At 72.1% G+C, this 55652-nt stretch carries 50 protein-coding genes (2 of these 50 running past the window's edge); 12 read left to right on the top strand and 38 right to left on the bottom strand.

The window, feature by feature from the left end:
- The 3 genes in view from ACN9MM_RS27520 to ureA are tightly spaced (at most 10 nt apart) and all read right to left on the bottom strand, a layout consistent with a single transcriptional unit that may run on beyond the window.
- A protein-coding gene (locus ACN9MM_RS27520; RefSeq protein ID WP_426366345.1) for an agmatine deiminase family protein crosses the window boundary here: on the bottom strand, positions 1 to 790 show its 5' portion. It extends 227 nt beyond the left edge of the window; 790 of the gene's 1017 nt are visible here — the first part of the coding sequence; its start codon is at positions 788 to 790; the stop codon falls past the left edge of the window.
- A 10-nt stretch (positions 791 to 800) separates the two neighbouring features.
- Positions 801 to 2483, bottom strand: a complete 1683-nt coding sequence (locus ACN9MM_RS27515; RefSeq protein WP_426366343.1) for an urease subunit alpha — start codon at positions 2481 to 2483, stop codon at positions 801 to 803.
- Positions 2483 to 3169, bottom strand: coding sequence for an urease subunit gamma (gene ureA, locus ACN9MM_RS27510; protein WP_382866080.1), 687 nt, complete (start codon positions 3167 to 3169; stop codon positions 2483 to 2485). Before ureA ends, ACN9MM_RS27515 begins: the two co-directional genes overlap by 1 nt.
- A gap of 148 nt (positions 3170 to 3317) precedes the next feature.
- Here ureA and ACN9MM_RS27505 point away from each other — a divergent pair, with 148 nt between their 5' ends.
- Positions 3318 to 4742 (top strand): cytosine permease, encoded by a 1425-nt coding sequence (locus ACN9MM_RS27505; RefSeq protein ID WP_426366341.1) that lies wholly within the window; start codon positions 3318 to 3320, stop codon positions 4740 to 4742.
- On the opposite strand, the gene ACN9MM_RS27500 is transcribed toward ACN9MM_RS27505, so the two are convergent.
- The 3 genes from ACN9MM_RS27500 to ACN9MM_RS27490 form a co-directional block, all read right to left on the bottom strand.
- Entirely contained in the window at positions 4743 to 5837 is a 1095-nt protein-coding gene (locus tag ACN9MM_RS27500; protein WP_426366339.1) for a branched-chain amino acid aminotransferase, read from the bottom strand.
- Positions 5838 to 6093: 256 nt separating this feature from the next.
- On the bottom strand, positions 6094 to 7134 hold the full coding sequence (locus ACN9MM_RS27495; protein WP_426366337.1) for a 3-isopropylmalate dehydrogenase: 1041 nt from the start codon (positions 7132 to 7134) through the stop codon (positions 6094 to 6096).
- A gap of 91 nt (positions 7135 to 7225) precedes the next feature.
- Entirely contained in the window at positions 7226 to 7357 is a 132-nt protein-coding gene (locus ACN9MM_RS27490; protein ID WP_256341282.1) for a hypothetical protein, read from the bottom strand.
- Between the two features lie 288 nt (positions 7358 to 7645).
- Between ACN9MM_RS27490 and ACN9MM_RS27485 the strand changes: the two genes are divergently transcribed.
- On the top strand, positions 7646 to 7987 hold the full coding sequence (locus tag ACN9MM_RS27485) for a PadR family transcriptional regulator (RefSeq protein ID WP_426366335.1): 342 nt from the start codon (positions 7646 to 7648) through the stop codon (positions 7985 to 7987).
- On the top strand, positions 7984 to 8739 hold the full coding sequence (locus tag ACN9MM_RS27480; protein ID WP_426366333.1) for a hypothetical protein: 756 nt from the start codon (positions 7984 to 7986) through the stop codon (positions 8737 to 8739). Before ACN9MM_RS27485 ends, ACN9MM_RS27480 begins: the two co-directional genes overlap by 4 nt.
- A gap of 7 nt (positions 8740 to 8746) precedes the next feature.
- On the opposite strand, the gene ACN9MM_RS27475 is transcribed toward ACN9MM_RS27480, so the two are convergent.
- The gene (locus ACN9MM_RS27475) at positions 8747 to 9283 is read right to left on the bottom strand and encodes a GNAT family N-acetyltransferase (RefSeq protein WP_426366331.1); all 537 of its coding nucleotides are present in this window, start codon (positions 9281 to 9283) and stop codon (positions 8747 to 8749) included.
- Positions 9284 to 9380: 97 nt separating this feature from the next.
- Between ACN9MM_RS27475 and ACN9MM_RS27470 the strand changes: the two genes are divergently transcribed.
- Positions 9381 to 10268 (top strand): alpha/beta fold hydrolase, encoded by an 888-nt coding sequence (locus tag ACN9MM_RS27470; protein WP_426366329.1) that lies wholly within the window; start codon positions 9381 to 9383, stop codon positions 10266 to 10268.
- Here ACN9MM_RS27470 and ACN9MM_RS27465 read toward each other — a convergent pair.
- The 3 genes from ACN9MM_RS27465 to ACN9MM_RS27455 form a co-directional block, all read right to left on the bottom strand.
- Positions 10258 to 10494 (bottom strand): hypothetical protein, encoded by a 237-nt coding sequence (locus tag ACN9MM_RS27465; RefSeq protein WP_426366327.1) that lies wholly within the window; start codon positions 10492 to 10494, stop codon positions 10258 to 10260. The genes ACN9MM_RS27470 and ACN9MM_RS27465 overlap by 11 nt on opposite strands.
- Positions 10495 to 10618: 124 nt before the next feature.
- Positions 10619 to 12250 (bottom strand): L-glutamate gamma-semialdehyde dehydrogenase, encoded by a 1632-nt coding sequence (gene pruA, locus ACN9MM_RS27460; protein WP_426366325.1) that lies wholly within the window; start codon positions 12248 to 12250, stop codon positions 10619 to 10621.
- A 30-nt stretch (positions 12251 to 12280) separates the two neighbouring features.
- On the bottom strand, positions 12281 to 13207 hold the full coding sequence (locus tag ACN9MM_RS27455; RefSeq protein WP_382866108.1) for a proline dehydrogenase family protein: 927 nt from the start codon (positions 13205 to 13207) through the stop codon (positions 12281 to 12283).
- A 183-nt stretch (positions 13208 to 13390) separates the two neighbouring features.
- Here ACN9MM_RS27455 and ACN9MM_RS27450 point away from each other — a divergent pair, with 183 nt between their 5' ends.
- Entirely contained in the window at positions 13391 to 14503 is a 1113-nt protein-coding gene (locus ACN9MM_RS27450; protein WP_426366322.1) for a PucR family transcriptional regulator, read from the top strand.
- 128 nt (positions 14504 to 14631) lie between these two features.
- On the opposite strand, the gene ACN9MM_RS27445 is transcribed toward ACN9MM_RS27450, so the two are convergent.
- From ACN9MM_RS27445 to ACN9MM_RS27415, 7 genes are all read right to left on the bottom strand, one after another.
- Entirely contained in the window at positions 14632 to 15210 is a 579-nt protein-coding gene (locus ACN9MM_RS27445; RefSeq protein WP_426366321.1) for a TetR/AcrR family transcriptional regulator, read from the bottom strand.
- A 77-nt stretch (positions 15211 to 15287) separates the two neighbouring features.
- Complete coding sequence (gene serA / locus ACN9MM_RS27440) at positions 15288 to 16877, bottom strand: phosphoglycerate dehydrogenase (RefSeq protein ID WP_426366319.1); 1590 nt, start codon at positions 16875 to 16877, stop codon at positions 15288 to 15290.
- Positions 16878 to 17114: 237 nt separating this feature from the next.
- The gene (ilvC, locus tag ACN9MM_RS27435; protein WP_426366317.1) at positions 17115 to 18116 is read right to left on the bottom strand and encodes a ketol-acid reductoisomerase; all 1002 of its coding nucleotides are present in this window, start codon (positions 18114 to 18116) and stop codon (positions 17115 to 17117) included.
- Between the two features lie 117 nt (positions 18117 to 18233).
- On the bottom strand, positions 18234 to 18761 hold the full coding sequence (gene ilvN / locus ACN9MM_RS27430; RefSeq protein WP_024756291.1) for an acetolactate synthase small subunit: 528 nt from the start codon (positions 18759 to 18761) through the stop codon (positions 18234 to 18236).
- Positions 18762 to 18791: 30 nt separating this feature from the next.
- Positions 18792 to 20642 carry an acetolactate synthase large subunit gene (locus tag ACN9MM_RS27425; RefSeq protein WP_426366315.1) on the bottom strand — a complete coding sequence of 617 codons (1851 nt, stop codon included), beginning with the start codon at positions 20640 to 20642 and terminating at the stop codon, positions 18792 to 18794.
- A gap of 228 nt (positions 20643 to 20870) precedes the next feature.
- Positions 20871 to 23705, bottom strand: coding sequence for a putative bifunctional diguanylate cyclase/phosphodiesterase (locus tag ACN9MM_RS27420; protein WP_426366313.1), 2835 nt, complete (start codon positions 23703 to 23705; stop codon positions 20871 to 20873).
- 472 nt (positions 23706 to 24177) lie between these two features.
- The gene (locus tag ACN9MM_RS27415; RefSeq protein ID WP_426366311.1) at positions 24178 to 25143 is read right to left on the bottom strand and encodes a 2-hydroxyacid dehydrogenase; all 966 of its coding nucleotides are present in this window, start codon (positions 25141 to 25143) and stop codon (positions 24178 to 24180) included.
- 75 nt (positions 25144 to 25218) lie between these two features.
- Between ACN9MM_RS27415 and ACN9MM_RS27410 the strand changes: the two genes are divergently transcribed.
- The 3 genes from ACN9MM_RS27410 (at position 25219) to ACN9MM_RS27400 (ending at position 27847) form a co-directional block, all read left to right on the top strand.
- Positions 25219 to 26241 carry an aldo/keto reductase gene (locus tag ACN9MM_RS27410; RefSeq protein ID WP_426366309.1) on the top strand — a complete coding sequence of 341 codons (1023 nt, stop codon included), beginning with the start codon at positions 25219 to 25221 and terminating at the stop codon, positions 26239 to 26241.
- Between the two features lie 78 nt (positions 26242 to 26319).
- Positions 26320 to 27465: a PQQ-dependent sugar dehydrogenase gene (locus tag ACN9MM_RS27405; protein WP_426368841.1), complete on the top strand. Its 1146-nt coding sequence runs from the start codon at positions 26320 to 26322 to the stop codon at positions 27463 to 27465.
- Between the two features lie 7 nt (positions 27466 to 27472).
- Positions 27473 to 27847, top strand: coding sequence for a DUF6191 domain-containing protein (locus tag ACN9MM_RS27400; protein ID WP_426366307.1), 375 nt, complete (start codon positions 27473 to 27475; stop codon positions 27845 to 27847).
- Here the strand turns inward: ACN9MM_RS27400 and ACN9MM_RS27395 are convergent.
- The 5 genes from ACN9MM_RS27395 to ACN9MM_RS27375 all read right to left on the bottom strand — a co-directional run bounded on the left by ACN9MM_RS27395 (position 27731) and on the right by ACN9MM_RS27375 (position 34561).
- Complete coding sequence (locus tag ACN9MM_RS27395; RefSeq protein WP_426366306.1) at positions 27731 to 30787, bottom strand: helix-turn-helix transcriptional regulator; 3057 nt, start codon at positions 30785 to 30787, stop codon at positions 27731 to 27733. The genes ACN9MM_RS27400 and ACN9MM_RS27395 overlap by 117 nt on opposite strands.
- Positions 30788 to 30794: 7 nt before the next feature.
- The gene (locus ACN9MM_RS27390) at positions 30795 to 30983 is read right to left on the bottom strand and encodes a hypothetical protein (RefSeq protein WP_426366304.1); all 189 of its coding nucleotides are present in this window, start codon (positions 30981 to 30983) and stop codon (positions 30795 to 30797) included.
- Positions 30984 to 31144: 161 nt separating this feature from the next.
- Positions 31145 to 31750 carry a hypothetical protein gene (locus tag ACN9MM_RS27385; RefSeq protein ID WP_426366302.1) on the bottom strand — a complete coding sequence of 202 codons (606 nt, stop codon included), beginning with the start codon at positions 31748 to 31750 and terminating at the stop codon, positions 31145 to 31147.
- A gap of 35 nt (positions 31751 to 31785) precedes the next feature.
- Positions 31786 to 32343 (bottom strand): GNAT family N-acetyltransferase, encoded by a 558-nt coding sequence (locus ACN9MM_RS27380; protein WP_426366300.1) that lies wholly within the window; start codon positions 32341 to 32343, stop codon positions 31786 to 31788.
- Positions 32321 to 34561 (bottom strand): MMPL family transporter, encoded by a 2241-nt coding sequence (locus ACN9MM_RS27375; RefSeq protein ID WP_426366298.1) that lies wholly within the window; start codon positions 34559 to 34561, stop codon positions 32321 to 32323. The genes ACN9MM_RS27380 and ACN9MM_RS27375 overlap by 23 nt, the downstream gene beginning before the upstream one ends.
- 591 nt (positions 34562 to 35152) lie before the next feature.
- Here ACN9MM_RS27375 and ACN9MM_RS27370 point away from each other — a divergent pair.
- Positions 35153 to 35686: a DUF6232 family protein gene (locus ACN9MM_RS27370; RefSeq protein ID WP_426366296.1), complete on the top strand. Its 534-nt coding sequence runs from the start codon at positions 35153 to 35155 to the stop codon at positions 35684 to 35686.
- Entirely contained in the window at positions 35683 to 36030 is a 348-nt protein-coding gene (locus ACN9MM_RS27365) for a hypothetical protein (RefSeq protein ID WP_426366294.1), read from the top strand. The genes ACN9MM_RS27370 and ACN9MM_RS27365 overlap by 4 nt, the downstream gene beginning before the upstream one ends.
- A gap of 305 nt (positions 36031 to 36335) precedes the next feature.
- Here the strand turns inward: ACN9MM_RS27365 and gatB are convergent, their stop codons facing one another.
- The 9 genes from gatB to ACN9MM_RS27320 all read right to left on the bottom strand — a co-directional run bounded on the left by gatB (position 36336) and on the right by ACN9MM_RS27320 (position 46879).
- Positions 36336 to 37847, bottom strand: a complete 1512-nt coding sequence (gene gatB, locus ACN9MM_RS27360) for an Asp-tRNA(Asn)/Glu-tRNA(Gln) amidotransferase subunit GatB (protein ID WP_382866156.1) — start codon at positions 37845 to 37847, stop codon at positions 36336 to 36338.
- 15 nt (positions 37848 to 37862) lie between these two features.
- Positions 37863 to 38108 carry a hypothetical protein gene (locus ACN9MM_RS27355; protein WP_382866159.1) on the bottom strand — a complete coding sequence of 82 codons (246 nt, stop codon included), beginning with the start codon at positions 38106 to 38108 and terminating at the stop codon, positions 37863 to 37865.
- Positions 38105 to 39604 (bottom strand): Asp-tRNA(Asn)/Glu-tRNA(Gln) amidotransferase subunit GatA, encoded by a 1500-nt coding sequence (gatA, locus tag ACN9MM_RS27350; RefSeq protein WP_382866162.1) that lies wholly within the window; start codon positions 39602 to 39604, stop codon positions 38105 to 38107. Before gatA ends, ACN9MM_RS27355 begins: the two co-directional genes overlap by 4 nt.
- A gap of 6 nt (positions 39605 to 39610) precedes the next feature.
- Positions 39611 to 39907 (bottom strand): Asp-tRNA(Asn)/Glu-tRNA(Gln) amidotransferase subunit GatC, encoded by a 297-nt coding sequence (gatC, locus tag ACN9MM_RS27345; protein ID WP_015036350.1) that lies wholly within the window; start codon positions 39905 to 39907, stop codon positions 39611 to 39613.
- A 93-nt stretch (positions 39908 to 40000) separates the two neighbouring features.
- Complete coding sequence (locus ACN9MM_RS27340; RefSeq protein WP_426366291.1) at positions 40001 to 42115, bottom strand: putative bifunctional diguanylate cyclase/phosphodiesterase; 2115 nt, start codon at positions 42113 to 42115, stop codon at positions 40001 to 40003.
- A 313-nt stretch (positions 42116 to 42428) separates the two neighbouring features.
- Positions 42429 to 44609, bottom strand: coding sequence for an NAD-dependent DNA ligase LigA (ligA, locus tag ACN9MM_RS27335; RefSeq protein WP_426366288.1), 2181 nt, complete (start codon positions 44607 to 44609; stop codon positions 42429 to 42431).
- Between the two features lie 15 nt (positions 44610 to 44624).
- Positions 44625 to 45623: a methionine synthase gene (locus ACN9MM_RS27330; protein ID WP_426366286.1), complete on the bottom strand. Its 999-nt coding sequence runs from the start codon at positions 45621 to 45623 to the stop codon at positions 44625 to 44627.
- A gap of 10 nt (positions 45624 to 45633) precedes the next feature.
- Positions 45634 to 46332: an SDR family oxidoreductase gene (locus ACN9MM_RS27325; protein ID WP_426366284.1), complete on the bottom strand. Its 699-nt coding sequence runs from the start codon at positions 46330 to 46332 to the stop codon at positions 45634 to 45636.
- A gap of 7 nt (positions 46333 to 46339) precedes the next feature.
- Positions 46340 to 46879 carry a TIGR00730 family Rossman fold protein gene (locus ACN9MM_RS27320; RefSeq protein WP_426366282.1) on the bottom strand — a complete coding sequence of 180 codons (540 nt, stop codon included), beginning with the start codon at positions 46877 to 46879 and terminating at the stop codon, positions 46340 to 46342.
- A gap of 78 nt (positions 46880 to 46957) precedes the next feature.
- Here ACN9MM_RS27320 and ACN9MM_RS27315 point away from each other — a divergent pair, with 78 nt between their 5' ends.
- Complete coding sequence (locus tag ACN9MM_RS27315; protein WP_426366280.1) at positions 46958 to 47500, top strand: alpha/beta fold hydrolase; 543 nt, start codon at positions 46958 to 46960, stop codon at positions 47498 to 47500.
- Here the strand turns inward: ACN9MM_RS27315 and mnmA are convergent.
- Positions 47497 to 48621, bottom strand: a complete 1125-nt coding sequence (gene mnmA, locus ACN9MM_RS27310) for a tRNA 2-thiouridine(34) synthase MnmA (RefSeq protein ID WP_426366278.1) — start codon at positions 48619 to 48621, stop codon at positions 47497 to 47499. The genes ACN9MM_RS27315 and mnmA overlap by 4 nt on opposite strands.
- Before the next feature lie 61 nt (positions 48622 to 48682).
- Here mnmA and ACN9MM_RS27305 point away from each other — a divergent pair, with 61 nt between their 5' ends.
- Complete coding sequence (locus ACN9MM_RS27305; RefSeq protein WP_426366277.1) at positions 48683 to 49357, top strand: N-acetylmuramoyl-L-alanine amidase; 675 nt, start codon at positions 48683 to 48685, stop codon at positions 49355 to 49357.
- Here the strand turns inward: ACN9MM_RS27305 and ACN9MM_RS27300 are convergent.
- From ACN9MM_RS27300 to ACN9MM_RS27275, 6 genes are all read right to left on the bottom strand, one after another.
- On the bottom strand, positions 49350 to 50513 hold the full coding sequence (locus ACN9MM_RS27300) for a cysteine desulfurase family protein (protein WP_426366275.1): 1164 nt from the start codon (positions 50511 to 50513) through the stop codon (positions 49350 to 49352). The genes ACN9MM_RS27305 and ACN9MM_RS27300 overlap by 8 nt on opposite strands.
- 569 nt (positions 50514 to 51082) lie before the next feature.
- Positions 51083 to 51931, bottom strand: a complete 849-nt coding sequence (locus tag ACN9MM_RS27295) for a thioesterase family protein (RefSeq protein ID WP_426366273.1) — start codon at positions 51929 to 51931, stop codon at positions 51083 to 51085.
- Between the two features lie 23 nt (positions 51932 to 51954).
- A complete protein-coding gene (locus ACN9MM_RS27290) occupies positions 51955 to 52632 on the bottom strand; it encodes a trimeric intracellular cation channel family protein (protein WP_426366271.1) in 678 nt (225 codons plus the stop codon).
- Between the two features lie 101 nt (positions 52633 to 52733).
- A complete protein-coding gene (locus ACN9MM_RS27285; RefSeq protein WP_426368840.1) occupies positions 52734 to 53867 on the bottom strand; it encodes an ABC transporter ATP-binding protein in 1134 nt (377 codons plus the stop codon).
- An 8-nt stretch (positions 53868 to 53875) separates the two neighbouring features.
- Entirely contained in the window at positions 53876 to 54982 is a 1107-nt protein-coding gene (locus ACN9MM_RS27280; RefSeq protein ID WP_426366269.1) for an ABC transporter ATP-binding protein, read from the bottom strand.
- Positions 54979 to 55652, bottom strand: the 3' portion of a protein-coding gene (locus ACN9MM_RS27275; protein ID WP_426366267.1) for an ABC transporter permease. The gene runs 325 nt beyond the window's last position; the window shows 674 of its 999 coding nt (coding positions 326-999); its start codon lies beyond the right edge, outside the window; the stop codon is at positions 54979 to 54981. Before ACN9MM_RS27275 ends, ACN9MM_RS27280 begins: the two co-directional genes overlap by 4 nt.

The raw sequence follows: 55652 nt of genomic DNA, 5'->3' as shown, positions 1-55652 counted from the left end.
CGGTCGGGGCGGGGACCTCGACGACCTCCAGGGGGCGGCCCTGGGCGTCGGTCTGGCCGCGCAGGATGTTCACGTACATCTTGGAGCGCTCGTAGTCGGGGTGGGCCGGGTCCTGCTGGCTGTGGACGAGGACCGTGCCGGGGCGGGCGAAGGCGGCGACGATGTCGACGTGGCCCTGGGTGCCGTAGACGCCGTAGTCGCCGGCGAGGCCGTGCGGGAGCCAGATCGCCTTCGTCGTGCCGAGCTTGGCGTGGATCTCGTTCTCGACCTGCTCGCGGGTCCACTCGGGGTTGCGTCCGGCGCCGAGCTGGACGGTGTCGGTCAGCAGGACCGTGCCCTCGCCGTCGACGTGGATCGCGCCGCCCTCGTTCACCAGGGGGGAGGTGAGTACGGGGACGTCCGCCACGTCCGCGACATGGCGGGCGATCTTCGAGTCGTGCTCCCAGCGGGCCCAGTCCTGGGCGCCCCAGCCGTTGAACACCCAGTCCACGGCGGCGAGTGCCGTGCCGTTCGTGACGAAGGTCGGGCCGATGTCGCGCATCCAGGCGTCGTCGAGCTCGCGCTCGACCAGGTCGATCTCCGGGCCGAGGAGCGCGGCGGCCGACTCCGAGTCGCCGGGTGCGACGACCATGGTGACCGGCTCGAAGCGGCGGACGGCGCGGGCCACCGACGCCCAGGCGGCACGGGCCCCGGCGAGCTCCTCCTCGTTGGTGAAGGTGGGGTTGGCGCCGGGCCAGGCCATCCAGGTGCGCTCGTGCGGCATCCACTCGGCGGGCATGCGGAAGGTCATGAGTCAGGTCCTAGAGGAAGTAGAGGCGGTTGAGGGAGACGGACTCGGCCGCCTCGGAGCGGATCGGCGAGCCGTCGAGCGAGACGAGGCCCGTCCGGTCGTCGACCTGCACGTCGCCGACGCGGGAGTTGAACCGCAGGTCGGCGGGGCCGATGCCGCGGGTGCCGCGCACGGCGACCCGGCGGCGGCGGGTCGGCATCCCGTCGGAGCCGAGGTCGACGGCGGCCCGCGCGACGAACGCGACGGAGAGCTCGGCGGCCGTGGCGCCGTGGGCGCCGAACAGCGGCCCGAGGACGAGCGGCTCGCAGGTGTCGGTGGCGGCGTTGGGATCGCCCACGACCCCCCACGCGGGGAAGCCGGACTTCAGCACCAGCTGCGGCTTGGCGCCGAAGAACTCCGGGCGCCACAGCACGATGTCGGCGAGCTTGCCGACCTCGATCGAGCCGATCTCGTGCGCGAGGCCGTGGGCGATCGCCGGGTTGATGGTGAGCTTGGCCATGTAGCGGAGCACGCGCGCGTTGTCGTCGTGCGCGCCGTCGCCCTCCAGCGGGCCCAGCTCGGCCTTCATCTTCCCGGCCATGGCGAAGGTCCGGCGTACGGTCTCGCCGGCCCTTCCCATCCCCTGCGCGTCGGAGGAGGTGATCCCGATCGCGCCGAGGTCGTGCAGGACGTCCTCCGCGCCCATCGTCCCGGCCCGGATCCGGTCGCGCGCCATGGCGGCGTCGCCCGGGAGGTCGGTCTTCAGGTCGTGGACGGAGACGATCATCCCGTAGTGCTCGGCGACCGCGTCGCGGCCGAAGGGCAGGGTGGGGTTGGTGGAGGAGCCGATGACGTTCGGCACGCCCGCCATCTTCAGGACGTTGGGCACGTGTCCGCCGCCGCAGCCCTCGATGTGGAAGGCGTGGATCGTACGGCCGTCCAGGACCCGGAGGGTGTCCTCCACCGACAGGCACTCGTTGAGGCCGTCGCTGTGCAGCGCCACCTGGACGTCGTGCTCCTCGGCGACCCGCAGGGCGGTGTCCAGGGCCCGGGTGTGGGCGCCCATGTCCTCGTGGACCTTGAAGCCCGACGCCCCGCCCTCGGCGAGGGCCTCCACCAGCGGCGCGGGGTCGGAGGACGAGCCGCGGGCCAGGAAGCCGATGTTGACCGGCCACGCGTCGAAGGCGTTGAAGGCGTGCTTCAGGGCCCAGGGCGAGTTGACGCCGACGCCCCACACGGGACCGAACTCCTGGCCGATGATCGTGGTGACGCCGCTCGCGAGCGAGGCCTCCATGATCCGGGGCGACAGGAGGTGGACGTGGGTGTCGATCGCGCCGGCGGTGGCGATGAGGCCCTCGCCGGAGACGATCGAGGTGCCGGTGCCGACGACGACGTCGACGCCGTCGAGGGTGTCGGGGTTGCCGGCCCGTCCGACGGCGTGGATGCGGCCCTCGCGGATGCCGATGGACACCTTGCGGATGCCCTGCACGGCGTCGATCACCAGGACGTTGCTGATGACGACGTCGCAGGTCTCGCGGACGGCCGCGGCCTTGAGGTGGAGGCCGTCGCGGGCGGTCTTGCCGAAGCCGGCGAGGAACTCGTCGCCGGGCTTCTGGGAGTCCGACTCGACGCGGACGACGAGTCCGGAGTCGCCGAGGACGACACGGTCGCCGGCGCGGGGGCCGTGCACGGACGCGTACTCGTAGGGGTCCATCAGTCGTCCTCGATTCCCAGGTAGCCGCACGCCTTCGCCCTGCGCAGGGCCTCTTCCCGCGCGCCGGGCGCGTCCAGCGGGCCGTCGACCAGGCCGGCGAAGCCGATGGCGACGCGGGCGCCGCCGATCGGCACGAGCCCGACCTCGGCCTCGCCGCCCGGGTCGAAGCGGAAGGAGGCTCCGGCCGGGATGGCGAGGCGCATGCCGTAGGAGGCGGCCCGGTCGAAGTCGAGGCGCGGGTTGACCTCGAAGAAGTGGAAGTGGGAGGTGACGCTCACCGGGACCGTCGCCGTGTTCCGTACGAGGAGGGTGAGCGCCGGTTCGGTCTCGGGGTGTCCGGGGCCGGGCAGCAGCGCGCCCGGCGCCCCGGGGCCCAGGCGGCCGCCGCCGATCGGGTCGGAGACGACCGCGAGGCGCGAGCCGTCGTCGAAGACGGCCTCGACGTGGACCTCGGTGACGACGTCGGCGACACCGGGCAGGACGTCGTCGGGGCCGAGGACGGAGCGGGCCGCCTCGATCGCCTCGGCGAGTCGCTTGCCGTCGCGGGCCGCCTCGCAGACGGTGTCCGCGACGAGCGCGGTCGCCTCGGGCACATTGAGCCTCAGGCCCCGGGCCCGGCGGGCGCGGGCCAGCTCGGCGGCACCGAAGAGGAGCAGCCGGTCGCGTTCCGTGGGGGTCAGTCGCACTCCCCAAACACCTCCTGCAATTGCGACACGTTTGAGCGACACTCTAAATGTTGAGACGCCCGCTTCCAAGCATTGACGTCACCGACAGGCGTAGGTCACATTGAGCGCCGCTCTAAAACTGTCCCGTCCGCCCCCGCAGGGAGTCCTCATGCCGATCGAACAGCGTGGCGTCGACACCATCCCCGAGGCCGAACGCACCAGCGGCCCCCGCGATCTGATGTCGATCCTGCTCGGATCCAACCTCTGTCTGGGGGTGATCGTCTTCGGCTGGCTTCCGGTGTCCTTCGGGCTCGGTTTCTGGGCCTCGGTGACCTCCGTCGTCGCCGGCACCCTCGTCGGCGTCGCGGTCACCGCCCCGCTCGCGCTGGTGTCCCTCCGCACCGCGACCAACCTCTCCACCTCCTCCGGCGCCTTCTTCGGCGTCCGCGGCCGGCTCGTCGGCTCGGTGGTCGGGCTGCTGCTCTCGCTCGGCTACACCGCGCTGACCCTCTGGATCGGCGGCGACGTGATGGTGGGCACGCTCGCCCGCCTGATCGGCCTGCCGACCGGCGGCGCGGCGCACGCCGCCGTCTACGCGGTCCTGGCCGCCTGCACCGTGGTGGGCGCGGTGTACGGCTACCGGCTGCTGCTCCGGCTGAGCAAGGCGCTCGCGGTCGTCATGACGGTGCTCCTCGCCGTCGGCCTGGCCGCCTACGCCGGGGACTTCACGACGGCGGCGGTGCCGGACACCCCGTACCTGCTCGGGTCCTTCTGGCCGACCTGGCTCCTCGCGGCCGTCGCGGCGGGCCTCAGCGGACCGGTCGCCTTCATCACCCTGCTCGGCGACTACACCCGGTACGTCTCCCCCGAGCGGTACAGCGCGAGGACCGTGTGGCGGGCCACCTGTCTGGGCCTGACCGTGGGCCTGCTCGTCCCGCAGCTCTTCGGCACGTTCACCGCCCTGGCGGCCCGCGGCGGCCTGGACTACGCGGGACCGCTCGTCGACGCGTCGCCCGGCTGGTACCTCGTACCGCTGCTGATCGCCGCCACCGCCGGCTCCGTCGGCAACGCCGGCCTGATGCTGTACTCGATGGGGCTCGACCTCGACGCGATCCTGCCGAAGGCCACGCGCGCGCGTGCCACCCTCGTGGTCGCGGCGGTCGCGACGGCCTTCGTCTTCGCCGGCCACTTCGCCTCGGACGCCCAGACGGCGATGACCTCGTTCGTCCTGCTGCTGACCGCGATCGGCACCCCGTGGGCGGTGATCACCCTCATCGGGCACGCGCGCTGCGGCGGGAGGTACGACCCCGAGGCGCTCCAGGTCTTCAACAACCGCTCGCGCGGCGGGATCTACTGGTTCTCGGCGGGCTGGCACCCGCGGGCCACGTTCTCCTGGGCGGTCGGCGCGGCGGTCGGCCTGGCCGCGGTGTCGACGCCGCTCTACGAGGGGCCGCTGCTCGCCCTCACCGGCGGGATCGACTGCAGCTTCGTCCTCTCCGGGATCGTGGGCGGCGCGCTGTACGCCGTCCTGACGCCGAACAGGGCTCCCGAGACCGTGACGACGGCCCCGGAAGCCCTGGCGGCGACGGAGTAGTTACTTGCTGCCGAGCTCGTGCATCCAGCCGTGGACGTCCTCGGACTTGCCGGTCTGGATCGCGAGCAGCGCCTCGCGCAGCTTCATCGTGACCTCGCCGGGCTCGCCGCCCGACTGCTGCCACTCGCCCCGGGCGGACTTGACCGTGCCGACCGGGGTGATGACGGCGGCGGTGCCGCAGGCGAAGACCTCGGTGAGGGTGCCGTTCTCGGTGTCGGCCTGCCACTGGTCGATGGAGACGCGGGACTCCTCGGACTCGTAGCCGAGGTCCTTCGCGACCTTGAGGAGCGAGTCGCGGGTGATGCCGGCGAGCAGCGAACCGGTGAGGGTCGGGGTGACGATCCTGTTGCCGTACACGAAGTACAGGTTCATGCCGCCGAGTTCCTCGACCCACTTGTGCTCGACCGCGTCGAGGTAGCAGACCTGGTCGCAGCCCTTGGCCGCCGCCTCGGCCTGCGCGAGCAGGGAGGCCGCGTAGTTGCCGCCGGTCTTGGCGTCGCCCACACCGCCGGGGACGGCGCGGACGCGGTCCTCGGAGGCCCAGATGGAGACCGGCTTCACGCCGCCGGGGAAGTACGGGCCGGCCGGCGAGGCGATGACGACGAAGAGGTACTCGTTGGCCGGGCGGACGCCCAGGCCGACCTCGGTGGCGATCATGAACGGGCGCAGGTAGAGCGAGTCCTCGCCGCCGTGCGCCGGGACCCAGGCCTCGTCGTGCCGGACGAGGACGTCACAGGCCTCGACGAAGGTCTCGACCGGCAGCTCGGGCATGCCGAGCCGGCGGGCGGAGGACTGGAAGCGGCGGGCGTTGGCGTCGGGGCGGAACGTGGCGACCGAGCCGTCGGGGCGGCGGTAGGCCTTCAGGCCCTCGAAGATCTCCTGCGCGTAGTGCAGGACGTTCGTGGCCGGGTCCAGGGAGAGCGGACCGTACGGCACGAGCTGGGCGTCGTGCCAGCCGCGGCCCTCGGTCCACCGGATGGTGACCATGTGGTCGGTGAAGTGGCGGCCGAATCCCGGGTTGGCCAGGATCGCCTCGCGCTCCGCGGCGGACAGCGGGCTGGAGGAGGGCTTGAGCTCGATCGTGGGCGTCGTCATGAGTGCGTGTCCTTCACCGGTTGTGTGGAGAGGACCGCGCGCGTACGTCGCTGTCGGGGACGGCTGTCCCTGACGAGGCGGCGTCCGGGCATGCCCGTATGCCGCGGCCCCACGTTCGATTATCGCCCGTGGGGACCTGTGCGGAAAACGGGTGGGCGCGGTCCGGAGTTCGGGGGGGCGCCCCGCGGCCGCGCAAGGGACAGCCGCCGGGCGCTGGTGCGACCCGGCGGCTGCTGCTGATGTCAGTCGGCGCGGGTCAGCTCGCTACTCGCGCGGCGAGCGCGTCGCCGATCTCGTCCGTGGTGCGGACGGAGTCGCCGCGCTCGGTGAGGTCGGCGGCGACGGCCTCCTCGACCCGGGCGGCCTCGGTCTCGTAGCCGAGGTGGCGGAGGAGGAGGGCGACGGAGAGGACGGTGGCCGTGGGGTCGGCCTTGCCCTGGCCCGCGATGTCCGGCGCGGAGCCGTGGACCGGCTCGAACATGGACGGGAAGTCGCCGCTCGGGTTGATGTTGCCGGAGGCGGCGACGCCGATGCCGCCGGAGACGGCAGCGGCGAGGTCGGTGATGATGTCGCCGAAGAGGTTGTCGGTGACGATCACGTCGAAGCGGGCCGGGTCGGTGACGAGGAAGATCGTCGCGGCGTCGACGTGCAGGTAGTCGGTCGTGACCTCGGGAAACTCGGCCGCGACCTTCTGGAAGATGTCGGTCCAGAGGTGGCCGGCGAAGGTCAGCACGTTGTTCTTGTGGACCAGCGTCAGCTTCTTGCGCGGGCGGGCCTGGGCGCGGGCGAAGGCGTCCCGGACCACGCGCTCGACACCGAAGGCGGTGTTCACCGAGACCTCGGTGGCGACCTCGTGCTCGGTGCCCTTGCGGATGGTGCCGCCGTTGCCCGTGTACGGACCCTCGGTGCCCTCGCGGACCACGACGAAGTCGATCTCGGGCTGTCCGGCGAGCGGGGTGGCGACGCCGGGGAGCAGCTTCGAGGGCCGCAGGTTCACGTGGTGGTCGAAGGCGAAGCGGAGCTTCAGCAGGAAGCCGCGCTCCAGGACGCCGGACGGCACCGACGGGTCGCCGATGGCGCCGAGCAGGATGGCGTCGTGCTTCTTGAGCGAGTCGAGGTCGGCGTCGGTGAGGGTCTCACCGGTGGCGTGGTAGCGCTTGGCGCCGAAGTCGTACTCCTCGGTCTCCAGCTTCACGTCCTGGGGAAGGACGGCCGCGAGGATCTTGAGGCCCTGGGCCACGACCTCCTGGCCGATGCCGTCGCCGGGAATGACTGCGAGATTGATGCTGTGAGACATGTCGGCACCCTACTCTTCGTCCCATCGTCTGACACGTTCCGTCCGCCATGTGGACGAAGCGCCATGTCGGGACGGGGGGTCGGACCAGGGGTCAGTGGCCGGTCGAGCCGCCGTTGTCACGGCGGTCGAGGGCGCGCTGGAGGGCTGCGGCGGCGTTCTGCCGGGCCTCGTCGCTGGGACGGTTGGCGGAGTGGCGGACGCGGCGGGCGGTCTGAGCGGCCATGAGGGATCGACTCCTTGAGATCAGTGGTGATCCGGATGTGCGGAGATCAGTGATGATCGAAGGCGCCGGAAGGGGCGGGGAGCGCCGCCGCAGGGGTTGCCTGCACAGGGCGTCGCGCTCTCGGCCGCCATTCGCTTGATGAAGCGAGACGTTCGGCTCCTACAAAGCTAGGTCAGACCTCCTCATCTGTCTCCACAATTACTCGGACTTCCTACTATCTGAGACGGCGACCATCCTTCCGCGCCTACATAGATTGCATTCCTACCTAGGTAGTGATGGGATGTGCCCATGGCCGTAGACCGCAGATCCAGCTGGCTCAAGGGAGTCCTCGACCTGCTCGTCCTCTCCCGCCTGACCGACGGGGAGAGCTACGGGTACGAGATCGCCAAGGCGCTCGCCGAGGCGGGGCTCGGCGAGATCAAGGGCGGGACGCTGTACCCCGTCCTGAACCGCCTGGAGGAGGCGGGCCTGGTGGAGGCCGAGTTCCGCGCCGCCGAACGCGGGCCGGGTCGCCGCTACTACCGGCTCACGCCGCTCGGCCGCGAGCGCCTCGCCGCCGAGACCGGCGCGTGGCTGACCTTCCACCGCGCCGTACAGACCATGCTCAGCCCAGGGGGAACCACACCATGACCACCGACGCCTACTTCGCCGAGCTCTCCGGCTCGCTGCGCGCCGCGCACGTGCCGGAGGAGCAGATCGCCGCGACCGCCGAGGACCTGCGGGCTCACCTCGCGGAGACCGGGACGGCCCCGGAGGAGGAGTTCGGTCCCGCCGCCGCGTTCGCCGCGCAGCTCGGCGGCCTCGCGCCCGCGCCCGGCGAGCCCGACGAGCGCGCGGAGTCCTGGACCTGGACCGCCGACCTCTTCAACGACCGCCGGATGCTGGCCGTCCACGGCGACCAGGGCTGGGAGGTGGAGTCGCTGGACGCGATCGGCCGGTTCGTCTGCCGCCGGACGCCGGGGTCCGCGCTGCGCTGGGAGTACCGCCGTGACGTGATCGCCGGGCGCCGGCGGAGCCGCGTCCTCGACGAGCTCACGCCGGAGGGCTGGGAGCTGTGCGGGGAGTGGCTGGTGTACGGCTACTTCAAGCGGCCGCGCGCGGCGACCGCGGGCCCGGCCGGCACCGTGGGCGCCCCGCCGGCCGCTCCGCAGCGGTGGCTGTTCCTGAGCCGCCGGGGCCGGGCGGTGCTCGCCGCCTGGCTCCTCCTGGTCGGCGGCGCGATGGCGGCGTTCTTCATCGGGGTGCTCGGCACGGGCGGTCTGGCGATCACGATCGCCCTCACCTCCATGTTCTCCGCCATCTACACCTCCCACCTGGAGACGGCCACGGGCCGCGCCCGACAGAAGACCGGCACCGGTACCGGCATGGCCGACCGGGACTGACACCGGCTCACATGACGTCGCCGTCCCGCCAGTCGAAGACCAGCGGGGCGGCGGGGTCCGGCAGCGCCCGGCCCTCCGCCGGGCGCAGGAAGACGGAGCCCTCGTCCTCGGCGAGCCGGACGACCCCCTCGGGGCCGAGCGCTTCGAGGCGCCCCTCCCAGACGCGCCAGCCGCGCGCGCGGTAGAGCGCGGCCCCCTCGTCGGAGGCGCTGAGCGCCCCGAAGGCGTAGGCCCCGTCGATCACCCGCTCCAGGCCGGCCATCACGGCGCCGCCGAGCCCCCGCCGCCGGAGGTCCTCCCGGACGGCGACCCCTTCGACGTATCCGACGCGGAGCGAGCGGCCCCGGTGGCGGGGCCCGCGCGGCACGACGGCGCCGTGGGCGGCGATGCCCCGCTCGTCCTCGATCCAGGCGTGGACGCCGCCGAGGGTGTGCTCCCAGTCGTCGTCGGAGAAGTCGCCCGCGAAGGCACTGTCGAGCATCTCCCGTACGGAGCGGAGCCGGGCGGCGCCGAGTTCACGGGTGGGCGCGATCCTCAGGGTCATACCCCTCACCCTAACCCCTCACGATCCATTGACAGGTTACTCCGACCCTGATTGAGTTCACTCATAACCAGTCAAGTCGACTTAAGGGGTTAGAACGATGTCCGTGCTGCCGACCCACCACCGCACCGTCACCGTCCGGGGCCACGAGATCGCCTACCGCGAGGCCGGCCCGGCCGACGCGCCCGCGCTTCTCCTGCTGCACGGCTTCCCGACCAGCTCGCACATGTTCCGCGACCTGATCCCGCTGCTCGCCGACCGGTACCGCCTCATCGCCCCCGACCACCTGGGGTTCGGCCGGAGCGCCGCGCCCTCCGCGGCCGACTTCGACTACACCTTCGCCGAACTGGCCTCGCTCACCGCCGGGTTCACCGAGACCCTAGGCCTGGACCGGTTCGCGCTCTACATCCAGGACTACGGCGCCCCCATCGGCCTGCGCCTCGCCCTCGCCCACCCCGAGCGGATCACCGCGATCGTCACCCAGAACGGCAACGCCTACGAGGAGGGCCTCGGCGCCGAGGCCTGGGCCCCCGTCCTCGCCCTGATCGAGGAGCGCACCCCCGAGACGGAGGAGCCCGTCCGCGCGATCCGCTCCCTGGACGGCGTCCGGTGGCAGTACGAGACGGGTGTCCCCGCCGCGTACCGCGACCTGCTCAGCCCCGACGCCTGGCACCACGACGCCGCCCTCATGGCCCGCGAGGGCCAGGACGACATCCAGCTGGGCCTGATCGCCGACTACGGCTCCAACTTCGCCCTCTACCCGGCCTTCCAGGAGTACTTCCGCACCTCCGGGATCCCGCTCCTCGCCGTCTGGGGCGAGGGCGACCAGGTCTTCGTACCGGCGGGCGCCGAGGCCTTCCGCCGCGACCTCCCGGACGCCGAGGTCCACCTCCTGCCCACGGGCCACTTCGCCCTGGAGACCCACGCGCCGGCGATCGCGGAGCTGATCGGCGACTTCCTGGCCCGGCGCGTCCTCCTCAGGCCGTAGCCCTCTCCAGGTCGCGGGCGACGCGCTCCACCCAGGCGGTGAACTCCTCCCGGGTGCGGCCCTCGCCTCCGCCCAGGGCCGCGGCCTGCGCGTCCGAGAGCCGGTCGGGTCCCGGCGCGGTCAGCAGCCGGTGCAGCTCCTTCATCAGGGACAGCGTCCGCAGAGCGTCGGTGTGCTCGATCGCGTCGACCCCGTGCCCGGGGCCGAGGGTCGTCGAACCGGGCATGGCGTGCCTCCTCACCGAACCCCCTCCCAGCAGCGTAAGCCCACCGCATGAGAACCGCCCCCGTCCTCAATTGGGGGAAGAGGAGGGGGGCGGTGTCAGGGGGCCTCTACGAGGCGGGCGGGCGTCAGCCCATGTGCGGGTAGCCGTACTCGGTCGGCGGGACCAGCGTCTCCTTGATCGCGCGGGTCAGCGTCCAGCGCATCAGGTTCTGCGGGGCACCGGCCTTGTCGTTGGTGCCGGAGGCGCGGCCGCCGCCGAAGGGCTGCTGGCCGACGACGGCGCCGGTCGACTTGTCGTTGATGTAGAAGTTGCCCGCGGCGAAGCGGAGCTTCTCCATCGTGTACGCGGCGGCGGCACGGTCGCCGGAGATGACCGAACCGGTGAGGGCGTAGTCCGAGACCGACTCCATCTGGGTCAGCATCGCGTCGTAGTTCTCGTCCTCGTACACGTGGATCGCGAGGATCGGACCGAAGTACTCGGCCTTGAAGACCTCGTTCTCCGGGTCGGTGCAGGCGATGACGGTCGGGCGGACGAAGTAGCCCACCGAGTCGTCGTACGTGCCGCCGGCGATGATCGTGCAGCTCGGGTCGGCCGCGGCACGGTCGATCGCCGCCTTGTTCTTGGCGAACGAGCGCTCGTCGATGACGGCGCCGATGAAGTTCGACAGGTCGGTGACGTCACCCATGGTGATGCCGTCGACCTCGGCAGCGAACTCCTCCTTGAAGCCGTCGTTCCAGATGGACGCCGGGACGTAGGCGCGGGAGGACGCGGAGCACTTCTGGCCCTGGAACTCGAAGGAGCCGCGGGTCAGCGCGGTCTTCAGGATCGCGCGGTCGGCGCTGGGGTGGGCGACGACGAAGTCCTTGCCGCCGGTCTCGCCGACGATCCGCGGGTACGAGCGGTACTTCTCGATGTTGTTGCCGACCGTCTTCCACAGGTGCTGGAAGGTCCTGGTCGAGCCGGTGAAGTGGATGCCGGCCAGGTCGCGGTGGTTCAGCGCCACCTCGGAGACGGCGATGCCGTCGCCGGTCACCAGGTTGATGACACCCTTCGGCAGGCCGGCCTCCTCCAGGAGCTCCATGAGGAGCACGGCGGAGTGGGTCTGCGTCGGGGACGGCTTCCAGACCACCACGTTGCCCATGAGGGCGGGAGCGGTGGGCAGGTTGCCCGCGATGGCCGTGAAGTTGAACGGCGTGATCGCGTAGACGAAGCCCTCCAGCGGGCGGTGGTCCAGACGGTTCCACACACCCGGGGAGTTCGCCGGCGGCTGCTCGGCGAGGATCTGGCGGGCGTACGCCACGTTGAAGCGCCAGAAGTCGACGAGCTCGCACGGGGTGTCGATCTCGGCCTGCTGGGCGGTCTTCGACTGGCCGAGCATCGTGGACGCGGCCAGCGTCTCGCGCCACGGGCCGGCGAGCAGCTCGGCGGCGCGCAGGATGATCGCGGCGCGGTCGTCGAAGGACATCGCGCGCCAGGCCGGGGCCGCGGCCAGGGCCGCGTCGATCGCGTCCTGGGCGTCCTGCTCGGTGGCGCCGCGGAAGGTGCCGATGACGGCCGCGTGGTTGTGCGGCTGGACGACCTTGAACTCCTCGCCACCGCCGAGGCGCTTCACGCCGCCGATGGTCATCGGCAGCTCGCGCGGGTTCTCGGCCAGCTCCTTGAGCTTGGTCTCCAGGCGGGAGCGCTCGGGGGAACCGGGGGCGTAGCTGTGCACCGGCTCGTTGACCGGAGCGGGGACCTGGGTGACAGCGTCCATGAGTCTCGTAACTCCTTGTGAGAGGTGGGCTCAGCCCTTGGTGAGGATGGAGCGGACGAAGAAGAGGAGGTTGGCCGGCTTCTCCGCGAGGCGGCGCATGAAGTAGCCGTACCAGTCGGTGCCGTACGCGGTGTAGACGCGCATGCGGTGGCCCTCGGCGGCGAGCCGGTTCTGCTCCTCGCTGCGGATGCCGTACAGCATCTGGAACTCGTACTCGTCCAGCTTGCGCCCGGCGCGGCGGGCGAGCTCCTGGCCGATGGAGATCAGGCGCGGGTCGTGCGAGCCGATCATCGGGTAGCCCTCGCCGTCCATCAGGATCTTCATGATCCGGACGTACGCCTTGTCGATCTCGGGCTTGTCCTGGATGGCGACCTCGGCGGGCTCCTTGTAGGCGCCCTTCACGATCCGGACGCGGGAGCCGTTCGCGGCGAGGCGGCGGGCGTCGTCCTCGGTGCGGAACAGGTACGCCTGGATGACGCAGCCGGTCTGCGGGAAGTCCTTCCGCAGCTCCTCGTGGATGGCGAACATCGAGTCGAGGGTGGTGTGGTCCTCGGCGTCCAGGGTGACGGTGGTGCCGATCTCGGCGGCGGCCTCGACGACCGGCCGGACGTTCGCCAGGGCCAGCTCGTGGCCGTTCTCCAGGGACTGGCCGAACATCGACAGCTTGACGGACATCTCGGCGCGCTCACCGAGGCCCAGCTCCTTGAGACGGCCGATGAGCTCCAGGTAGGCGTCCCGGGCGGCGTACGACTGCTCGACGGTGGTGATGTCCTCGCCGACGACGTCGAGGGTGACCTCCAGGCCGCGGCCGCTCAGCTCGGAGACGATCGGGACGACGTCCTCGACCGTCTCACCGGCGATGAAGCGGGCGACGACCTGCTTGGTCCCGGGGGCGGCCGAAACGAGACGGCGCATCTTGTCGCTGCGCGACGCGGCGAGGATCACGGGACCCAGCACGGGGACCTCCAGAAGGACAGGGTGACGAAGGGTGCCGTACCCGGTCTTTCGGAAGAAAGCGGGAACAGCACGAAGAACCACCGTGAAACCTATGGATCGCTCCGATCGTCCGCCATCTACAGCTGTCACGCATCCGTGCCCGGCATCTCATACATATGTCTGAGAGGGTGCGAGAATGGCGCTGTGAAGGGCGATTACCAAGAACTGGTGGACGAGATCTCCGCGCTCCTCGGCGCGCCGGCGACGCTGGAGAACCGCGACTTCGGGCTGATCGCCTTCGGCGCCCACGACAGCGACGACGACACCGCGATGGACCCCGTCCGGACCCGGTCGATCCTCACCCGGAAGTCGACCCCGGCCGTGCGCGCCTGGTTCGAGGGCTTCGGCATCACCCGGGCGACGGGTCCGGTCCGCATCCCCGCCGCCCCTGACGCCGGGGTGTTCCGCGACCGCCTCTGCCTGCCCGTACGCCATCGGGGCGTCGTCCTCGGATACGTCTGGCTCCTCGACGCCGAGCCCGGCCCCACGCCCGCCCAGCTCACGGCCGCGATGGAGGTCGCCACCCGGATCGGGGACCTCCTCGCCGACGAGGAGCGCGCGGACGCCGACCTCTCGCGCGAGTTCGCGGCCGTCCTGACCGCCGGGCGCGGCTGGCAGAGCGACATGGCCGTCGCGGCGCTCCGGGTGGCCCTGGGTCCCAGCGCGGACGGTCTGCACGCCGTCGTCTGCGTGACCCCCTGGCGGGGCGAGGCCCCGTCGATCCGGGCGGTCCCCGGTGCGGCGGCGGTCGCCGTGCTCCCCGAGGGCGAATCCCTCGCCGTCCTCGTACGGCTGCGCACGGCCGAGGACCTCTCCCCCGCCCACACGGCCGCCGACCGGCTGCGCGCCGCCGCCCCCGCCGGCATCGCGAACCCCCGCCGGGGCCTCACGGAGCTCCCGGCGGCCTGGCGCGAGGCCAACACGGCGGCCCGCGCCGCGACGGCGCAGCCGACGCTCGGTCCGGTCGCCGAGTGGGCCGGGATCGGCCCGTACCGGCTGCTCGCGGCGCTCTACCACCCCGAGATCGACCCCGCCGTCGCCCCGCTGATCACCCCCGCCCACGCGGAACTGGCCCGCACCGCCGAGGTGTTCCTCGACAACGCGGGCCAGGCGGGCCGCACGGCGGCGGCCCTGGGCATCCACCGCCAGACCCTCTACTACCGGCTGTCGCGCGTCGAGCAGCTCACGGGCCTGGACCTGGACGACGGCGAGGACCGGCTGCTGCTGCACATGTCCCTGAAGTCGGCCCGGCTCTGAGACGTCCCGCAGGGTCAGGGGACCGTGGTGCGGGATGAGCGCGCCCCGGGAGGGCCGCGCCACGTCCTGCGTGATGGGCCGGCGGCTCGACGAACGCTTCCGCAAGGGGATGTGAGCCCGGCGACGGGTCAGCCCCGCTCCCCCATCAGCACCCGGAGCCCCTCGGTGAGGTCGTCGGCGCTCGGCGCGGTGTCCGGGTCGACCATCCACTGGATCATGACCCCGGTCGCGAGGGCCTGGCAGAGCAGACCGGCGACGCGGGCCTTCTCCGGGTCCTTCTCCGGGTCGATGCCGAGGAAGCCCTGCGCCATGCCGAGGCGGCCCTCGCGCTGCGGTTCCTTGATGGCCTCGCGGAGCTTCTCGTCGTCGTCGATGCGGGTGACGACCTCGGTCTGGAGCTTCCAGACCGGCCGGCTGGGCCCGGCGGCGGCGATGACCTGTTCCCAGACGGCGTGGAAGCGGTCGTACGGGTCGGCCGGCAGTGCCTCTTCGCCCTCGGCTCCGGCCGCCCCCGCCCGGTCCCCCCACTCCTCGGTGAGCGCGAGGAAGGCCTGCTGGAGCAGGGCGTCCTTGGAGCCGTAGTGGTAGCCGATGGAGGCGAGGTTGGTGCCCGACGCGGCGACGATGTCGCGCGCCGTGGTGCGCCCGTACCCCTTCTCCAGGAGGCAGCGCTTGGCGCCTTCGAGCAGGTCTTCCTTGTGTCCCATGACAGCACTGTACCCGGCCACTAGACGCTTGTGTAAGACGAGCGTCTAGCAACCGGGTACGGGGCGTGCGGGGTGCGTCAGACCAGGTTGACCGAGCGGGCCGAGGCCGCGCCGATCTCCGAGGCGATCTCCGCGAGCACGGGAGCCGGGACCGTGTCGTCCACGGTGAGGACGACGAGCGCCTCGCCACCCTCCTCCGCACGCGCCACCTGCATGCCGGCGATGTTCAGACCGGCCTCGCCGAGGATCCGGCCGACCGTGCCGACGACGCCCGGACGGTCCTCGTAGCGCAGCACGACCATGTGGTCGGCGAGCGCCACGTCCACGTCGTAGTCGCCGACCGCGACGATCTTCTGGAGGTGCTTCGGGCCGGCCAGCGTGCCGGAGACCGCGACCTCCTCGCCGTTCGAGAGCGTGCCGCGCACGGTCACCACGTTGCGGTGGTCGGGCGACTCGGAGCTCGTCGTCAGACGGACCTCGACACCGCGCTCCTGCGCGAACAGCGGGGCGTTGACGTACGACACCGTCTCGTCGACCACGTCCTCGAACACACCCTTGAGCGCGGAGAGTTCGAGCACCTTCACGTCGTGCTGGGTGATCTCGCCGTAGACCTCGACGTCGAGACGGGCCGCGACCTCGCCCGCGAGGGCGGTGAAGATCCGGCCGAGCTTCTCGGCGAGCGGCAGACCCGGCTTCACGTCCTCGGCGATGACACCGCCCTGGACGTTGACCGCGTCCGGGACCAGCTCGCCCGCGAGCGCCAGGCGCACCGACCTGGCGACCGCGATGCCGGCCTTCTCCTGGGCCTCGTCCGTGGAGGCGCCGAGGTGCGGGGTGCAGACGACCTGGTCGAGCTCGAAGAGCGGGGAGTCCGTGCAGGGCTCCTTCGCGTACACGTCGAGGCCCGCGCCGGCGACCCGGCCCTCCTTCAGCGCCGAGTACAGCGCCGCCTCGTCCACGATCCCGCCGCGCGCGGCGTTGACGATGCGGACCGAGGGCTTGACCTTGTGCAGCGCCTCGTCGCCGATGAGACCGAGGGTCTCCGGGGTCTTCGGCAGGTGGACGGTGATGAAGTCGGCGACCTCCAGCAGCTCGTCCAGGGCGAGGAGCTTCACGCCCATCTGGGCGGCGCGGGCCGGCTGCACGTAGGGGTCGTACGCGACGATCTTCATGCCGAAGGCGGACATGCGCTGGGCGACCAGGACGCCGATGCGGCCGAGGCCGACGACACCGAGGGTCTTCTCGCTGAGCTCGACGCCGGTGTACTTGTTGCGCTTCCACTCGCCGTTCTTCAGGGCGGTGTTGGCCTGCGGGATGTTGCGCGCGGTGGCGACGAGCAGACCGCAGGCGAGCTCGGCGGCGGTGACGATGTTCGAGGTCGGGGCGTTCACGACCATGACGCCGGCCTTGGTGGCGGCGGAGACGTCGACGTTGTCCAGACCGACGCCGGCACGGGCGACGACCCGGAGCTTGTTCGCGGCGGCGAGCGCCTCGGCGTCGACCTTGGTCGCGGAGCGGACCAGGATCGCGTCCACATCGGCGATGGCGGGGATCAGCTCGGCCCGGTCGGCACCGTTGCAGTGCCGGATCTCGAAGTCCGGGCCCAGGGCGTCGACGGTGGCGGGCGACAGCTCTTCAGCGATGAGTACGACAGGTTTCGAGCTCACGTGAGTCCTCACAGGTCCAGTGCGGACGGCCGTCCCGACGGCCGCAGGCGGTGGAGGGGGCTTGCCGCGTGAAAGCGCACGACGCTGTGGGCCTGACGCGTATGTTGTTGAGAAGTGTAGTGGTGCACCGGCGCACTTCATGCGCCTCGTTGGAAGGATCACCCGTCCGTGGTTGGACGGGGTGTCCAACGATGTGGGAAGGGGCCGGACACACTGTCCGGCCCCTGCCCGGAAGGCTTACGCCTCCTCGTCGTTCACCCAGCTCATGAGCTTGCGCAGCTCCTTGCCGGTGGTCTCCAGGAGGTGGTTGGCGTCCTGGGTCTTGTACTCGTTGTACTTCTTCAGGCCGCCGTGGTACTCCGCCATCCACTCCTTGGCGAAGGTGCCGTCCTGGATCTCCGCGAGGACCTTCTTCATCTCGGCCTTGGTGTCGGCCGTGATGATCCGCGGGCCGGTGACGTAGTCGCCCCACTCGGCGGTCTCGGAGACCGACCAGCGCATCTTCTCCAGGCCGCCCTCGTACATGAGGTCGACGATGAGCTTCAGCTCGTGGAGGCACTCGAAGTAGGCGATCTCCGGCTGGTAGCCGGCCTCGGTCAGGGTCTCGAAGCCCGCCTTGACCAGAGCCGCGGTGCCACCGCAGAGGACGGCCTGCTCACCGAACAGGTCGGTCTCGGTCTCCTCGGTGAAGGTCGTCTTGATGACGCCGGCGCGGGTGCCGCCGATGCCCTTGGCGTACGAGAGCGCCAGCGCGAAGGCGTTGCCCGTCGCGTCCTGCTCGACGGCCGCGATGCACGGAACGCCGCGGCCCTCCTCGTACTGACGGCGGACCAGGTGGCCCGGGCCCTTCGGGGCGACGAGGGCGACGTCGATGCCCTCGGGCACCTTGATGAAGCCGTAGCGGACGTTCAGACCGTGGCCGAAGAAGAGCGCGTCGCCCTCCTTCAGGTGGTCCTTGATGGACTCCTCGTAGACCTGGGCCTGGATCGGGTCCGGCGTCAGGATCATGATGAGGTCGGCCTCTTCCGCCGCCTGGGCGACGGAGACGACCCGCAGGCCCTGCTCCTCGGCCTTGGCCTTGGACTTCGAGCCCTCCTGCAGACCGACACGGACGTCGACACCGGAGTCACGGAGCGACAGCGCGTGGGCGTGGCCCTGGCTGCCGTAGCCGATCACAGCGACCTTGCGGCCCTGGATGATGGACAGGTCGGCGTCGGCGTCGTAGAACAGCTCGGCCACTGGGATTCTCCTTGAGGTGCTGGTGTTGCGTCCCACCGTACGGCGGGGAGCGGGAGGAAAGTTTTCGGGTCTCGTCAGTCGGACCGGCGGATGGACCCGCGGTCGGCCGGCGAGGACTCAGGCGCTGCGGTCGAGGGCCCGCAGGGACCGGTCCGTGATGGACCGGGAACCACGCCCTATGGCGATCGTGCCGGACTGCACGAGCTCCTTGACGCCGAACTGCTCCAGCATCTTGAGCATGGCGTCGAGCTTGTCACTCGAACCGGTGGCCTCGATGGTGACCGCCTCGGGCGAGACGTCCACGGTCTTGGCGCGGAACAGCTGCACGATCTCGACGATCTGGGAGCGGGTCTCGTTGTCGGCGCGGACCTTCACCAGGACGAGCTCGCGCTGGATCGCAGCGCTGGGCTCGAGTTCGACGATCTTCAGGACGTTGACCAGCTTGTTGAGCTGCTTGGTCACCTGCTCCAGGGGCAGGTCCTCGACATTGACCACGATGGTGATGCGGGAGATGTCGGGGTGCTCGGTGACGCCCACGGCGAGCGAGTCGATGTTGAAGCCGCGGCGGGAGAACAGGGCGGCGATCCGGGCGAGGATGCCGGGCGTGTTCTCGACGAGAACGGAGAGCGTGTGCTTGGTGGACATGTCTGGGTCTCTTCCTTTTCGCTCTTCGCCTCAGTCGTCTTCGCCGTCGCCGAAGTCGGGGCGGACGCCCCGCGCGGCCATGACCTCGTCGTTCGAGGTGCCGGCGGCGACCATCGGCCAGACCTGGGCGTCCTCGTGGACGATGAAGTCGATCACGACCGGGCGGTCGTTGATGGCGTTGGCCTCGGCGATGACCTTGTCCAGGTCGGCCGGGTCCTCACAGCGCAGGGCGACACAGCCCATGGCCTCCGACAGCTTGACGAAGTCGGGGACGCGGGTGCCCTTGTTCGCCTGGATGTCGTCCGGGCCGGAGTGCAGGACGGTGTTCGAGTAGCGCTGGTTGTAGAAGAGCGTCTGCCACTGCCGGACCATGCCGAGGGCGCCGTTGTTGATGATGGCGACCTTGATCGGGATGTTGTTCAGGGCGCAGGTGGTGAGCTCCTGATTGGTCATCTGGAAGCAGCCGTCGCCGTCGACCGCCCAGACCGTGCGGTCCGGCATGCCGGCCTTGGCGCCCATCGCGGCGGGGACCGCGTAGCCCATCGTCCCGGCGCCGCCGGAGTTCAGCCAGGTGGCGGGCTGCTCGTAGTCGATGAAGTGGGCGGCCCACATCTGGTGCTGGCCGACGCCCGCGGCGAAGATCGTGCCCTCCGGGGCGAGCTGGCCGATGCGCTGGATGACCTGCTGCGGCGAGAGGCTGCCGTCCTCCGGCAGGTCGTAGCCGAGCGGGTAGGTCTCGCGCCAGCGGCTCAGGTCGCTCCACCAGGCGGTGTAGTCACCCTTGTTGCCCTCGCTGTGCTCGGCCTGGACGGCCTGGACCAGGTCGGCGATGACCTCGCGGGCGTCACCGACGATCGGGACGTCGGCGGCGCGGTTCTTGCCGATCTCGGCCGGGTCGATGTCCGCGTGGACGATCTTGGCGAACGGGGCGAAGCTGTCGAGCTTGCCGGTGACGCGGTCGTCGAAGCGGGCGCCGAGGGCGACGATCAGGTCGGCCTTCTGCAGCGCGGTGACGGCGGTGACGGCACCGTGCATGCCGGGCATGCCGACGTGCAGCGGGTGGCTGTCGGGGAACGCGCCGAGCGCCATCAGGGTGGTGGTGACCGGGGCGCCGGTGAGCTCGGCGAGGATCTTCAGCTCGGCGGTGGCGCCGGCCTTGATGACGCCGCCGCCGACGTACAGGACGGGCCGCTTGGCGGCGCTGATCAGCTTGGCGGCCTCGCGGATCTGCTTGGCGTGCGGCTTGGTCACCGGGCGGTAGCCGGGCAGGTCGGTCTGCGGCGGCCAGCTGAAGGTGGTCTTCGCCTGCAGGGCGTCCTTGGCGATGTCGACCAGGACCGGGCCCGGGCGGCCGGTGGAGGCGATGTGGAAGGCCTCGGCGATCGTCCGCGGGATGTCCTCGGCCTTGGTCACGAGGAAGTTGTGCTTGGTGATCGGCATCGTGATGCCGCAGATGTCCGCCTCCTGGAAGGCGTCCGTGCCGATCGCCTTCGAGGCGACCTGGCCGGTGATCGCGACGAGCGGGACCGAGTCCATGTGCGCGTCGGCGATCGGGGTGACCAGGTTGGTGGCACCGGGGCCCGAGGTCGCCATGCAGACGCCGACCTTGCCGGTGGCCTGGGCGTAACCGGTGGCGGCGTGGCCCGCCCCCTGCTCGTGGCGCACGAGGATGTGACGCACCCGCTTCGAGTCCATCATCGGGTCGTAGGCGGGGAGGATCGCGCCGCCGGGGATGCCGAAGACGGTGTCGGCGCCCACTTCCTCGAGAGAACGGATGAGGGACTGCGCACCCGTGACGTGCTCGACGGTGGCGGCGGGCTGCGCGCCGTTACGGGGCCGCGGCTGCGGATGGTGCCCGTTGGCCTGCTCGGTCATCATCATCTCTTCTCGAAGCAGAGGGTTTTTGCGAGGTGTTTTGCAGGGGTTTGCGACGTTTTTGGGGGGAGCCAGTGCAACAAAAAACCCCTCGTGCCGTGAGGCAAGCGAGGGGAGCGCGTCGGGTGCGTTCTCAGCGGGGCCTACGGGGGCCCTGCCTCAGCCGACGCGCTTTCCAAGTACGAGAATTCGGGTGCGCATGGCACTGACCCTCCCTCTCCGCCCTCACCACTGTCAAGTGGGTGGGACAGGCGTCTCAGTATTTGAGCGGATCGGGGGACGGTTTCCGACACGCACGGGGACCGCTCCGGGCAGCGGATACTCGTCCCGTACGAGGGCCCTGCGCAGGCGGTACTCGTCGAGCGGGCCCGAGAAGGCCATGCCCTGGGCGTGGCTGCATCCCATCGCGCGCAGGGCGACGACCTGCTCCGGGACGTCGACGCCCTCGGCGACGGTCTGCATGCCGAGCTCGCCGGCGATGCGCAGCACCCCGCGCGTGATCTTGCGGAGCCGGGCCGACTCGACGACGCCTTCGACGAGCCCGCGGTCCAGCTTCAGTATGTCGACGGGGAGCCTCCGCAGGGCGTTGATCGCCACATGTCCGCTGCCGAACCCGTCGAGCGCGATCCGCACCCCGAGCCGGCGCAGCGTGACCAGCCGCTGCTCCAGCTCGTCGAGCGAGGTCCGGGGGTCGCTGTCGGCGAGCTCGACGATCAGCGAGCCGGACGGCAGCCCGTGCCGGGTGAGCAGCGACTCGACCGAGCCGAGCGGCAGCGAGCGGTCGAGGAGGCGCCGGGCGGAGAGCCGGATGGACACGGGCGTACGGTGGCCGATTCCCGCCCGCTCGGCGGCCTGCTCCACGGCTTCTTCGAGGAGCCAGCGGCCGAGCTCGGCGGTGCGCTCGCCGTCGTCGGTGACCCGGAGGTACTCGGCCGGGGTGAAGAGGATGCCCTGGGACGAGCGCCAGCGCGCCTGGGCGCTGACGGCGGAGATCCGGCCGGTGGCGAGGTCGACGACCGGCTGGTGGAGCAGGGCGAACTCGCCGTCGTGGAGGGCCGTGCGCAGCCGGGCGGCGAGCTCGGTCCGCCGGACCACCTCGGCCTGCATCTGCGGGGCGTAGAGCTCGACGCGGTCCTTGCCGGCGGCCTTGGCCCGGTACATGGCCAGGTCCGCGTTGCGCAGCAGGTCGCCGGCCTCGATGCCGGGTTCGGCGAAGGCGACGCCGATGGAGGCGGCGACCCGCACCTCGTTGCCGCCGTCGACGCGGTAGGGCTGGGAGAGCGTGAGCCGGAGGCGGTCGGCGATCTCCTGGACCTGGTTCCGCCGGGCGGTCCGGTCGCGCCCGCCGTCGCCGAGGATGAGGGCGGCGAACTCGTCGCCGCCGAGCCGGGCCGCGGTGTCCCCGGCCCGTACGGAGTCGTGGAGGCGGCGGGCGGCCTGGACGAGGAGGTCGTCCCCCGCCTGGTGGCCGAGGCGGTCGTTGACCCCCTTGAAGCCGTCGAGGTCGATGAAGAGCACGGCGGTGCCCTGGTCGGAGGAGCGGCGGCCGCTGAGGGCCTGCCGGACGCGCCGGGTGAAGAGGGCGCGGTTGGGCAGGTCGGTGAGCGGGTCGTGCTCGGCGTTGTGCTGCAACTGGGCCTGGAGCCGGACGCGTTCGGTGACGTCCCGGCTGTTGAAGATCAGGCCGCCCTGGTGCCGGTTGACGGTCGACTCGACGTTGAGCCAGTCTCCGCGGCCCGAGCGGAAGCGGCACTCGATCCGGGTGGTGGGCTCCTCGGCGGGCGAGGCGGCCAGGAAGCGGCGTACCTCGTGGACGACGGCGCCGAGGTCCTCGGGGTGGATGAGGGAGGCGAGCTCGGAGCCGATGAGCTCGTCGGCGTCCCGTCCGTACACGCCGGAGGCGGCCGGGCTGACGTAGCGGAGCGTCCCGGTGGGCGCGGCGATCATGATGACGTCGCTGGAGCCCTGCACGAGCGACCTGAAGTGGTTCTCCTTCTGGGCCAGTTCGTGGGTGAGGGCGATGTTGTCGAGGAGCATGATGCCCTGGCGCACGACGAGGGCGAGCACCACCGTGCAGCCGGTGAGGACGACGACGCGGTCGACCCGGCGGCCCTCGACGACGTTGTACAGGATGCCGAGGGTGCAGACCGCGGCGGCGAGGTACGGGGTGAGGGCGGCGAGCGAGCCGGCGACCGGGCGGCTGTGGAGCCACGCGCCGCGCGGGACGGCCGCGGTGTCCGGCGGACGGCGGACGCCCCAGGGCGCGTAGGCGAGCAGCAGCGAGCCGGCGAACCAGCCGGCGTCGAGCAGCTGCCCGGAGGCGTAGTTCTCGCGGAGCAGCGGCGAGGTGAACAGGGCGTCGCACAGCACGGTCAGGGCGAGTGCCGCGATTGCGGTGTTCGTCGCCGAGCGGTTCGCCTGCGAGCGGCGGAAGTGCAGGACGAGGACCATGCTGACGAGCACGATGTCGAGCAGCGGGTACGCGAGCGACAGCGCGGCCTGGGCGACGGACTCACCCTCGAAGTGCGCGGTGCGGGCGAGGGCCAGGCTCCAGGAGAGCGTGAGCAGGGAGCCCCCGATGAGCCAGGCGTCGAGTCCCAGGCACACCCAGCCGGCCCGGGTGACGGGCTTCTTGGCGAGGACGAGGAGGCCCACGATGGCGGGCGGCGCGAAGAGTAAGAAGAAGAGGTCGGCGACGGAGGAGTCCGGCACCTCGGTGCGGAGCACCACCTCGTACCAGCCCCACACGGCGTTCCCCGCGGCCGCCATGAAGGAGGAGAAGGCGAAGAGCAGCCAGGCGGGCCGGGCGCTGCCGCCGTGGCCGCGGCCGTAGAGGAAGCAGGAGACCGCCGCGGTGAACGCGGCGGCGCTGAGCCCGAAGTCGCCCATGAAGAGCGCCAGTCGGGGGGAGCCCCAGCCGAGGGAGGCGCCGGTGGTGTAGCCCGCGCAGACGAGCCCGAGGGCGATCTGGGCGGCGGCCCCGCCGAGGCGGGGGCGGTCGGGGTCCGGGTGTCCGGAGTCGCGGCCGCCGACGGGACGGCGCGTGAGGACCGCCCCGGGCGCGCTCACCGGATCCTCCGGTGCCGCGCCGCCGCACCCGGCCGCGTCGTGCGGCCGCGCCGCCGGTTCGCCGGGGCCCCCGGGAGCGTGCCCGCCGCGGTCGTGGGCGTCGTGGCCGTGGATGTCGCGGCCGGTGTCCGGCGGCGCGGCAGCGTGTGGCGCGCGGTGCGGCGCCGCCTGGTCCGGCACCGAGCGCCCGAGACCGGCGGCGAGGGGTGGCAGGCTCGCCGCCGGCGGCGTCGCCGCGTCGGATCGTCGGTCCTCCGGCCGTGCTTCACCCGTCGCCCCCCTCGGAATCTGATGACCCGTCACTTCGCTCCCCAGCGTCAGCCCGTTCTCGACGCAGTCCCCCGCCACGGGACGATACACCAGGTTGGTCACTCAGGGACAGGGTCGCAGTACTCTCCGTGACGATCAGGGGGCTTGTGCGCGGCGCGTGTCGGGGCGCACCTCACCCGCCCGGCCGAACGCGGCCCTCCGGTCAGCCGGTGGTGAGGAGGACGTTGGCCAGCTCCTCGCCCGCCGCGAACCGCCGCAGCTGTCCCGAGATCAGCCGCTTCGCCCTCGGCATGAAGGCCGAAGTGGAACCTCCCACATGGGGACTGATCAGGACACCGGGAGCGTGCCACAAGGGGTGCCCGGCCGGCAGCGGTTCCGGGTCGGTGACGTCGAGCGCCGCCGTGATCCTGCCGCTCTCGACCTCCTTGAGCAGCGCGGACGTGTCGACGACCGGACCCCGGGCGACGTTCACGAGCAGCGCCCCGTCCTTCATCCGCGCGAGGAACCCGGCGTCGGCGAGACCGGTGGTCCCGGGCGTGAGCGGAGTGGAGAGCACGACCACGTCCGCCTCGGGGAGCAGCGCGGGCAGCTCCGCCAGGGCGTGCACCGGGCCGCGCCCTGTGGTGCGCGCGGAGCGCGCGACGCGCGCCACCCGCGCGCACTCGAAGGGCGCGAGCCGGTCCTCGATGGCGGCGCCGATCGATCCGTACCCGACGATCAGGACGGACTTGTCGGCGAGGGCCGGGTAGAAGCCCGCCCGCCACTCCTCGGCGTCCTGGCCGCGCACGAATCCGGGGATGCCGCGCAGCGAGGCGAGGATCAGGGCGAGCGTGAGCTCCGCGGTGCTGGCCTCGTGGACGCCCTTCGCGTTGCAGACGGCGACCCCGGGGCGCAGCGAGCCGATGCCCGGCGTGACGTGGTCGATGCCCGCGGAGAGGGTCTGCACGACCCGGAGGGAGGTCATGGCGGCCAGCGGCCGTACGGCGATCTCCGACCCCTTCATGTACGGGACGACGTAGAAGGCGCAGTGCGCCGGATCGGCGGGGAATGCGGGACCGCCGTCCCAGAAGCGGTAGTTCAGGCCCGACTCCCCCGGTGCGGGCAGCCCCTCGATCTCGTCGGCGGGAACGGGAAGCCACACGTCAGCGGTCGCGTCTTCGAATCTCATGACCGGGAGGCTATGCGAAGAATCCCGGGCGCCATTGGTTACTTTGGGGGACGGCACAGGGAGGGGTACCGGCAGGTGGAGCGCAGGACTATCGGGGCGACGGCGCTCGACGTGGGTGCCGTCGGCCTGGGGTGCATGCCGATGAGCTGGGCGTACAGCCGTTCGGAACAGCGGGGGGACCGCTCGCTGCGGACCGTGCACGCGGCGCTCGACGCCGGGGTGAGCCTGCTCGACACCGCCGACATGTACGGACCGTTCACCAACGAGCTGCTGCTGGGACGGGTGTTGAAGGAGCGGCGGTCCGAGGCCTTCGTCTCGACGAAGTGCGGGCTGCTCGTCGGCGACGGCGGAGAGCGGCGGCACGTGGTCGCCAACGGCAGGCCGGGATACGTGCGGCGGGCCTGCGACGCCTCGCTGCGGCGGCTCCAGACCGACGTGATCGACCTCTACCAGCTGCACCGGGCGGACCCCGAGGTGCCGGTCGAGGAGACCTGGGGCGCCATGGCCGACCTGGTGTCGGCGGGCAAGGTCCGGGCGCTCGGCCTCTGCGCCGTCGGCGCCCGGACGGCCCGCAGGGGTGCGACGGGTGCCGGGCGGGACGGGTACGAGGGAACGATCCGGCAACTGGACCGGATCCAGCAGGTCTTCCCCGTGGCGGCGGTGGAGGCGGAGCTGTCGGTGTGGTCGCGGGAGGCCCTGGTGCGCCTCCTGCCCTGGTGCGCGGCGCGCGGGGTCGGCTTCCTCGCGGCGATGCCGCTGGGCAACGGCTTCCTGACCGGGACGCTGACCCCGGGCGGCGGCTTCGAGCCGGAGGACCCGCGGGCCCGGCACCCCCGGTTCACGGCCGAGATGATGGCGGCGAACCAGCCGATCGTGGCGGGGCTGCGCCGGGTCGCCGCACGGCACGGGGCGGAGGTCACCCCGGCGCAGGTGGCGCTCGCGTGGGTGCTCGGACTCGGGCGGCACGTCGTGCCGGTGCCGGGGGCGAAGCGGGAGCGGTGGGCGGTGGAGAACGCCGGGGCGGCCTCGCTGCGGCTCACGGCGGCGGACCTGGCGGAGATCGCGGCGCTTCCGGCGCCACGAGGGTCCTGGGACTGAACCCGGGAACCTGATCGGGGCGAGCGGTGTATCAAGGGTGTGGGGATGCCGCTCGACTCGTCGGAGGGGACCGTGACCATGCGCCGTCCTGTTGTTGTGAACGCCCTGTGGGGCGCCGTCGCGCTGGTGCTCATGGCCGGCTGCTCCTCGGGGACCACCGAGGAGCAGCCGGGCACGGCTCCGCCGACGTCGGTCTCCTCGTCCTCGTCCGCCTCGTCCGCCTCGCCTTCCTCGTCGCCTTCGGCCTCCACCGCCGGCCGGGTGTCGGTGACCGGCACGCTCACCGAGGGGCTGAAGTCGCCCTGGGGACTCGCGGAGCTGCCCGGCGGGGACCTGCTCGTCTCCTCACGGGACGAGCGGACGATCACCCGCATCGACGGGCGGACCGGCGCGAAGACCGTGCTCGGCGAGGTGCCGGGAGTGGTACTGGGCGGCGAGGGCGGACTCCTGGGGCTCGCCGTCCACGACGGCTGGGTGTACGCCTATCTGACGGCAGCCTCGGACAACCGGATCGTGCGCATGCGGTACGGCGGCGGTGAGGGCGACCGTCTCGGCCCTCCGGAGCCGGTGCTCACCGGCATCCCGAAGGGGTTCGTGCACAACGGCGGACGGATCGAGTTCGGGCCGGACGGCATGCTGTACGCGGGGACGGGCGAGACGGGCCGGACCGGTCTCGCCCAGGACCGGGCGTCCCTGGGCGGGAAGATCCTGCGGATGACACCGGAGGGCAGACCGGCGCCGGGCAATCCCTTCCCCGGCTCGGTGGTCTATTCGTACGGGCACCGCAACGTGCAGGGACTGGCCTGGGACCCGGAGGGCCGGCTCTGGGCGTCCGAGTTCGGGCAGAACACCTGGGACGAGCTGAACCTGGTGGAGCCCGGGCGGAACTACGGCTGGCCGGAGGCCGAGGGGCGGGCCGGAAAGGCCGGGTTCGTCGACCCGGTGGCCCAGTGGCCGACCTCGGAGGCCTCCCCGAGCGGCATCGCGTACGCCCGGGGCGCGATCTGGATGGCCGGGCTCAGGGGCGAGCGGCTGTGGCGCGTGCCGCTCTCCGGCGCGGAACGATCCGGGGAGCCCGAGGCGTTCCTGACAGGTGAGTACGGACGCCTGCGCACGGTTCTCGCGGCGGGTGGCGACCGGCTCTGGCTGGTGACCAGCGAGACCGACACCCGGGGCACGCCCGGGCCCGGGGACGACCGGATCCTCCGGCTGGAGGTGAGGTAGGGAGGCGGTGACCGTGTTCGGCGGACTGGACGAGTTCTTCGCGCCGGGGCGCAGGCACATCGAGGAGGAGCGGCGCCGTGAGGCGCTGACCCGGGAGGATCCCGGGGACGCGGACCCGGGGCGCGGCCCGGTGGACCTCGCCTCGGGCCGGGTGACGATACGGCTCCCCCGCCCGGCGGACGGCTCCGGCGGGGCGGGGGAAACGGCTCCCGGTGCGGGGACCGAGGGGTCAGTGGAGTCAGAGGGGGCGGAGGGGGCTGAGGCCTCAGAGGGCCGAGTCGAGGAGGTGGAGGCGGTGCGCCAGGGCGGCGGCCTCGCCCCGGCCGGCGACGCCGAGCTTGGCCAGGATGTTGGAGACGTGGACGCTGGCCGTCTTCGGTGAGATGAACAGCTCCTCGGCGATCTGACGGTTGGTGCGGCCGGCCGCGACCAGGCGCAGGACGTCCTGCTCCCGGGGCGTCAGGCCGAAGCCGTCCTCCCCGGGCTCGGCGGGGGCCGGGGCCTGCTTCTCCCGGGTGAGGGAGAGGCGGGCGCGGGCGGCGAGGAGTTCCACGTCCTCGCGGAGCGGGCGGGCGCCGAGGCGGACGGCGGTGGCCTGGGCCTCGCGGAGCAGGGCCGCGGCCTCCTCACGGCGGCCGCCCTCGACGAGCAGGGCGTCGGCGAGACGGTGGCGGGCGACGGCCAGCTGGTGGGGGCGTTCGAGCGGCTCGAAGGCGGCGACGACCTCGGCCCAGCGGGCGGCGGTCTCGCGCCCCTCGGCGCGGGCGAGCTCCTCGTACACCTGCTGGGAGTAGGCCTCCCAGAGCGGGGCCGGGGTGGCGAGGCCGCGGACGCAGCGGCGGACGAGAGCGAGCGCCTCGGCACGGCCCTCGTCGGCGGCGGGCAGCCCCCTGCTGTCGGCCTCGGCGGTGACGGCGGTGAGGACGAGCGGCCAGCCGTAGCGGTGGGTGCCGGGCGGGAAGCCGGTCTCCGCGGTGGCGGCGAGCTGTTCGCGTACGTCCGCGAGACGTCCCTCGGCGGCGGCGATGGTGATCGCGACCTGGGACATCGGCAGGGTGTACTGCGGGATCGGGTCGCGGGTGCCGTAGCGGGTGCGGGCCTCGGCGAGGTGCTCGGCGGCCCTGGTCGGCTCGCCGCGGGCCGCGGCGAGGTGGGCGAGCTGGAGGAGGGCCGTGCCGCCCGGCTTGGTGCTGCTCGCCCCGGAGCGGAGCAGCCGCTCGGCCTCCTCCTTGCTCCGGTCCCACTCACCGAGCGAGAGGAGCGACTCGGCGAGGTTGGCGCGGATCCAGCCCGCGCTGTCGACGAGGCCGCGGGAGCGGGCCAGTTCGATGCCGGTGGTGGCGATCTCCACGGCCTCGCGGGAGCGGCCGAGCGCCTCCATGGAGGAGGAGAGGTTCACATGGGCGCGGGCGGCCTCGTGGAACTGACCGAGGGCGATGGTCCGTTCGCGGGCCTCGTGCATGGCGGCGAGTCCGCCCTCGGGGTCGCCGGCGGACACCAGGATGGTGCCGAGGGTGATCCGGGCGTTCAGCTCGATCGGTTCGGCCTTGACGAAGCGCGCGTACTCGACGGCGCGTTCGGCGGCGGCGATCGCCTCGGGTCCGGGGTTGCGGAGCATGCCCCAGCCGGCCGCGCCGACGAGGACGGTGGCGTGGACGGCGGACGGCGGGAGGCCCTTGACCAGTTCCTGGGCGCGGGCGATCTCCGGCCAGCCGTCGCCCCGGCCGAGGTTGGACTGGAGCCGGGCCATCTCCGTCCAGAACCAGGCGGCGCGCAGCGGGTCGTTCTCGGCGTCGTCGAGGATCCGCAGGGCCGTCTTGCAGATCTTCGCGGCCCGTTCCCGCTCGCCGCTGAGCCGGGCGGCGACGGCGGCCTCGGCGAGCAGGTCGAGGTAGCGCAGCGAGGAGGTCTCGGGGTCGCAGCCGCAGGCGGGGTAGGCGTCGGCGTAGTCGATGGGGCGCACCGAGTCGCGGGTCTCGGCGGGCACCTTGTCCCACAGCTCCATGGCCCGTTCGAGGAGGCTGAGCTGCTCGGCGTAGGCGTGGCGCTTGCGGGTCTCGACGGAGGCCTGGAGGACGGCGGGGAGGGCCTTCTCCGGGGCGTGCGCGTGGTACCAGTACGTGGCGAGCCGGGTGGTCCGCTCGTGCGCGCGGACGAGCCCGGGGTCGGCCTCCAGGGCCTCGGCGTAGCGCCGGTTGAGGCGGGAGCGTTCGCCGGGCAGCAGGTCGTCGCTGACGGCCTCGCGGACGAGGGAGTGGCGGAAGCGGTAGCCGTCGCCGTCGGGGACGGCGAGCAGGATGTTGGCGCCGACGGCGGCCCGCAGCGCCTCGATGAGTTCGTCCTCGGTGAGCCGGGCGACGGCGGCGAGCAGGCCGTACTCGACGGTGGAGCCGCCCTCGGCGACGATCCTGGCGACCCGCTGGGCGGCTTCGGGGAGCGTCTCGACCCGGACGAGCAGGAGGTCGCGCAGGGAGTCGCTGAGCTGGCCCGCGGCGCAGCCGGCCTCGTGGGAGACGACGAGTTCCTCGACGAAGAAGGCGTTGCCGTCGGAGCGTTCGAAGACCTCTTCGACGAGTCCGGGGTCGGGTTCGGCGGCGAGGATGCCGGTGAGCTGGCGGTGCACCTCGGTGCGGGTGAAGCGGGAGAGTTCGATGCGGCGGATGGTGCGGAGCCGGTCGAGCTCGGCGAGGAGGGGGCGCAGCGGGTGGCGGCGGTGGATGTCGTCGGCGCGGTAGCTGGCGACGACCACGATCCGGCCGCGCCGCAGGGTGCGCAGGAGGTAGGTGAGCAGGTGCCGGGTGGAGGCGTCGGCCCAGTGCAGGTCTTCCAGGACGAGCACGATCGTACGGTCGGCGGCGAGCCGCTCCAGGAGCCGTACGGTCAGTTCGAAGAGGCGGCCGGTGGAGTCCTCGTCGGAGGGCTCGTGGCTGCCGGGGTCGCCCAGTTCGGGCAGCAGACGGGCGAGTTCGCCCTCGTGGCCGTCGGCGGCGGCGTCGAGTTCGTCGGGGAGGCGGCGGCGGAGCGCGCGCAGAGCGGCGGAGAAGGGGGCGAAGGGCAGTCCGTCGGCGCCGAGCTCGACGCAGCCTCCGAGGGCCACGACGGCGCCCCGGTCGCAGGCCGTGTCGAGGAACTCCTCGATGAGCCGGGTCTTGCCGACGCCGGCCTCACCGCCGATGAGGAGGGCCTGGGGCTCTCCCGCGGTCGCGCGGGAGAGCGCCTCGGTGAGGGCGGTGAACTCGCCGGCGCGGCCGACGAAGACGGGACTGACTGACCTGGTCTCCACGGCGCCGAGCATCGCACAGACTTCCTTGCCGTCGCTCATACGGGGGTCACGCGGCCCGGACGAAGCGACCGCGACCGCCGTCGGTCACCTGCCCCTCGGTGTCGTGGCCCGCGTGACGGCGGCCGAAGAGGTGGAGGCCCCTGCGGGTCACCGCGGCCTCCTGGGCGAGGCGGTGGGCGGCGGCCTCGGCGATGAGCTCGGCGTGGTGCATGGTGTGGAGTTCGTACTCGAACATGGTGTGCTCCCCTGGGTTTCCCCGGTTTCGGTATCGCTCTCTGCGATGCCTCTACTTTCGTTTCCCAGGGGGTGCCGTCACATCGGGCGAGTGCCGCATGTTCGGGGTACGGGGGGCCTTAGGCGGGTCCTAGGGGGGCCTTAGGCGACGCCCCGGGGGCCTCAGGACCCGGTCGTCGGGAGGCTCAGGAAGAGGTCGAAGTAGGTACCCACCGAGAGGAGCAGGCCCAGACCGCCCAGGACGGCACCCGCCACGGCGACGGCGCGGACCCAGGCGGGGCGCCGGGGCAGGGTGAGCACGAGGACGCCGACGATCAGGGCGAGGAGCGCGAAGACGCCGTTCACCAGGGCGGTGCTGTGCCAGGCGTCGCCGTAGATCTCGCTGATCTGCTGGGCCGGGGTGCCGCCGTTGGAGGTCTTGATCTGGCCGACGAGCGTCTCGCGCTCGGCGACGATCTTGCCGGTCCAGGTGCCGGTGAGGGCGACGGCGGCGAGGGCGGCGGAGACCACGGCCGCGGCGCCGGCGCCGATGCCGGTGGCGGCCTGCCCGGAGGCCGCCACCTCGTCGTCGTCCTGCTCGTCGTCCTCGTCGTCCGGCTCGTCGCCCGTCGCCTCGTCCGCCTCGTCCGCCTCGTCGCGCGGGGCGGCGGCTTCGGCGGCCGGGGTGGTCCCGGCGTCCGGGGTGGTCTCCGCGGCCTCGGCGGTCGTGCTCTCCGCGACCTCGTCGTGCTTCTCGGTCGCGGTCTTCTCGGTCGTCTTGGTGTCCATGCGGCGCACGCTAGGGCGCCCACATGAGAAGCGGCTTAAGACGTCTTCGCCGCGCGCCACTCGGGGGCGAGGACGGCCCAGATCTCGGTGTCGGAGCGGGTGCCCCGGTAGAGGTAGTTCTCCCGTACGACGCCCTCCTTCGTCATCCCGAGGCGGCGGGCGACGGCGACGCTGGCCAGGTTCTTCGTGGAGGCGTACCACTCGACGCGGTGGATGCCGCGCTCCTCGATCGCCCAGTCGATGATGACCCGGCAGGCCCGGGTGATCAGGCCCTTCCCGGCGGCGGCGGGCTCCAGCCAGCAGCCCGCCTCGGCGGTGCCGTTCTCGGCGTCGAAGGTCCGGAAGAGGACGCCGCCGACGAGGGTGCCCTCGCTCCAGAGGCCGTAGAGGCGTCCGGCGTCGTTCGCGGCCTTCTCGGCGTACGAGCGGAGGTAGGCGCGGGCGGATTCGAGGTCCGAGACGACGTCGGGGAGGCCGATGTGCTGCCCGATGAACTCCCGGCCCCGGTCCATGTGGGCGAGCAGCTCCTCGGCCTGCCAGGGCTCCAGGGGCCTCAGCTCGGCGCCGTCGTCACCCAGCGATATCGCGAACATCCTCGTTCCTCTCCTCCGCGGCCGAAGCCGTCAGACGCTGTACGGGGATCTTCGCACGCTCGTCGGCGGCCTCCCGGCACTCCGGCGGTTCGATGCTGATCCGGGGCAGCAGGCGGTCGAGCCACTTCGGGAGCCACCAGTTCGCGCCGCCGAGCAGGTGCATGAGCGCGGGCACGAGGAGGGTGCGCAGGACGAAGGCGTCGAGGGCGACGGCCGCCGCGAGCGCGATGCCGAACATCGCGATGACCCGGTCGCCGCTCAGGACGAAGGCCAGGAAGACGGCGATCATGATGACCGCCGCGGAGTTGATCACGCGGCTGGTCTCGGCGAGGCCGACCCGGACCGCCCGCCGGTTGTCGCCGGTCTCCAGCCACTCCTCGTACATCCGGCTGACCAGGAAGACCTGGTAGTCCATGGAGAGGCCGAAGAGGACGGAGACCATGATCACGGGGAGGAAGGGTTCGATCGGTCCGGCACTGCCGAGGCCGAGCAGCTCGCTCCCCCAGCCCCACTGGAAGATCGCGACGACGATGCCGAAGGCGCCGGCGACGGCGGCGACGTTCATGACGGCGGCCTTGAGCGGGATGCCGAGCGACCGGAACGCGAGCAGGAGCAGCAGACAGCCGAGCGCGATCACGACGCCGACGAAGAGCGGCAGCTTGCCGACGATGATCTCGGCGAAGTCGTCGTACGAGGCGGTGACGCCGCCCACGTGGACGTCGAGGGAGGTGCCGCCCTCGGCCTTCGGGATGACGTCCGCGCGGAGCCGGTCGACGAGCTCGCTGGTCGCCTTGGACTGCGGCGCGGAGTCGGGCACGACGGTGAGGACGGCGGTGTCGCCCGCGCTGTTGTACGTGACCGGGGAGACGGACGCGACGCCCTTGGTGGCGGCGAGCGCGGCCGGCAGCTGGTCGAGGGCGACCCGGTCGTCGGCGCCGTCGAGGCCGGCGACGAGGGCGAGGGGCCCGTTGACGCCCGGCCCGAAGCCGTCGGCGAGCATGTCATAGGCCTGGCGGGTGGTCGCGGTGGCCGCGCCGTTGCCCTGGTCGGAGGTGCCGAGGTGGAGCGAGAGCGTCGGCAGCGCCAGGACGCCCATGACGACGACGGCGACGGCGCCGAGGAGCTTGGGGTGCCGCTCGACGAAGGCGGACCAGCGGGCGGCGAAGCCGGTGGGCAGTTCGGGCTGCGGCCCGCGCTCGGCGAGCACCCGGCGTTCGCGCCGGGAGAGCGCCCGCATGCCGATGAAGGAGAGCAGCGCGGGCAGCAGGGTGACGGAGGCGGCGACCGTGAGGAGCACGGTGAGGGAGGCGGCGATGGCGACGCCGTTGAGGAAGCCGAGCCTCAGGATCAGCATGCCGAGCAGGGCGATACAGACGGTGGCGCCGGCGAAGACGACGGCGCGTCCGGTGGTGGCGACGGCGGTCTCGGCGGCCTCGGGGACGGAGAGGCCGCGTTTGAGGCCTCTGCGGTGCCGGGTGACGATGAAGAGGGCGTAGTCGATGCCGACGCCGAGACCGACGAGCATGCCCAGCATGGGGGCGAAGTCGGCGACGGTCATCAGATGGCCGAGGAGGACGATCCCGGAGTACGCGATGCCGACGCTGACGAGCGCGGTCGCGAGGGGGAGCGCGGAGGCGGCGAGCGAGCCGAAGGCGAGGAAGAGGACGACGCCCGCGACGGCGACGCCGACGATCTCGGCGATGTGCCCGCCCGGGGCCTCGGTGAGGGCGACGGCGCTGCCGCCCAGCTCGACCCGCAGGTCGTCGGTGGCGGCCGCCTTGGCGGTGTCGACGAGGGCCCGGGCCTGGGCCTCGGGGATGTCGTCGGCCTGGGCGTCGAAGGTGACGGTGGCGTAGGCGGTGTGCCCGTCCTCGCTGACCTGGCCCCGCGTGTCGCCGTACGGGGAGGTGACGGCGGCGATGCCGGGGAGGTCGGCGACCTTGTCGAGCATCGCGGTCGTGCGCTGTTCGACGGCGTCGGCGCGGACGCTGCCGCGGTCGGTGTGCCAGACGATGGTGTCGCTGTCGCCGCCGAGGCCGTGGAAGCCCCGGTCGAGGAGGGCGGTGGCCCGGCCGGACTCGGTGCCGGGGGCCTCGTAGTCGTTGGAGTACGCGCTGCCGGCCAGGGTCGCGCCGGCGGCGGTGCCACCGAGCGCGAGGAGCCACAGGAGAACGACGACGAGACGGTGCCGGATGCACCACCGTGCGATTGCGGCCAAAGGAGGGGCTCCTGACTGGATCTGTACTCGCGCCCCACTGTTGCAGCCAAACGTGATCGTTTGCCCGTTTCGTGGCGATCCTCACAGGGTGTCGGGCGGCGCCCGTGACGGCCCTCCGCCTCCCCGACCTGGCGTCCTGACGTGCTTGCTTGGGCCCGTTTCCAGGCAAAGGGCGGTACCGCCGTCTCACGACAGTGGTACCGCCCCCTGTACGGAACCCCTCGACGTGACCGTGAACTGGCGCCGCACGGCGAACCGCGCCACCTCGGGGACGCCTGGGACGACCTCGTGGCCCGCCTCGGCCCGCACCAGCGCGTATGTCCTTCCGTAGGGCCTCGTCGGCCCCGTCCGCCCAGCCGGACGCGGGCGAATTCCGGAACGGCATGTCGGGCGTGTACGGCCGTTCCAGGGGCCAGGCCTCCTCGTGGAGCACCGGTTCCCTCCCCGGCTCCACCGGGGTCGACGGAGCGGAGCGGAGCCTCTCACATGGCGGCGCAGGCGATCGTCGTGGTTCTCCCTCGTTTGACGGGCGGGGTTGGCGAGCATCCTGAGCGCGACACACGGCCACGGTGCGGCATGAGGGGAAGTCGTATGGCCAGACGCAAGGTCATCACGGTCGAAGTCAGCAGGCGGGTGCTCTGGATCGGCGCCGAGGCGTATCCCCTGCAGAACATCGCCCGCGCGACGACGGTGAGGATCAAGCCCCAGCGGGCGAAGGCCGTGGGGCGCTTCCTGAAGTCCGTGCTGGTCACGGGCATCCTCGCGGTCGCCGGGCTCGCCGTCGCCCAGTCCGGTGAGGTGTCGGGCGACGACCAGGAGCTGATCACCAGAGGGGTGGCCGTCACCGCGAGCGTGCTCGTGGCGGCCTTCCTCCTCCCATTGATCGTCGTCCTGCTCACGCGGACGTACTACGCGCTGGTCATCGAAACCTCGGGGAACCCGCGCACGCTGCTGGCCAGCCTGGACCGGAACGAGGTGCACGAGCTCGTACGCGACATCATGCGAGCCATCGAGGACCCGGCCTTCGCCGGCTTCACCAAGCACATGACCACCTACAACATCGGCAGCATGCGGGACTTCTACAACGCGTCCGGTGCAGGCAGCGTGGGGAGGATGGGGACGTGACCGCCAACGGAGAGTTCCACATCAGCAACATGCGCGACTTCTACAACGCCTCGGGAGACGGGGCCGTCGGTCGGATCGACCACAACCAGCAAGGCGCGCAGGACCCGCAGGCAGTCTACGAGGCCGTGATCCGCGCGATCGAAACCCTCCGGGGCCAGGTGTCCGCCGAGGACCGCGCGGTCCTCGACACGTCCCTGGCGACCATCCGCCAGGCCGACGACGCACCGCCCGGCGCTTTCCGCCGGGCCCTCGGCACCGTCTCCGGCGTCGCCGCACTCGTCGGCGAGGTCGGCCTCCCGGTGGCGGAGGCCGTCCGCCGACTCCTCGCCCTGCTGACCGGCTAGGGGGTGTCTTGTCGATCAGGCCGGATCAGGGAGCGGCGTCTGGTGCCGTGCATCGCAAGGCGGAGGAGGGAGGCAACGCGGAGCGTTGTCGACCGACGACAACGCGGCGAGGCACGGCACCAGACGCCGCGAGCCCGGCCTGATCGGCAAGACACCCCCTAGCTAGGACCACGCGCGCCGGCAGCCGGCACCTCACCCTGGCGCCGATGGCTCCCCCGGCCGCGTGGACGTGCGCCGTGCGACGGCGAGCGGCCCCGCACCGGAACTCCGGTGCGGGGCCGCTGTGATACGCGCACGAGTGAGGGTCAGCCCTCGGTGACGCCCAGCTTCTCCAGGATCAGGTCCTTGACCTTCGCCGCGTCCGCCTGGCCACGGGTGGCCTTCATGACCGCGCCGACCAGGGCGCCGACCGCCGCGACCTTGCCGCCGCGGATCTTGTCGGCGATGGCCGCGTTGCCCGCGATGGCCTCGTCGACCGCCGTGCCGAGCGCGCCGTCGTCGGAGACGACCTTCAGACCGCGCTTCTCGACGACCTCGTCCGGGGTGCCCTCGCCGGCGAGGACGCCCTCGATGACCTGACGTGCCAGCTTGTCGTTGAGGTCGCCGCCGGCGACCAGGGCCGAGACCCGGGCCACGTCCGCCGGCGTGATGGGCAGCTCCTCCAGGGAGACGCCCTGCTCGTTGGCGTTGCGGGCCAGCTCGCCCATCCACCACTTGCGGGCCGAGGCCGCGTCCGCGCCCGCCTCGGTGGTGGCGACGATCGCGTCGACCGCGCCCGCGTTGAGGATGGCCTGCATCTCCACCTCGGAGACGCCCCACTCCTCACGGAGCCGGTTGCGGCGCACGCGCGGCAGCTCGGGCAGACCGCCACGCAGCTCCTCGACCCACGCACGGGCCGGGGCCACGGGGACGAGGTCGGGCTCCGGGAAGTACCGGTAGTCCTCGGCGTTGTCCTTGATGCGGCCGGAGGTGGTGGAGCCGTCGTCCTCGTGGAAGTGACGGGTCTCCTGCACGATCGTCCCGCCGGAGGACAGGACGGCCGCGTGGCGCTGGATCTCGAAGCGCGCGGCGCGCTCCACCGAACGGAGCGAGTTGACGTTCTTCGTCTCCGAGCGGGTGCCGAAGGTCTTCCTGCCGTGCGGGCGCAGCGACAGGTTCACGTCGCAGCGCATCTGGCCCTTGTCCATGCGCGCCTCGGAGACGCCCAGGGCGCGGATCAGCTCGCGCAGCTCGGCGACGTACGCCTTGGCGACCTCGGGGGCCCGCTCGCCCGCGCCCTCGATCGGCTTGGTGACGATCTCGATGAGCGGGATGCCGGCCCGGTTGTAGTCGAGCAGCGAGTGCGAGGCGCCGTGGATGCGGCCGGTCGCGCCACCGATGTGGGTGGACTTGCCGGTGTCCTCCTCCATGTGGGCGCGCTCGATCTCCACGCGGAAGACCTCGCCGTCCTCCAGCTGGACGTCCAGGTAGCCGTTGAAGGCGATCGGCTCGTCGTACTGGGAGGTCTGGAAGTTCTTCGGCATGTCCGGATAGAAGTAGTTCTTCCGGGCGAAGCGGCACCACTCGGCGATCTCGCAGTTCAGCGCGAGGCCGATCTTGATCGCGGACTCGACGCCGATCGCGTTGACCACCGGCAGGGAGCCGGGCAGACCGAGGCAGGTCGGGCAGGTCTGCGAGTTCGGCTCCGCGCCCAGCTCGGTCGAGCAGCCGCAGAACATCTTCGTCTTGGTGCCGAGCTCGACATGGACCTCCAGGCCCATGACGGGGTCGTACTCGGCGAGCGCCGCTTCGTACGACAGCAGTTCAGTGACAGTCACGGTGGAACTTCCCTCTCAGCCCAGCAGGACGTCGTCGTCGCCGAGCCGCTTCAGCTCGCGGTACAGGATGGCGAGGCCGGTGACGATGGCGGCGGCGGACACGACCGCGTCGACGAGCTTGAGCGTGTCGTGCTCGTTGCGGGCCTTCTTGATCTGCTTCGTCACAGCGATGGCGCCGAACGCGGTGGTACCCATGGAGAGGTACGTACCGGTCTTGGACTTCTTGAAGCCCTTGGCCTTCTGCAGTGCACTGGTACTCACAGCGACGGAGCCTCCTCGAGCAGCGGGTGTCCCCACTTTTCCACGAAGGCGGCCTCGACGGCGGCACCGACCTTGTAGAGCCGGTCGTCCTTCATGGCGGGGGCGATGATCTGCAGACCGACCGGGAGGCCGTCCTCGGGCGCGAGGCCGCAGGGCAGCGACATGGCGGCGTTGCCGGCCAGGTTGGTCGGGATGGTGCACAGGTCCGCGAGGTACATCGCCATCGGGTCGTCGGCTCGCTCGCCGATCGGGAAGGCGGTGGTGGGGGTCGTCGGGGAGACGATCACGTCCACCTCCTCGAAGGCCTTCTCGAACTCGCGGGTGATGAGGGTGCGGACCTTCTGCGCCGAGCCGTAGTACGCGTCGTAGTAGCCGGAGCTCAGCGCGTACGTACCGAGGATGATGCGGCGCTTGACCTCGTCGCCGAAGCCGGCCTCGCGGGTGAGGGCGGTGACGTCCTCGGCGGACCGCGTGCCGTCGTCGCCGACCCGCAGGCCGTAGCGCATGGCGTCGAAGCGGGCCAGGTTGGAGGAGCACTCCGACGGCGCGATCAGGTAGTACGCGGAGAGCGCGAGGTCGAAGGTCGGGCAGTCCAGCTCGACGATCTCGGCGCCCAGCGACTTCAGCAGCTCGACGGACTCGTCGAAGCGCTGCACGACGCCGGCCTGGTAGCCCTCGCCGCGGAACTGCTTGACGACGCCGACGCGCATGCCGGCCACCGAGCCGTTGCGCGCGGCCTCGACGACCGGCGGGACCGGGGCGTCGATGGAGGTCGAGTCGAGCGGGTCGTGCCCGGCGATCGCCTCGTGGAGGAGGGCCGCGTCCAGGACCGTACGGGCGCAGGGGCCGCCCTGGTCGAGGGAGGACGAGAAGGCCACCATGCCGAAGCGGGAGACGCCGCCGTAGGTCGGCTTGACGCCCACCGTGCCGGTGACGGCGGCGGGCTGGCGGATGGAGCCGCCGGTGTCCGTGCCGATGGCGAGCGGGGCCTCGTACGCGGCGAGGGCGGCCGAGGAGCCGCCGCCGGATCCGCCGGGGATCCGGGTCAGGTCCCAGGGGTTGCCGGTCGGGCCGTAGGCGCTGTTCTCCGTGGAGGAGCCCATCGCGAACTCGTCCATGTTGGTCTTGCCGAGGATGACGACGTCGGCGGCCTTGAGGTTCTTGACCAGGGTCGCGTCGTACGGCGGGATCCAGCCCTCAAGGATCTTCGAGCCCACGGTCGTCGGCATGCCGGCGGTGGTGAAGATGTCCTTGAGTGCGAGCGGCACACCGGCGAGCGGGCCGAGCTTCTCGCCCCGGGCACGCTTCTCGTCGACGGCACGGGCCTGGGCGAGGGCGCCCTCGCGGTCGACGTGCAGGAAGGCGTGGACCTTCTCGTCCACGGCCTCGATGCGCGCGAGGTGGGCCTCGGTGACCTCGACGGCGGTGAGCTCGCCGGCGGCGATCTTCCCGGCGATCTCGGCCGCGGTGAGCTTGATGATGGTGTTGTCCGTCATGACTTGTTAGTCCTCCCCCAGGATCTGCGGCACCTTGAAACGCTGCTGCTCCTGGGCCGGGGCGCCGGAGAGCGCCTGCTCGGGGGTGAGCGACGGACGGACCTCGTCCGCGCGCATGACATTGGTCAGCGGCAGCGGGTGGGAGGTCGGCGGTACGTCTTGGTCGGCGACCTCGGAGACGCGGGCGACCGCGCCGATGATGTCGTCGAGCTGGCCGGCGAAGTGATCGAGTTCTTCGCCCTTCAGCTCCAGACGCGCCAGCCGTGCGAGGTGGGCGACCTCCTCGCGCGTGATGCCAGGCATGCGGATCCTCACGGGGTGAGCTTGATGGTGTCGGACCATCCTATGGCGCCGGTGCCGCTGCCCGTTAAACGGTTTGCCCCGGGAGGGTGCGGGTCACTGCACGACCTGGCTCGAAGGCTGGTCCAGGTCGACCTCGGCGGCGATGTCGGCGGGGCGCCGCCAGCCGTGCTCGCCGCGGGCCAGGAGCCAGGCGGTGGCCTCGCCGGGCGGCATCGCGGCGGCGACCAGCCAGCCCTGGACGGCGTCGCAGCCCAGGTCGCGCAGGCGCTCCCAGGTCTCGTCGTCCTCGACGCCCTCGGCGACGACGAGGAGGCCGAGCGAGTGGGCGAGGTCGAGGGTGCAGCGGACGATCTCGGCGTCCTCGGTGTCGACGGCGAGCCGGGCCACGAACGAGCGGTCGATCTTCAGTTCGCTGACGGGCAGCCTGCGCAGGTGGACGAGGGAGGAGTAGCCGGTGCCGAAGTCGTCGAGGGACATCTTGACGCCGTGGCCGGTGAGGCCGTTCAGCGTGTCGGCGGCCCGCTGGGGGTCCTCCAGGAGCACGTGCTCCGTTATCTCCAGCTGGAGGGCGCCGGCCGGGACGCCGTGGCGGGCGAGCCGGGCGGCGACGGCGCCGGCGAAGCCGGGGGTGTGGACGTCGCGGGGCGAGACGTTGACGGCGACCGGGACGTTGAGGCCCTGGGCGCGCCAGCGGGCGACCTGGGCGAGGGCGGTCTCCAGGACGTACTCGGTGAGGTGGGGCATCAGGCCGGAGGACTCGGCGATGGCGATGAACTCGTCCGGCGGGACCTTGCCGCGCTCGGGGTGGACCCAGCGGACGAGCGCCTCCAGACCGGCGACCTGACCGTCGAAGCGGACCTTGGGCTGGTAGTGGAGTTCGACCTCGCCGGCGTCGAGGGCGCGGCGGAGGTCGCCGAGGAGGCCGAGCCGGTCGGGGGTGTTGGAGTCGCGCTTGGACTCGTACACCTCGACGCCGGTGCGGTCGCGCTTGGCCTGGTACATGGCGACGTCGGCGCGGCGCAGCAGGCCCTCGGCGTCGAGGGCGTGGTCGGGGAAGACGGCGACGCCGGCGCTGGCCTCCAGGACGAGGGTGAGCCCGTCGAGGTCGAGCGGGGAGGACAGCTCGGCGACGAGGTGGCGGGCGACCCGCTGGGCGCTGGTGGTGGAGTCGCAGGTGGGCAGCAGGACGGCGAACTCGTCGCCGCCGAGCCGGGCGGCCTCGGCGCCGCGGGGCAGGGCGAGGCGGAGCCGTTCGGCGATCTGGAGGAGCAGTCGGTCGCCGGCGAGGTGGCCGAGGGTGTCGTTGACCGAGCGGAAGCGGTCGAGGTCGATGAGGACGAGGGCGGCGCGGGCCCCCTCGCCCTCGGCCTCCTCCAGGGCGGTCCAGGCCCGCTCCAGGAGCCACTGGCGGTTGGGGAGCCCGGTGAGCGGGTCGCGGAGCTGTTCCTCGGCGCGGGCGCGGGCGATCCAGAGGGTGGAGTCGAGGGCGATGAGGGGGACGGCGAAGAGCGGCAGGAGGACCGGCCGGGTGGCGGCGACGACGCAGAGGAGCGGGGCGATGCCGAGGAGGGCGACGGCGACGAGGCCCTGCCGGAGGAGTGCGGTGCGGGCGACGGTGGGCAGTCCGCGGCCCTGGGGGGCGAGCGTGTACCACAGGAGGAGGCGGGTGACCACGAGGTAGGTGCCCGCGGCGAGGACGACTTCCGGGAGGTCCCCGATCGTCCAGTCGAGGGGCTGCCAGGGCTGTTCGACGGTCGGTACGTCTCCGAAGAGGGCGAGGAGGAGGGCGGCGGCGCCGACTCCGAGGACGTCGGCGGCGCCGTGCAGCAGGCTCTGGCGCCACCGGTGCCGGCGGGCGGCGCCGACCAGGGCGACGACGGTCAGCGAGACGAGTCCGGCGGGCACCCAGCCGTACAGCAGGAGGACGGCGAGGGTGAGGGCGGCGCCGGAGCCGGTGCCGCCCCACCAGCGGTCCCGGCCGAGGGCGACCAGGTGGCCGACGATGAGGCCGGTGAGGACGGCGAGGGACCATCCGGTGATGCCGCCGGGGAAGAGTCCGTGTCCGCCGCCGACGGCTTGCTGGAGCCCGGCGACGAGCACGACGGCGGCGATGCCCACCACGGCTGCGGACAGCCGGGAGGGGAAGCCCAGGGGGACCACACGGCCGTGCGGCCGTGGGACCGGGGCGGCGCTCTCGGTCGGTTCCATTCCCGTCCCTCTCACAGGCGGCGGTGCCGTCGGTGTGCGATGGGCCGCGCTGCCGCGGCCGTCCGTGGTCCGGTCCGTCGTCCGGCGTGCGGTCGCCCGCGGGCGGCCGCTCCCGGTGTCACGGGGCCGTTGTCCTGACGCCACGCCGGCAGAGCCCTCGCGCGGGCGTGCAGGACTGGACGCACGGTCACCACACTAGGCCGCCGAGGGCCCCGACGGGCAGCGCTCTCCCTCTCTTGCCCGAATGCGACCTGGCCACCCGTAACGATCTGGTATGCGCCGAACGGGTGAGCTTCCGCGGGGTGTCCGGGGGCTACTCGGCGACGGGTACCGCGGCCTCCCGAGCTGCGTCGGGCCCCTGTTCGAGCAGGACGGAGAAGCCTTCCTCGTCCAGAACCGGAACCTTCAGCTGCATCGCCTTGTCGTACTTCGAACCAGGGTTTTCACCCACGACCACGAAGGCGGTCTTCTTCGAAACGGAACCGGTCACCTTCGCTCCGAGCCTCTGGAGCGATTCTTTTGCGCCATCCCTGGTGAACTTCTCCAGGGTGCCGGTCACCACGACCGTCAGACCTTCCAGCGGACGCGGGCCCTCGTCCTCTCCGGCCCCCTCGTCCTCCAGGCTGACCCCCGCGGCGCGCCACTTGCGCACGATCTCGCGGTGCCACTCCTCGGAGAACCACTGCTTCACGGCGGCCGCGATGATCCCGCCGACGCCGTCGACGGCCGCCAGCTCCTCCTCGCTCGCCTGCTCGATCCGCTCCAGGGAGCGGAACTCGCGGGCCAGCGCCTCGGCCGCGACCGGCCCCACGTGCCGGATGGAGAGCCCGTTGATGAAGCGGGCGAGCGGGCGCGTCCTCGCCGCCGCGATGTTCTCCAGCATGGCGAGCGCGTTCTTCTTCGGCTCGCCCTTCTGGTTCGCGAAGACCGTGACGATCTTCTCCTCGCCGGTCTTCGGGTCCCGCTTGGGCAGTCCGCTGTCCTGGTCGAGGACGTACGCCTTGATCGGGAGGAGCTGCTCGATGGTGAGGTCGAAGAGGTCGCCCTCGTCCGCGAGCGGCGGTTCGGCGGGCTCCAGCGGCCGGGTCAGGGCCGCGGCGGCGACGGCGCCGAAGTTCTCGATGTCCAGGCACTGGCGCCCGGCGAGGAAGAAGAGACGTTCACGCAGCTGGGCCGGGCAGGTCCGGGCGTTCGGGCAGCGGAGGTCGATGTCGCCCTCCTTCATCGCCTTCAGCGGCGTCCCGCACTCCGGGCACTCGGCGGGCATCACGAACTCCCGCTCGGTGCCGTCCCGCAGGTCGGCGACCGGCCCGAGGATCTCGGGGATGACGTCGCCTGCCTTGCGCAGCACGACGGTGTCGCCGATCAGCACGCCCTTGGCCTTGACGACCTCCTGGTTGTGGAGGGTCGCGAACTCGACCTCGGAGCCGGCCACGGTCACCGGCTCGACCTGCGCGTACGGGGTGACGCGCCCGGTGCGGCCGACGCCGACCTTGATGTCGATCAGCCTGGTGTTGACCTCCTCCGGCGCGTACTTCCAGGCGATCGCCCAGCGCGGGGCGCGCGCGGTGGAGCCCAGCCGCCCCTGGAGGGGGATCTCGTCGAGCTTGACGACGACGCCGTCGATCTCGTGCTCCACGGAGTGACGGTTCTCCCCGAAGTACGCGATGAACTCGCGCACCTCGTCGAGCGAGCCGACCACCCTGTTGTGCCGGGCGGTGGGCAGGCCCCACTCGCGCAGCAGCTCGTACGCGTGCGAGAGGCAGTCGATGTCGAAGCCCTCGCGGGCGCCGATGCCGTGGACGACCATGTGGAGCGGGCGGGACGCGGTGGCCTTCGGGTCCTTCTGCCGGAGCGAACCCGCGGCCGCGTTGCGCGGGTTGGCGAAGGGCTTGTCGCCGGCCTCCACCAGGCGGGCGTTGAGCCCCTCGAAGGCCTCCATCGGGAAGTAGACCTCGCCGCGGATCTCCACGAGGTCCGGAATCCGGTCGCCGTGCAGCCGGTCCGGGATGTCGGCGATCGTCCGGACGTTGGGCGTGATGTCCTCGCCGGTGCGGCCGTCGCCGCGGGTGGCGGCGCGGGTCAGCCGCCCGTGCTCGTACGTGAGGTTGACCGCGAGGCCGTCGACCTTGAGCTCGCACAGGTAGTGGTAGCCGGGCGTGCCGACGTCCCGCGCGACGCGCTCGGCCCAGGTGGCGAGCTCCTCGTCGTCGAAGGCGTTGTCCAGGGAGAGCATGCGCTCCCGGTGCTCGACGGAGGTGAACTCGGTCTCGTACTGCCCGGCGACCTTCTGGGTCGGCGAGTCCGGCGTCCGCAGCTCCGGGTACTCCTCCTCCAGCGCTTCGAGCGCGCGCAGGAGCCTGTCGAAGTCGCCGTCGCTGATGACCGGCTGGTCCTTCACGTAGTACCGGAAGCGGTGCTCCTCGACCTGCTCGGCCAGCTCGGCGTGCTTCTCCCGTGCCTCGGCGGGCAGGGCCCCCTGTTCGACTGCCACCGTTTCGTCCTCCCGTTACTCAGGGTTGTCCGCGAGCGACCGTGCCGCTCTGACGCAATGGGCGAGCGCCGCCCGGGCGTAGGCGGGCGAAGCACCCGCGAGCCCGCACGAGGGCGTGACCACGACGGACTCCGCCAGAGTCCCCGGATTCAGCCCCAGCCTGCGCCACAGCGTCCTGACACCCATGACGCTACCGCCCGGGTCGGACAATGCCGTGTCGGTGGACGGCACCACACCGGCGAAGAGCTTCGTCCCGGCCTCCACGGCCTCGCCGATCGTCTCCTCGTCACGTTCGGTGAGGAGCGAGAAATCGAACGAGACGCCCGAGGCCCCGGCCCGCCGCAGCAGGGCGAACGGCACGTCGGGCGCGCAGGAGTGGACGACCACCGGGCCGTCGTGGACGGCCATGACGTCCCGCAGGGCGCTCTCCACGACCTGCCGGTCGACGGCCCGGTGGGTGCGGTAGCCGCTGGCGGTACGGACGTGGCCGCGCAGCACGGCGGTGAGCGAGGGCTCGTCGAGCTGGAGCACGATCCGCGCGCCGGGGATCCGCTTGGCGAGCTCCGCGAGGTGCGCGCGCAGGCCCTCCGCGAGGGAGCCGGCCAGGTCGCGGCAGGCGCCGGCGTCGCCGAGGGCTGCCTCGCCGCCGCGCAGCTCCAGGGCCGCGGCGAGCGTCCAGGGGCCGACGGCCTGGACCTTCAGCGGACCCTCGTACCCCTGGGTGAACTCCTCCAGGGCGTCGAGGTCCTCGCCGAGCCAGGAGCGGGCCCGCTTGGTGTCGCGGCCGGGCCGGTCGCTGATCCGCCAGCCGCTCGGCTCCACGTGCGCGTACAGGTCGACGAGCATCCCGATCGTCCGGCCGATCATGTCGGCGCCGGGGCCGCGGGCGGGCAGCTCCGCGAGGAACGGGAAGTCCTCGAAGGACCCGGTGACCGTCTTCGCCGCCTCGCGCGCGTCGCCGCCGGGCAGGGAGCCGACGCCGGTGGCGGGGCCCCAGAGCTTCGTGTCGTCCATGTCCACCGTCCTACCGCCCCGGGCGCACGGTGAGGTCGTTGATCTCCGCGTCGCGCGGGAGGTCGATCGCCGTGAGGATCGCCGTCGCGACGGACTCGGGATCGATCCAGCGGGAGGCGTCGTACTCCTTGCCCTCCTGCTGGTGGACCTTCGCCTGCATGGGGCTGGCGGTGCGGCCGGGGTAGACCGAGGTCACCCGGACCCCGTTGGCGTGCTCCTCGTGGCGCAGGGAGTCCGCGAGGGCCTTCAGGCCGTGCTTGGAGGCGGCGTACGCGCCCCACTCGGCGTGCGCGTTGAGCCCGGCGCCGGAGTTCACGAAGACCACGTGCCCCTGGGAGACCCGCAGCTGGGGCAGGAAGTGACGGGTCAGCTCGGCCGGGGCGACCAGGTTGACGTTGAGCTGGTGGTGCCAGGTCTTCGGGGTGAGCTCCCCGATCGGGCCGAGGTCGACGACTCCGGCGATGTGCAGCAGGCTGTCCACCCGGTCGGGGAGGCTCTGGTGCGAGAAGGCCCAGGACAGCCGGCCCGGGTCGGCGAGGTCCCCGACGAGCGTCCGCGCGCCGGGGAACAGCGCGGCGAGCTCCTTCGCCCGCCCCGCGTCGCGCGCGTGGAGCACGAGCTCGTCCCCGCGCGCGTGAAGGCGGCGCGCGACGGCCGCGCCGATGCCGGAACCCGCTCCGGTGATCACATGTGTAGCCATGGGCACCATGCTCGCATCAGCGGGAGGCGATCTCCGCCTCCAGGTGGGCCAGGGCCGAAGGGGCGTCGTCCGCGAAGAGAACGAGGTCGGCGAGGGGGATCGGGAGGAAGCCCTCGTCCTCCATGCGGCGGAACTGGGTCTTCAGGCCATCGTAGAAACCGGCCGTGTTCAGGAGGACGACCGGCTTGGTGTGCTTGCCGTGCTTCTTGAGCTCCAGGATCTCGGTGGCCTCGTCGAGGGTGCCCGTGCCGCCGACCATGACCACGATCGCGTCGGACTTGGCGAGGAGCAGCGCCTTGCGCTCGGCCAGGTCCCCGGCGATCACCATCTCGTCCGCGTCCGGCCGGGCCTTGTGGGCGAGGAAGTCCACGGAGACGCCGACGAGCCGCCCGCCCGCGTCCTGGACGCCGTCCGCGACGACCTTCATGAGGCCGGTGTCGGAGCCGCCCCAGACGAGGGTGTGGCCGGCCTTGCCGAGGAGCGTGGCGAACTCGCGGGCGGGGGCCGTGTAGCGCTCGTCGAGGTCGGCGGCGGAAAGGAAGACGCAGATGTTCATGGCGTCCACCGTAGGGGGTCGCGGAAAAAGTCCGGCGGGCGGCGATGAGTTCCGGCGACGGCCCCGGTCTGCCCTGCCATGGACGTGGTGAGCAGGGGTCGTGTCGTGTCGCGGGACGGTACGGAGATCGCGTACGAGCGGTACGGGGAAGGGCGGGCCGTCGTACTGGTGGACGGCCCGGACGGCGCCGGGCGGGCGCTCGCCGGGCTGCTCGCCCGGCGCTTCACCGTCGTGACGTACGAGCGGCGCCGCGCCGCCGCGCTGGAGCGGGAGATCGAGGACCTCGCGGCCGTCCTGGAGGCGGCGGGCCCGGGCGCGGCCGTGCACGGCACGGAGACCGGCGGCGCGCTCGCGCTCGCGGGCGCGGCGGCGGGGCTCCCGGTGGGCGCGGTGTCGGTGTACGAGCCGGAGCCGCTCGCGGACGGGCTCGTACGGGCGGTCCACGCGCGCGTGCTCGTGGTCGACGGGGGCGCGAGCCCGGCGGCGACCCGACAGGCGGCCCGTGCCCTGACGGCGGCCCTCCCCCGGGCCCGGCACCGCACCCTGACGGGCCAGACGCACGAGGTGGCCCCGCACGTCCTGGCCCCGGTCCTGGAGGACTTCCTGGACGAACCCGTCTAGGCGGTGGCGGTGGCCGTCGCGGCCGTGCGTCGGGTGGTCGTCGCGATCGTCGCCGAGCCCACCACGCGCGTGCCGTCGTACAGGACGATCGCCTGGCCGGGCGCCACGCCGCGGACGGGCTCGTCGAAGGCGACCTTCAGCCCGCCGTCCTCCATCGCCGCGCTCACCGGCGTCTCGCCACCGTGGGCGCGGAGCTGGGCGGTGTAGCGTCCGGGGCCCTCGGGGGCGGTGCCGCACCAGCGGGGCTTGATCGCGGTGAGCGCGGTGACGTCGAGCGCCTCGGCGGGGCCGACCGTGACGGTGTTGTCCACGGGCGAGATGTCGAGGACGTAGCGGGGCTTGCCGTCCGCCGCCGGGTGGCCGATCCGCAGGCCCTTGCGCTGGCCGATGGTGAAGCCGTACGCGCCCTCGTGGCTGCCGACCTTCGTCCCGGCCTCGTCGACGATGTCGCCCTCCGCCTTGCCCAGACGGGCGGCGAGGAAGCCCTGGGTGTCGCCGTCGGCGATGAAGCAGATGTCGTGGCTGTCGGGCTTCTTCGCGACCGCGAGCCCGCGCCGCTCGGCCTCCGCCCGGATCTCGTCCTTGGTGGTGAGGGTGTCGCCGAGCGGGAACATCGCGTGGGCGAGCTGCTTCTCGTCGAGCACGCCGAGGACGTACGACTGGTCCTTGGCCATGTCGGAGGCCCGGTGCAGCTCGCGGGTGCCGTCCTCGTTCAGGACGACGGTCGCGTAGTGGCCGGTGCAGACGGCGTCGAAGCCGAGGGCGAGCGCCTTGTCGAGGAGCGCCGCGAACTTGATCTTCTCGTTGCAGCGCAGGCACGGGTTGGGCGTGCGGCCCGCCTCGTACTCCGCGACGAAGTCGTCGACGACGTCCTCGCGGAACCGCTCGGCGAGGTCCCACACGTAGAAGGGGATGCCGATGACGTCGGCCGCCCGGCGCGCGTCGCGCGAGTCCTCGATCGTGCAACAGCCGCGTGCCCCGGTGCGGAACGACTGCGGGTTCGCGGAGAGGGCCAGGTGCACGCCGGTGACGTCGTGGCCGGCTTCGGCGGCGCGGGCGGCGGCGACGGCGGAGTCCACTCCGCCCGACATGGCGGCGAGAACGCGGAGAGTCTTAGTCATAGCCCTACCAGGGTACGGGGCTCCGGGAACCGCGATCGCGGTGGTGAGCGTTCTCGGTGGCATGGGGAGCAAGTCGAAGGGCACGGGGAGCGGGGCGGACGGCCGGCGGGTGGGGCGGCGGGCCGTGCTGATCGGCGGCGCCGCCGCCGCGGTGGGCACGGCCGCGCTGGCCAGGGACGAGCTGGGGCGCCTCTGGTGGCGGCTGCCGGGAATGGAGAAGAAGCGGGTCGAGGGGGAGCTCGACCACAAGGGCGCCGAGTGGACCTCGGCGGCGCGGGCGAACTGGAGGCGGGCCGACCGGCCGGACGACTACACGGTCGACCGGGTCGTGATCCATGTCGTCCAGGGCAGCTACGCCTCCGCCCTGAAGGTCTTCAAGGACCCGTCGCACCAGGCTGCCGCGCACTACGTGGTCCGCAAGGACGGCCATGTGGCGCAGATGATCCGGGAGCTCGACGTCGCCTTCCACGCCGGGAACCGCGACATGAACGAGCGGAGCATCGGCATCGAGCACGAGGGCTTCGTCGACCGGCCGCAGGACTTCACGACGGCGATGTACGAGGGCTCGGCCCGTCTCACGGCCGACATATGCGCCCGGTACGGGATACCCGTGGACCGGGAGCACATCATCGGGCACGTCGAGGTCGAGGGCACCGACCACACCGATCCCGGTCCGCACTGGGACTGGGACCGGTACATGGCGCTCGTACGGAAGGCCCGCTCGCGGCTCAGCTGAGGCCGGCGGTGCGGGCGCGGTCGACGGCCGGGCCGATCGCCCCGGCGACCGCCGCCACGTCCTCCTTGGTGGAGGTGTGGCCGAGGGAGAAGCGCAGGGTGCCCCGGGCCAGGTCGGGGTCCGTTCCGGTGGCGAGCAGGACGTGGCTCGGCTGGGCGATGCCGGCGGTGCAGGCCGAGCCGGTGGAGCAGGCGATGCCGGCCGCGTCGAGCAGCAGGAGCAGGGAGTCGCCCTCGCAGCCGGGGAAGGTGAAGTGGGCGTTGGCGGGGAGCCGGCCGACCGGGTCGCCGCCGAGGATCGCGTCGGGCACGAGCTCCCGGACGGCGGTCACGAGCTCGTCGCGCAGGGCGCCGACCTCGCGGGCGAACTCCTCCTGCCGCTCGGCGGCGAGCCGGGCGGCGACGGCGAAGGCGGCGACGGCGGGCACGTCGAGGGTGCCGGAGCGGACGTGCCGCTCCTGACCGCCGCCGTGCAGCACGGGTACGGGGGTGTGCTCGCGGCCCAGGAGCAGGGCGCCGATGCCGTACGGGCCGCCGATCTTGTGGCCGGACACCGTCATCGCGGCGAGGCCCGAGGCGGCGAAGTCGACCGGGATCTGACCCACCGCCTGGACGGCGTCGGCGTGCAGGGGGACGCCGAACCCGGCCGCGACGTCGGCGAGTTCACGGACCGGCATGATCGTGCCGATCTCGTTGTTCGCCCACATGACGGTGGCCAGGGCGACGGATTCGGGGTCGCGGGCGATCGCCTCGCGCAGGGCGTCGGGGTGGACGCGCCCGTGGGCGTCGACGGGGAGGTACTCGACGGTGGCGCCCTCGTGGGTGGCGAGCCAGTCGACGGCGTCGAGGACGGCGTGGTGCTCGACCGGACTGGCCAGGACGCGGGTGCGGCGGGGGTCGGCGGCGCGGCGGGCCCAGTACAGGCCCTTCACGGCGAGGTTGTCGGCCTCGGTCCCGCCGGAGGTGAAGACGACCTCGCTCGGCCGCGCGCCGAGCGCGGCGGCGAGGGTCTCGCGCCCCTCCTCGACGGTCCGCCGGGCGCGCCGTCCGGCGGCGTGCAGGGAGGAGGCGTTGCCCGTGACGGCGAGCTGGGCGGTCATCGCCTCGATCGCCTCGGGCAGCATGGGCGTGGTCGCGGCGTGGTCGAGGTAAGCCATGGTGGGTCGATTCTACGAGCCCGGGCAGGCGGGGCCGCCGCCTGGCCCGTTCTGGGGGCGGTTCTCGGCCGTGACGCTGGCGGGGGCCCGTTGTGGCGCGAGCTCCGCGGGGGCGGTGCCCCACCCCGCTGTGGCGCGAGCTCCGCGAGGGCGGTGCCCGCCCCACTCCGTTGTGGGCAGGCGTTCCGCAAGGGGCGATGGGGGTCCCCCCCTGCTCGAGCGAAGCCGAGAGCTTGGGGGAGGGTGGGCACAACGGAACGGCGCCCTTGCCGGCGCCAGAGGCTTACGTGCCCGAACCCGCACCCGTTGCGCACCGAGCAAGGGGTGCGGGTCCAGGCACAGGGAGCGGAGGCGCCGCACAGGGCGCCGTCCCGTGTGCCCACCCGTCCCGCCCAGCGGGACGATTGCCCACACGGCAGCGGGCGAAGGCCCACACGGGCAGCGGGCACACACGGCAGCGGGCGACGGGCACCGCCCCCACAGCGCGGAGACCACACGGCGGTGGGCACCGCCCGGCCACGGCGCGGGCACACACGGCAACGGGCGCGGGCCCACTCGCGGTGGGTGTGTCAGGTGCGGGGGGCTCGGGCCAGTTGGCGGGATTGGGCTACCAGGCGGTTCGCGCTGTCCCAGACCTCGGCGTCCTCCTCCAGGAAGCCGCCCGCGAGGTTCTGCGTGGTGATCGAGATCCGCAGCGGGCCGGGGGCCGGGCGGCAGCGCACGTGGGTCGTGAGCTCCACCGTCGGCGTCCAGCCCTTGAGGCCCAGCTCGAAGGAGGTCGGCGGCAGCGCGTCGACCGCGAGCAGGAGCGAGAGGGCGTCGGGCTCGCGGCCGTCGGCCAGGCCGAACCACGCGCGCATCTCGCCCTTGCCCGAGGGCGCGCCGACCGCCCAGCCGACGCAGGCCGGGTCGAGGCGGAGGTCGAGGCGGTCGGCGATCGCGGAGGAGCCGGGGATCCTCGGGGCCGGGTTGTCCGCCGCGCTGAAGCAGTTCTCGATCGCGGCCATCGCCGGCGGCGTCGCGGAGGTGCGGACGTCGTCGGGGAGGGCGTCGAGGTCTCCGTACGAGGCGAGGACGCGGATGCGCTCGACCTCGGTGCCGTCCTCGGCGTACTGGAAGAGCGAGGCCTGGCCGGTGGAGAGGGTCCGGCCGGCGCGGACGGTCTGCGTCCGGATCACCGCGGGGCCCGGCACGGACGGCGTGAGGTAGTGCGCCGAGATCGTGAACGGGTCCGGGTGCGGGAGGTGGTCACCGAGGGCGCGGCCGAGCAGGGCGAGGAGGTAGCCGCCGTTGACGGCCTGGATGATGGTCCAGCCGGCGGAGAGGTCGGCGTCGTAGACACCGGTTTCCCTGAGGGTGACGGCGGTGTCGCGGTCGAACTCGCTCGTGACGGCTGCTGTCTCGGTGCTCGTGCTCATGGTTCCGACGGTACCGCAGCTAGCTACTGAGCGGTAGCTTTTTCGAGTTCCTCGCTCGCGGACGAGCGGCGGTTCCACGCGCGGGGCGCGCGCCAGTGGAAGCGCATCGCCAGGAGCCGCAGCACGAAGGCGGTCAGGACGGCGGCGCCGCTCGTGAACGCGTTGAGCGTGTCGAACCGGATGCACAGCACGACCATCGTCGCGCCCACGATCGCCGGCACCGCGTACAGGTCGCGGTCCCAGCGCAGCAGCGACGGCACCTCGTTCGCCAGCACGTCCCGCAGCACACCGCCGCCCACGGCGGTCGCGAGGCCCAGCGCGGCGGAGGAGGTGAGGCCGAGGCCGTAGTCGTACGCCTTGGTCGTGCCGGTCACGCAGAAGAGCCCGAGGCCGGCCGCGTCGAAGACGTTCACCGCGGTCTGGGTGCGCTCGACCTCCGGGTGGAGGAAGAAGACGAGGACCGCCGCGATCAGCGGCATCAGGAAGTAGCCGAGATCGGTGAAGGCGGCGGGGGGTACGGCGCCGATGATCAGGTCGCGGAAGAGACCGCCGCCGAGGGCGGTGACCTCGGCGAGGACGGCGATGCCGAAGACGTCGAAGTTCTTGCGGACGGCGAGGAGTGCGCCGGAGATGGCGAAGACGAAGATGCCGACGAGGTCGAGGGCGTGTTGGACGGAGGGGGTGAACAATTCGTGGAGCACGGCCCCATTGTCCCGGCTGTCCCGGTGCGGTCCGCGCGCCGCCCGGCCGTCCACGGAAGAGGCCCCCGCCACCGGAGGGTGGCGGGGGCCCCGGCCGTGCGCTATGCCTTCGGCGCGTCGTCCTCGGCGGCCGTCGCGGAGGGGGACTCGGCCTCGGCCGGCTCCTTCGGCTCCGTCGGCTCGGGCTCCGTCGGCTTCGGGGCCTTGGTGATCGTCACGTCCACCGCTTCGCGGGCGGCCGGGATCGTGATGCCGTCCGCGTTCTCCGGGTGGTGGCACGCCACGCGCTGGCCCGGGCGGAGTTCCAGCAGCGGGGGCTCCTGGGTCCGGCAGACGTCCGTGGCCTTCCAGCAGCGGGTGTGGAAGCGGCAGCCCGGCGGCGGGGCGATCGGGGACGGGACGTCGCCCTTCAGCAGGATCCGGTCGCTCTTGGCGCCCCGGCGGCGCGGGTCCGGGATCGGGACCGCGGACATCAGGGCCCGGGTGTACGGGTGCATGGGCGACTCGTACAGGGACTTCCGGTCCGCCAGCTCCACGACCTTGCCCAGGTACATCACCGCGATGCGGTCCGAGACGTGCCGGATCACGGAGAGGTCGTGGGCGATGATCACGTACGTGAGGCCGAGCTCCTGCTGGAGGTCGTCCAGGAGGTTGACCACCTGCGCCTGGATGGAGACGTCCAGGGCCGAGACGGGCTCGTCCGCGACGACCAGCTTCGGCTTCAGGGCCAGGGCGCGGGCGATGCCGATGCGCTGGCGCTGGCCGCCGGAGAACTCGTGCGGGTAGCGGTTGTAGTGCTCGGGGTTGAGGCCGACCAGGCCCAGCAGGCGCTGGACCTCCTTCTTCACGCCGCCCTCGGGCTCGACGCCCTGGAGCTTGAAGGGGGCCGAGACGATCGAGCCGACCGTGTGGCGCGGGTTCAGCGAGCCGTACGGGTCCTGGAAGATCATCTGGATGTCCCGGCGGAACGGGCGCATGCCCGAGACGCCGAGGTGCGAGATGTCCTTGCCCTGGAACTCGATGGTGCCGTCGGTCGGTTCGAGGAGCCGGGTGATGAGCCGGCCCATCGTCGACTTGCCGCAGCCGGACTCGCCGACCACGCCGAGGGTCTCACCGGGGTAGACCTCGAAGTCGAGGCCGTCGACCGCCTTGACCGCACCGGTCTGGCGCTGGAGCAGCCCCTTCTTGATGGGGAAGTGCTTCTTCAGGCCGGTGACCTTGAGCAGGGGCTCCATGTTGTCGCTCACAGTTTCGGCGCAATCTCTTCGGTCCAGATGCGGGTCCGCTCCTCCTGCGGCATGTGGCATGCCGAGAAGTGGCGGTCCCCGGCCGGCGCCAGCTCCGGCCGCTGGGTGCGCGTGATGCCGCCCTTGGGGACGTCCGCGTACGGGCAGCGGGGGTTGAAGGCGCAGCCGCTCGGGATGTTGATGAGGCTGGGCGGGTTGCCCTTGACCGGGATGAGCCGCTCGGTCTGCTCGCGGTCGATCCTCGGCATCGAGCCGAGCAGGCCCCAGGTGTAGGGATGCTGGGGCTCGTAGAAGACGGAGTCCGCCGGTCCGCGCTCGACGCAGCGCCCGCCGTACATGACGAGGATGTCGTCGGCGAGCTCGGCGACGACGCCGAGGTCGTGGGTGATGATGACGACCGCGGAGCCGAACTCCTTCTGGAGGTCCCGCATCAGGTCGAGGATCTGTGCCTGCACGGTGACGTCGAGCGCGGTGGTCGGCTCGTCGGCGATGAGCAGTTCGGGGTTGTTGACGAGCGCCATGGCGATCATCGCGCGCTGGCGCATGCCGCCGGAGAACTCGTGCGGGTAGTTGTCGAACCGCTTGGCGGGCTCGGGGATGCCGACCCGGTCGAGGAGTTCGACGGCCCGCTTCTTCGCCGTCTTCTTGTCGACGGCGTTGTGGATGCGGTACGCCTCCACGATCTGGTTGCCGACCGAGTAGTACGGGTGCATCGCGGACAGCGGGTCCTGGAAGATCATCGCCATCTCGCGGCCGCGCATCCGGCGGACCTCGTCCGGGTCCGCGGAGAGCAGCTCGCGGCCGTTCAGCCAGATCTCGCCGGAGATCCGCGCCTTCTGCCGGCCGTACTGCCCGACGGTGTGCAGGCCCATGATGCCGAGCGAGGTGACCGACTTGCCGGAGCCGGACTCGCCCACGATGCCGAGGGTCTTGCCCTTCTCCAGCTGGAAGCTGAGGCCGTCGACCGACTTGACCAGACCGTCGTCGGTCGGGAAGTGGATCTTCAGGTCGCGTACGTCGAGGAAGGCCTCGGACGGGGCGGACTTCCCGGTGTCGACGGGCTCTCCCACGGCCGCGCCCGTCTTCGTCAGCTTGTCCGTCATGCGAGCCTCACTCGGGGGTCGATCACCGCGTACAGCAGGTCCACGACGAGGTTGGCGATGACGACGCAGGAGGCCGTGATGAGGGTGACGGCCAGGATCAGCGGCAGGTCACGCTCGCTCACGCCCTTGATGGCGAGGCCGCCGAGGCCGTGGAGGCTGAACGCGGTCTCGGTCAGGATCGCGCCGCCGATGAGGGCGCCGAGGTCCATGCCGAAGATGGTCAGGATGGGGGTCATGGTGGAGCGCATGGCGTGCTTGCCGAGCACGACGGGTTCCGGCAGACCCTTGGCCCGCGCGGTGCGGATGTAGTCCTCGCCGAGGACCTCCAGCATGGTGGCGCGGGTGAGTCGCGCGTACATCGCCGCGTACAGGAAGGCGAGGGTGACCCAGGGAAGGAGCAGTCCGCCGAACCAGCCGCCGAAGGACTCGGTGATCGGCACGTACGAGGCGTCGACCCAGTGGAGCTGGGTGCGGAAGACGAGCATCGCCAGCATGGCGGTGAAGAAGATGGGGAGCGAGACGCCGGCGAGCGCCGTGATCATCGCGGCGCGGTCGATGATCGTGCCCCGCTTGAGCGCGGAGACCACGCCCGTGGAGACGCCGAGGACCAGCCACAGCACGGCCGCGCCGACGACCATGGAAAGGGTGACCGGGAAGGCGTCGACCAGCA

It is taken from the genome of Streptomyces sp. E-08, from assembly GCF_049913095.1.
Taxonomy (GTDB): domain Bacteria; phylum Actinomycetota; class Actinomycetes; order Streptomycetales; family Streptomycetaceae; genus Streptomyces.
Note: the sequence above shows the minus strand (reverse complement) of the source record. Positions and strands in the feature narration are given on the sequence as shown.

Coding starts and splice junctions, on each gene's coding strand:
- ACN9MM_RS27380 (WP_426366300.1), bottom strand. CDS start 32,343: ATGTTCGCGATATCGCTGGGTGACGACGGCGCCGAGCTGAGGCCCCTG.
- mnmA (WP_426366278.1), bottom strand. CDS start 48,621: ATGACTAAGACTCTCCGCGTTCTCGCCGCCATGTCGGGCGGAGTGGAC.
- gatC (WP_015036350.1), bottom strand. CDS start 39,907: ATGCCTGGCATCACGCGCGAGGAGGTCGCCCACCTCGCACGGCTGGCG.
- ACN9MM_RS27295 (WP_426366273.1), bottom strand. CDS start 51,931: ATGAGCACGAGCACCGAGACAGCAGCCGTCACGAGCGAGTTCGACCGC.
- ilvN (WP_024756291.1), bottom strand. CDS start 18,761: ATGTCCACCAAGCACACGCTCTCCGTTCTCGTCGAGAACACGCCCGGC.
- ACN9MM_RS27425 (WP_426366315.1), bottom strand. CDS start 20,642: ATGATGATGACCGAGCAGGCCAACGGGCACCATCCGCAGCCGCGGCCC.
- ACN9MM_RS27470 (WP_426366329.1), top strand. CDS start 9,381: ATGTCCGTGCTGCCGACCCACCACCGCACCGTCACCGTCCGGGGCCAC.
- ACN9MM_RS27415 (WP_426366311.1), bottom strand. CDS start 25,143: ATGAGATTCGAAGACGCGACCGCTGACGTGTGGCTTCCCGTTCCCGCC.
- ACN9MM_RS27495 (WP_426366337.1), bottom strand. CDS start 7,134: ATGTCTCACAGCATCAATCTCGCAGTCATTCCCGGCGACGGCATCGGC.
- ACN9MM_RS27280 (WP_426366269.1), bottom strand. CDS start 54,982: ATGACGGACAAGCTGACGAAGACGGGCGCGGCCGTGGGAGAGCCCGTC.
- ACN9MM_RS27325 (WP_426366284.1), bottom strand. CDS start 46,332: ATGGTGCCCATGGCTACACATGTGATCACCGGAGCGGGTTCCGGCATC.
- ACN9MM_RS27490 (WP_256341282.1), bottom strand. CDS start 7,357: ATGGCCGCTCAGACCGCCCGCCGCGTCCGCCACTCCGCCAACCGTCCC.
- ACN9MM_RS27395 (WP_426366306.1), bottom strand. CDS start 30,787: ATGAGCGACGGCAAGGAAGTCTGTGCGATGCTCGGCGCCGTGGAGACC.
- ACN9MM_RS27445 (WP_426366321.1), bottom strand. CDS start 15,210: ATGGGACACAAGGAAGACCTGCTCGAAGGCGCCAAGCGCTGCCTCCTG.
- ACN9MM_RS27305 (WP_426366277.1), top strand. CDS start 48,683: ATGGGGAGCAAGTCGAAGGGCACGGGGAGCGGGGCGGACGGCCGGCGG.
- ACN9MM_RS27475 (WP_426366331.1), bottom strand. CDS start 9,283: ATGACCCTGAGGATCGCGCCCACCCGTGAACTCGGCGCCGCCCGGCTC.
- ACN9MM_RS27330 (WP_426366286.1), bottom strand. CDS start 45,623: ATGGACGACACGAAGCTCTGGGGCCCCGCCACCGGCGTCGGCTCCCTG.
- ACN9MM_RS27500 (WP_426366339.1), bottom strand. CDS start 5,837: ATGACGACGCCCACGATCGAGCTCAAGCCCTCCTCCAGCCCGCTGTCC.
- ACN9MM_RS27340 (WP_426366291.1), bottom strand. CDS start 42,115: ATGGAACCGACCGAGAGCGCCGCCCCGGTCCCACGGCCGCACGGCCGT.
- ACN9MM_RS27300 (WP_426366275.1), bottom strand. CDS start 50,513: ATGGCTTACCTCGACCACGCCGCGACCACGCCCATGCTGCCCGAGGCG.
- ACN9MM_RS27485 (WP_426366335.1), top strand. CDS start 7,646: ATGGCCGTAGACCGCAGATCCAGCTGGCTCAAGGGAGTCCTCGACCTG.
- gatA (WP_382866162.1), bottom strand. CDS start 39,604: ATGACGGACAACACCATCATCAAGCTCACCGCGGCCGAGATCGCCGGG.
- ACN9MM_RS27285 (WP_426368840.1), bottom strand. CDS start 53,867: ATGGAGCCCCTGCTCAAGGTCACCGGCCTGAAGAAGCACTTCCCCATC.
- ACN9MM_RS27390 (WP_426366304.1), bottom strand. CDS start 30,983: ATGTTCGAGTACGAACTCCACACCATGCACCACGCCGAGCTCATCGCC.
- ACN9MM_RS27370 (WP_426366296.1), top strand. CDS start 35,153: ATGGCCAGACGCAAGGTCATCACGGTCGAAGTCAGCAGGCGGGTGCTC.
- ACN9MM_RS27405 (WP_426368841.1), top strand. CDS start 26,320: ATGCGCCGTCCTGTTGTTGTGAACGCCCTGTGGGGCGCCGTCGCGCTG.
- ACN9MM_RS27320 (WP_426366282.1), bottom strand. CDS start 46,879: ATGAACATCTGCGTCTTCCTTTCCGCCGCCGACCTCGACGAGCGCTAC.
- ACN9MM_RS27515 (WP_426366343.1), bottom strand. CDS start 2,483: ATGGACCCCTACGAGTACGCGTCCGTGCACGGCCCCCGCGCCGGCGAC.
- ACN9MM_RS27480 (WP_426366333.1), top strand. CDS start 7,984: ATGACCACCGACGCCTACTTCGCCGAGCTCTCCGGCTCGCTGCGCGCC.
- ACN9MM_RS27505 (WP_426366341.1), top strand. CDS start 3,318: ATGCCGATCGAACAGCGTGGCGTCGACACCATCCCCGAGGCCGAACGC.
- ACN9MM_RS27385 (WP_426366302.1), bottom strand. CDS start 31,750: ATGGACACCAAGACGACCGAGAAGACCGCGACCGAGAAGCACGACGAG.
- ACN9MM_RS27465 (WP_426366327.1), bottom strand. CDS start 10,494: ATGCCCGGTTCGACGACCCTCGGCCCCGGGCACGGGGTCGACGCGATC.
- ACN9MM_RS27315 (WP_426366280.1), top strand. CDS start 46,958: ATGGACGTGGTGAGCAGGGGTCGTGTCGTGTCGCGGGACGGTACGGAG.
- pruA (WP_426366325.1), bottom strand. CDS start 12,250: ATGGACGCTGTCACCCAGGTCCCCGCTCCGGTCAACGAGCCGGTGCAC.